Source organism: Vibrio sp. SBT000027 (assembly GCF_963894355.1).
Taxonomy (GTDB): Bacteria; Pseudomonadota; Gammaproteobacteria; order Enterobacterales; family Vibrionaceae; genus Vibrio; species Vibrio splendidus.
In genome coordinates, this window is the sequence record NZ_CAWQGD010000005.1 from 1 (window position 1) to 57,671 (window position 57,671).

A 57,671-nucleotide genomic window follows, 5' to 3' on the forward strand; every position below is an offset into this window, starting at 1 on the left:
ACGAGTAGGGCGGGACACGTGATATCCTGTCTGAATATGGGGGGACCATCCTCCAAGGCTAAATACTGACTGACCGATAGTGAACCAGTACCGTGAGGGAAAGGCGAAAAGAACCCCTGTGAGGGGAGTGAAATAGAACCTGAAACCGTGTACGTACAAGCAGTAGGAGCACCTTCGTGGTGTGACTGCGTACCTTTTTGTATAATGGGTCAGCGACTTAATTTTAGTAGCAAGGTTAACCGTTTAGGGGAGCCGTAGGGAAACCGAGTCTTAACTGGGCGTACAGTTGCTAGGATTAGACCCGAAACCAGGTGATCTAGCCATGGGCAGGTTGAAGGTTGAGTAACATCAACTGGAGGACCGAACCGACTAATGTTGAAAAATTAGCGGATGACTTGTGGCTAGGGGTGAAAGGCCAATCAAACCTGGAGATAGCTGGTTCTCCCCGAAAGCTATTTAGGTAGCGCCTCGGACGAATACTACTGGGGGTAGAGCACTGTTAAGGCTAGGGGGTCATCCCGACTTACCAACCCTTTGCAAACTCCGAATACCAGTAAGTACTATCCGGGAGACACACGGCGGGTGCTAACGTCCGTCGTGGAGAGGGAAACAACCCAGACCGCCAGCTAAGGTCCCAAAGTATAGCTAAGTGGGAAACGATGTGGAAGGCTCAGACAGCCAGGATGTTGGCTTAGAAGCAGCCATCATTTAAAGAAAGCGTAATAGCTCACTGGTCGAGTCGGCCTGCGCGGAAGATGTAACGGGGCTAAGCTATACACCGAAGCTGCGGCTACGTACCTTAGGGTATGTGGGGTAGGGGAGCGTTCTGTAAGCCGTTGAAGGTGGTCTGTAAGGGCTGCTGGAGGTATCAGAAGTGCGAATGCTGACATGAGTAACGATAAAGGGAGTGAAAAAACTCCCTCGCGGAAGACCAAGGGTTCCTGTCCAACGTTAATCGGGGCAGGGTAAGTCGACTCCTAAGGCGAGGCCGAAAGGCGTAGTCGATGGGAAACGGGTTAATATTCCCGTACTTCTTACAATTGCGATGGGGGGACGGAGAAGGCTAGGTGGGCCTGGCGACGGTTGTCCAGGTTCAAGTACGTAGGCGGAAAGTTTAGGTAAATCCGGACTTTCTTAACGCTGAGATACGATGTCGAGCTACTACGGTAGTGAAGTCATTGATGCCATGCTTCCAGGAAAAGCCTCTAAGCTTCAGATTGTAAGGAATCGTACCCCAAACCGACACAGGTGGTCGGGTAGAGAATACCAAGGCGCTTGAGAGAACTCGGGTGAAGGAACTAGGCAAAAATGGTACCGTAACTTCGGGAGAAGGTACGCTCTTATCAGTGAAGTCCCTTGCGGATGGAGCAGACGAGAGTCGCAGATACCAGGTGGCTGCAACTGTTTATTAAAAACACAGCACTGTGCAAAATCGTAAGATGACGTATACGGTGTGACGCCTGCCCGGTGCCGGAAGGTTAATTGATGGGGTTAGACTTCGGTCGAAGCTCTTGATCGAAGCCCGGTAAACGGCGGCCGTAACTATAACGGTCCTAAGGTAGCGAAATTCCTTGTCGGGTAAGTTCCGACCTGCACGAATGGCGTAATGATGGCCACGCTGTCTCCACCCGAGACTCAGTGAAATTGAAATCGCTGTGAAGATGCAGTGTACCCGCGGCTAGACGGAAAGACCCCGTGAACCTTTACTACAGCTTGGCACTGAACATTGAACCTACATGTGTAGGATAGGTGGGAGACTATGAAATTGCGTCGCTAGATGTGATGGAGTCGTCCTTGAAATACCACCCTTGTAGTTTTGATGTTCTAACGTTGGTCCCTGAATCGGGATTACGGACAGTGCCTGGTGGGTAGTTTGACTGGGGCGGTCTCCTCCCCAAAGAGTAACGGAGGAGCACGAAGGTGGGCTAAACACGGTTGGACATCGTGTGGTTAGTGCAATGGCATAAGCCCGCTTGACTGCGAGAATGACAATTCGAGCAGGTGCGAAAGCAGGTCATAGTGATCCGGTGGTTCTGAATGGAAGGGCCATCGCTCAACGGATAAAAGGTACTCCGGGGATAACAGGCTGATACCGCCCAAGAGTTCATATCGACGGCGGTGTTTGGCACCTCGATGTCGGCTCATCACATCCTGGGCTGAAGTCGGTCCCAAGGGTATGGCTGTTCGCCATTTAAAGTGGTACGCGAGCTGGGTTTAGAACGTCGTGAGACAGTTCGGTCCCTATCTGCCGTGGGCGTTGGAAAATTGAAAGGGGCTGCTCCTAGTACGAGAGGACCGGAGTGGACGAACCTCTGGTGTTCGGGTTGTCATGCCAATGGCATTGCCCGGTAGCTAAGTTCGGAATCGATAACCGCTGAAAGCATCTAAGCGGGAAGCGAGCCTTGAGATGAGTTTTCCCTGGCACTATAAGTGTCCTAAAGGGTTGTCGTAGACTACGACGTTGATAGGCAGGGTGTGTAAGTGCTGCGAGGCATTGAGCTAACCTGTACTAATTGCCCGTGAGGCTTAACCATACAACACCCAAGGGGTTTTGTGGACTCAGATGTACCAGACCTTGAATGAGTTTGAAGAGAAATAACTTTTAAATCAGTTTTCCGAATTTTAAAATTTGCTTGGCGACCATAGCATTGTGGACCCACCTGATTCCATGCCGAACTCAGAAGTGAAACACAATAGCGCCGATGGTAGTGTGGGGTTTCCCCATGTGAGAGTAGGACATCGCCAGGCTTTAATTTCGACTTTGTCTATTTAATAGACAAGTCACCATAGAGTTCTAAGTTTTCTTAGAGTTTTATGTTGACTTTCAAAGTGGAAAGCGTATTATACGCGTCCTGCTTAAGTGCTAAGGCACTGAAAGCGTTCTCTTTTTAGAGAACACGCTCTTTAACAATTTAAACCTATCAATCTGTGTGGGCACTCGTTGATGAATATCAAAACGTTTTATCGTTAGATAAAACAGATTCTTCGGAATCAAAATTGATTTCAATGAACTGAGTGACCAATACAAAATTAAGTTTACTTAATTTTGGCACAGTCAATTCATTACCATTCTGTTGGAATGGTAATAGCTTTAGAATTACATGTTCATGTTTACATGAATATTAGTTTTGAAGTCAGTATTCGTTGAGTCACAAAATCTTAAATTGAAGAGTTTGATCATGGCTCAGATTGAACGCTGGCGGCAGGCCTAACACATGCAAGTCGAGCGGAAACGACACTAACAATCCTTCGGGTACGTTAATGGGCGTCGAGCGGCGGACGGGTGAGTAATGCCTAGGAAATTGCCTTGATGTGGGGGATAACCATTGGAAACGATGGCTAATACCGCATAATGCCTACGGGCCAAAGAGGGGGATCTTCGGACCTCTCGCGTCAAGATATGCCTAGGTGGGATTAGCTAGTTGGTGAGGTAATGGCTCACCAAGGCGACGATCCCTAGCTGGTCTGAGAGGATGATCAGCCACACTGGAACTGAGACACGGTCCAGACTCCTACGGGAGGCAGCAGTGGGGAATATTGCACAATGGGCGAAAGCCTGATGCAGCCATGCCGCGTGTATGAAGAAGGCCTTCGGGTTGTAAAGTACTTTCAGTTGTGAGGAAGGGGGTAACGTTAATAGCGTTATCTCTTGACGTTAGCAACAGAAGAAGCACCGGCTAACTCCGTGCCAGCAGCCGCGGTAATACGGAGGGTGCGAGCGTTAATCGGAATTACTGGGCGTAAAGCGCATGCAGGTGGTTCATTAAGTCAGATGTGAAAGCCCGGGGCTCAACCTCGGAACTGCATTTGAAACTGGTGAACTAGAGTGCTGTAGAGGGGGGTAGAATTTCAGGTGTAGCGGTGAAATGCGTAGAGATCTGAAGGAATACCAGTGGCGAAGGCGGCCCCCTGGACAGACACTGACACTCAGATGCGAAAGCGTGGGGAGCAAACAGGATTAGATACCCTGGTAGTCCACGCCGTAAACGATGTCTACTTGGAGGTTGTGGCCTTGAGCCGTGGCTTTCGGAGCTAACGCGTTAAGTAGACCGCCTGGGGAGTACGGTCGCAAGATTAAAACTCAAATGAATTGACGGGGGCCCGCACAAGCGGTGGAGCATGTGGTTTAATTCGATGCAACGCGAAGAACCTTACCTACTCTTGACATCCAGAGAAGCCAGCGGAGACGCAGGTGTGCCTTCGGGAACTCTGAGACAGGTGCTGCATGGCTGTCGTCAGCTCGTGTTGTGAAATGTTGGGTTAAGTCCCGCAACGAGCGCAACCCTTATCCTTGTTTGCCAGCGAGTAATGTCGGGAACTCCAGGGAGACTGCCGGTGATAAACCGGAGGAAGGTGGGGACGACGTCAAGTCATCATGGCCCTTACGAGTAGGGCTACACACGTGCTACAATGGCGCATACAGAGGGCAGCAAGCTAGCGATAGTGAGCGAATCCCAAAAAGTGCGTCGTAGTCCGGATTGGAGTCTGCAACTCGACTCCATGAAGTCGGAATCGCTAGTAATCGTGAATCAGAATGTCACGGTGAATACGTTCCCGGGCCTTGTACACACCGCCCGTCACACCATGGGAGTGGGCTGCAAAAGAAGTGGGTAGTTTAACCTTTCGGGGAGGACGCTCACCACTTTGTGGTTCATGACTGGGGTGAAGTCGTAACAAGGTAGCCCTAGGGGAACCTGGGGCTGGATCACCTCCTTATACGAAGATACCACGATGAGTGTCCACACAGATTGATTAGGTTTAGAAAGTAAAAGAGACGATATTGGGTCTGTAGCTCAGCTGGTTAGAGCGCTCGCCTGATAAGCGGGAGGTCGGTGGTTCGAGTCCACTCAGACCCACCAATATCGACTAGATACAAAGATGGGGCTATAGCTCAGCTGGGAGAGCGCCTGCCTTGCACGCAGGAGGTCTGCGGTTCGATCCCGCATAGCTCCACCATCTTTAAGTGTTTTTATCTGAAAATATTTAAAAATGGTTCATTAGTTTGAATCAAGCTCTTTAACAATTTGGAAAGCTGACTGATTGATTTACTTACGAGTAATTCAATCAAATTTAAAAGTTCTCAATGTTTATCTTATCATTAGATAAACACAACAAACACATTCAAGTGTCTTGTATTCGAATCAAACTTTAGTTTGATTCACAATTGAGTCCGGCAAACAGTCATCAAGAATTAACCCTTCTTGATGACAACCAAAAACCTTGGTTAGTTGCCATACGCTTATTTGTCTTCACTTTTTAAAGTGAAAGCAAATAGAAACCCTTTCGGGTTGTATGGTTAAGTGACTAAGCGTACACGGTGGATGCCTTGGCAGTCAGAGGCGATGAAAGGCGTAATAACTTGCGATAAGCCCAGATTAGGTAGTAATAACCTTTTGAGTCTGGGATTCCTGAATGGGGAAACCCACTTACATAAGTAAGTATCCTGTTGTGAATACATAGCAACAGGAGGCAAACCGGGGGAACTGAAACATCTAAGTACCCCGAGGAAGAGAAATCAACCGAGATTCCGAAAGTAGCGGCGAGCGAAATTGGATTAGCCCTTAAGCTTTTAATGATGCAGGTGAAGAGTCTGGAAAGTCTCGCAATAAAGGGTGATAGCCCCGTAACCGACACATCATAATCAGTGAAAACGAGTAGGGCGGGACACGTGATATCCTGTCTGAATATGGGGGGACCATCCTCCAAGGCTAAATACTACTGACTGACCGATAGTGAACCAGTACCGTGAGGGAAAGGCGAAAAGAACCCCTGTGAGGGGAGTGAAATAGAACCTGAAACCGTGTACGTACAAGCAGTAGGAGCACCTTCGTGGTGTGACTGCGTACCTTTTGTATAATGGGTCAGCGACTTAATTTTAGTAGCAAGGTTAACCGTTTAGGGGAGCCGTAGGGAAACCGAGTCTTAACTGGGCGTACAGTTGCTAGGATTAGACCCGAAACCAGGTGATCTAGCCATGGGCAGGTTGAAGGTTGAGTAACATCAACTGGAGGACCGAACCGACTAATGTTGAAAAATTAGCGGATGACTTGTGGCTAGGGGTGAAAGGCCAATCAAACCTGGAGATAGCTGGTTCTCCCCGAAAGCTATTTAGGTAGCGCCTCGGACGAATACTACTGGGGGTAGAGCACTGTTAAGGCTAGGGGGTCATCCCGACTTACCAACCCTTTGCAAACTCCGAATACCAGTAAGTACTATCCGGGAGACACACGGCGGGTGCTAACGTCCGTCGTGGAGAGGGAAACAACCCAGACCGCCAGCTAAGGTCCCAAAGTATAGCTAAGTGGGAAACGATGTGGGAAGGCTCAGACAGCCAGGATGTTGGCTTAGAAGCAGCCATCATTTAAAGAAAGCGTAATAGCTCACTGGTCGAGTCGGCCTGCGCGGAAGATGTAACGGGGCTAAGCTATACACCGAAGCTGCGGCTACGTACCTTAGGGTATGTGGGGTAGGGGAGCGTTCTGTAAGCCGTTGAAGGTGGTCTGTAAGGGCTGCTGGAGGTATCAGAAGTGCGAATGCTGACATGAGTAACGATAAAGGGAGTGAAAAACTCCCTCGCCGGAAGACCAAGGGTTCCTGTCCAACGTTAATCGGGGCAGGGTAAGTCGACTCCTAAGGCGAGGCCGAAAGGCGTAGTCGATGGGAAACGGGTTAATATTCCCGTACTTCTTACAATTGCGATGGGGGGACGGAGAAGGCTAGGTGGGCCTGGCGACGGTTGTCCAGGTTCAAGTACGTAGGCGGAAAGTTTAGGTAAATCCGGACTTTCTTAACGCTGAGATACGATGTCGAGCTACTACGGTAGTGAAGTCATTGATGCCATGCTTCCAGGAAAAGCCTCTAAGCTTCAGATTGTAAGGAATCGTACCCCAAACCGACACAGGTGGTCGGGTAGAGAATACCAAGGCGCTTGAGAGAACTCGGGTGAAGGAACTAGGCAAAATGGTACCGTAACTTCGGGAGAAGGTACGCTCTTATCAGTGAAGTCCCTTGCGGATGGAGCAGACGAGAGTCGCAGATACCAGGTGGCTGCAACTGTTTATTAAAAACACAGCACTGTGCAAAATCGTAAGATGACGTATACGGTGTGACGCCTGCCCGGTGCCGGAAGGTTAATTGATGGGGTTAGACTTCGGTCGAAGCTCTTGATCGAAGCCCCGGTAAACGGCGGCCGTAACTATAACGGTCCTAAGGTAGCGAAATTCCTTGTCGGGTAAGTTCCGACCTGCACGAATGGCGTAATGATGGCCACGCTGTCTCCACCCGAGACTCAGTGAAATTGAAATCGCTGTGAAGATGCAGTGTACCCGCGGCTAGACGGAAAGACCCCGTGAACCTTTACTACAGCTTGGCACTGAACATTGAACCTACATGTGTAGGATAGGTGGGAGACTATGAAATTGCGTCGCTAGATGTGATGGAGTCGTCCTTGAAATACCACCCTTGTAGTTTTGATGTTCTAACGTTGGTCCCTGAATCGGGATTACGGACAGTGCCTGGTGGGTAGTTTGACTGGGGCGGTCTCCTCCCAAAGAGTAACGGAGGAGCACGAAGGTGGGCTAAACACGGTTGGACATCGTGTGGTTAGTGCAATGGCATAAGCCCGCTTGACTGCGAGAATGACAATTCGAGCAGGTGCGAAAGCAGGTCATAGTGATCCGGTGGTTCTGAATGGAAGGGCCATCGCTCAACGGATAAAAGGTACTCCGGGGATAACAGGCTGATACCGCCCAAGAGTTCATATCGACGGCGGTGTTTGGCACCTCGATGTCGGCTCATCACATCCTGGGGCTGAAGTCGGTCCCAAGGGTATGGCTGTTCGCCATTTAAAGTGGTACGCGAGCTGGGTTTAGAACGTCGTGAGACAGTTCGGTCCCTATCTGCCGTGGGCGTTGGAAAATTGAAAGGGGCTGCTCCTAGTACGAGAGGACCGGAGTGGACGAACCTCTGGTGTTCGGGTTGTCATGCCAATGGCATTGCCCGGTAGCTAAGTTCGGAATCGATAACCGCTGAAAGCATCTAAGCGGGAAGCGAGCCTTGAGATGAGTTTTCCCTGGCACTATAAGTGTCCTAAAGGGTTGTCGTAGACTACGACGTTGATAGGCAGGGTGTGTAAGTGCTGCGAGGCATTGAGCTAACCTGTACTAATTGCCCGTGAGGCTTAACCATACAACACCCAAGGGGTTTTGTGGACTCAGATGTACCAGACCTTGAATGAGTTTGAAGAGAAATAACTTTTAAATCAGTTTTCCGAATTTTAAAATTTGCTTGGCGACCATAGCATTGTGGACCCACCTGATTCCATGCCGAACTCAGAAGTGAAACACAATAGCGCCGATGGTAGTGTGGGGCTTCCCCATGTGAGAGTAGGACATCGCCAGGCTTTAAATTAAATCTTTAGGTTGACCGACCTGGGGATATGGACGCTCACTTAGTGAGTTGACCACTGCGGAGTGGTAGTTCAGTTGGTTAGAATACCGGCCTGTCACGCCGGGGGTCGCGGGTTCGAGTCCCGTCCACTCCGCCACTTATTAGAAAAGCCCTGCTAGAAATAGTAGGGCTTTTTTACATCTCAAGAAAAATGTTTTGCTCTTCGGCCGAATGAGTCCTACAAAGGGTTTGCCTGAAGTCCGCAACCCCGTCCATTCCACTACTTATTAGAAAGCCTAGTCTGACGACTAGGCTTTCGTCGTTTCTGGGTTATGAGTTTTAACTCTTGGTTTTGACTTCCGTAAAAGGTTGTTTTGGTTAGTAATCGTTGAATCGACGATTGATTAGAAAGCTGTGTTAGCAATAGCCGGGCTTCGCGCTTATGGGCTCTAACATGACAAATTATTTTTAATCAATAAGTTAGCAGGGGCTTTCTAAGTAGCGGTGGCTTCTTAATTACTCTGTTGAGTGATGATTAAGCCGCGCTTTAAACTTCGGAGTTTTACTGTGTCTCAGGATTGATTTCGTCTAGAGTCTGAAACTCCGCTGCTATACATTCACTTCTTCAATCTTAAACTAAGCTATCTGATCGTTATTCCTTCAAAAATCTATATAAAGGTTGTCAGTCAGCTCAAATGGATTCTAAACAGCTTGTTTTATAATTGGCTAAAACTGCATACGGATAGCTCTAAAGTATCCCTCAGTGTTTTTTAGGAAACCTTGCGGGTGATTTCATGAGGATTTAACCTCATGACTTAAAATCAGTACTTATAAAACATTAATAGCATTTGAAATCCAATGATCAAGATGTGTGACTTATGGATTGTTCCGAGCTAGGCAGGCCTTATTAAAAACGGACGGTGCTTCGGTCAGCAATAAGCTGGGTGTGGAGAAGGGATCTGGATGGAAGACTTTTACTACCATCTCTAGTGTTTGCTTATTGGTACTGAGGAAGTTATCTAAGGTAAACAGTAGATACAAAAAAGCCGATGCTTGGCATCGGCTTCATGATAGTTGTAACAGTTTAAGCTGGTTGAACGAGAGCGAGTGCCTTACGAGATACTTCGTGCGCTGCCTTCGTTAAGTTTTGTTTTTCTAGCGCATCAGATAGGTATCCGTAATCTGATACGTTTGAGCGAAGTGCTAGTGCTTTCTCGAAGTGGCCTTGTGCTTCTGCCCATTTCTGTTCTCTTAGGTAGAACTGAGCCAATGCGCTGTGTGCTTCGGCATTGCCACCATCTTTACTGATGGCGCGCTCTAGCATTACAACGACTGGGTGGTGATCGGCAAGGTTAAGCTCTGGAAGCAACATGTAGAGCTCATTTGAACCACTCTTCACAATGTTCTCTTTGATCACTGTGAAGGCTTCTGAGTCAGCTTTACGAGCGATCAGTTGCTTCACAAAGCAGGAAACAAGATGAGAGCTTTGTTTCTGCTTTCTTGAAAGCTTGTTCCAATGGCTGATTAAACCTTCGCTACCTTGCTGCTGTGCCACATCGTGAAGCAGGCCACATTGTGCTTTTTGTTCTAACTCAACTTGCTCATCAGCTGTAAGAAGCTTGTTTTTAGCTAGCTTAGGCGTTAACTCCAGTAATGGCTGCCAGAGTTTAAGCTGCATGTAGGTGGCTTTTAGTAGGCCAAGTACAGCGGTGTTATTAGGGTACGTACCTTTTAAGGTCGAAAGTGTATCGAATGCGGCTTCGTAGTTCGATTCACTGATCTGTTGTTTTGCTTTAGTTAGCTCAACGGCCAGTAGAGAGTCCTCTTGCTGGCTAGCAAGTTCGATGTATTTATCACGCTCACTCGTATTACCTTGTTCATGGGCAGCTTGAGAAGCGACTAAATAACAAAGCAGAGGCATGTCGTGATGATTAGCCCAACGAGTTACTTTCCTCTCTGCGCCTTTCCAATCACCTTCAAGAAGTTTGATGATGCCTTCATTGGTATAACGACGAGAACGTTTTAGTTTACGAACACTGAACCAGTTCCAAGTCGTTGAGCTTGCGTACATAAGCTTTTTGAATAGGTACTCCAAGCCGAATAGAGCAGCTAGAAGAGCAATGACAAAAATAACCATTGTTGTCACGCTCATCTCAATGGTCTTATTTGCTATCGAGATCAGGACATAACCTTGCTGACCTGAGAACTGGGTACCGACAACTAATCCGGCACCTAGAACGAGAAAAAGAAAAATCCAGCGAATCATTATTTCTCCTCCGTGGTCATAACGGTCACTTCACGACGTAGGCGCTCGCGTATAACATCTGACAACTCATTTTGAGACTCAAGTTTTACAGGGTATTTCACTGAGATATTCTGCTCACTTAACTGTTTAATCGCCTTCTCAAATTCAATCACTGAGTTGTTATCTTGGTTTAGGTACGCTTTCGACCACTCGCTAGCGGTATTAAGTGCTGCACTGTAGACATCACCTTGCTCTTTGTAGACAGCGCGAATTGCGGTCTCTAATTTGCCCTTAATATTCTCACGTAGGTAGAAGTGTTGTTCAGGAGAGAGTAGAGGGATGACTTCACCATCACGACTACGGAAGGTGATGAAGTTTTCTGAGAAGTCTTTCATCGACGTCATCAGGTTGTTCTGCCAATCATTAATATCTTTCGATACCGCTTTTTTCTCAACAACTGCAGCTTCTGGAAGAATTGCATTGGCAAGCGGTAGCGTATCGACTTGCTGTTGTAGGCTCGTGATGCGCAAAACTAAGCCATCGCGGTCGATAAGAGGGATAGTACGAAGCTTAGTAATATCATTGGTCATTGATTGGCGCAGTGATACTAAGCTTGGGTCATTTAGTGCTGCGATACGTTGATCGGCGCTTTCCATTAGTTTGGTTGCGCTAACGGCATCATGCTCAAGGAATAGTTTACGACCTGCTAGTTTTACTAGGTAATCGGCTTCAGCAAGCAACCAGTCATTTGGTCGACGGCCTTTAACGTCAGCTACTGCTAACTGCAGGCTTTGAATACTCTTTTGTTGCTGGGATTGTACGACCTGAGTTTTCTCCACTGCGTGAGAAGCTTCTTGGATAGTCTCTTGCTTGATGGTTTGCAGGTCTTTATTTACTGCAGATTGGGTATTTTGCAGTTGTGTTTGAAGAGCAGCGATTTGAGTTGAGTACTCAGCGCTCTTTTGCTGCATTTGAAATGCGATGCCGCCACTGAAAATAATAGAAATAGCGATCGCAATAGCGCCTAGTTTGACACCGCGCTTACCTTGTTTTTCTGCTTTCTCGATTTGCTCATTATGCTCAGCTTGAGGCTGTTCACTTTGAACCGTATTTGACGCAGAGGCATCAAGTTTTTTTTCAGGCTGTTTTGTCTCTGTAGATTCAGCTTTTTCGTTTTCAACAACTACTGGCTGAGTGTCTTGTTTCTTTTCAGGTTCAATATGCTCATTATTTTTTTTGCTTGTCATGCTTATTTCCTGTTTCTAGCTAGGGCCGGAGAGCAGCCAGTAATATTTGGTTCGTAGCACTGTGAGTATTGGTCACGTTCGAGAAACCGAGTTGTTGTGCTCGTTCTACTATGCGCTGGCTTGGGACAAATAGTTGTCTCGTTGAAAGCCAAGCCAAATACTCATCAGGGGTAATTGAGCAGAGATACTCCAATTGTTCCTGACTAGTGATGACAACTTTGGACGTTTTTTTGTTTATCCATGTTTGATAGATATTGTGATCGTTAATGGGAATATATTCTCTACGGTAGGTCTCACAATAAGAGACTTGTGCACCTCGATTGAGTAAAGAATCTCTAATGAGCTCACGCCCACCATTTCCACGCAGTATCAAAATGGATTTATTATCTACGCCATTAAGTTCAGTAAGTTTGAGAAGATGTTCACTATCACTCACTTGGGGATAGTTTACTTTTTGTTTACTAACTTTGCTTAAAACGTGCGCAGTTTTTTGACCAACGCCAAGATAAAGCGGCGAAGTTGGCCAAATAGATGAAGTTTTCGAAAGGATGTTTTGGGCAGCGGTCACAGCGTGGTGACTGACTGCAATAATGATATCGCTGTTATTAAGCTGGGTGCTTAAATCCGATGAGTGTGGATTATCAACGATACGAATAAGCGGATGATGGATTGCTTGAATCCCTTCATCCGCTAGTTGTTGGCAAAGCGATTGTCCCTCTGAGCCGGGACGTGTCACCAACACTGTCATAATTATTCTTGGTCAGCGTAGAGCTTGGTTAAGATTTCTCTCGCACCATCATCCAGCAATTGATTTGCCAGAGTAACGCCAAGCGCTTCTGCATCTTTGCGAAGGCCAGAGATCTCACCACGAACCATTTTAGAACCATCCGGTTCGCCTACTAATGCACGTAGCCAGATATTATCGCCATCTAATAATGAGTAGCTGCCGATAGGAACCTGACAACCACCTTCTAGGGTAAGGTTCATTGCACGTTCGCACAGGACACGATCAGCCGTGTCTTTATGATTCAGTGGCTCAAGGAGTTTAATCAGACGCTCGTCATCAAGGCGACACTCAATACCAACAGCGCCTTGGCCAACAGCAGGTAGAGATTGCTCTGGTTCGATGAAGCTACGAATACGCTCTTCTAGCTCTAGACGTTTAAGACCAGCAGCAGCCAGTACGATCGCATCGTATTGACCATCATCGAGTTTACCTAGACGAGTACCAACATTGCCGCGCAGTTCTTTGATGATGAGATCTGGGCGGTATTCTAGCAACTGACATTGACGACGCAGGCTACATGTACCCACGACAGCACCTTGTGGTAGCTCGTCGATGTTGTTGTAAGTGTTTGAAACGAAAGCATCGCGAGGGTCTTCACGTTCACAGATAGTTACTAGACCTAGACCTTCAGGGAAGTCGACCGGTACATCTTTCATTGAGTGAACGGCTAGGTCAGCACGACCTTCTAGCATGGCTACTTCGAGTTCTTTAACGAACAACCCTTTACCACCCACTTTAGCCAGCGGGGTATCTAGGATGATGTCACCTTTGGTCACCATAGTTACCAACTCAACCTCTAAACCAGGGTGAGCAGCTTGCAGCGCATCCCTTACAAAGTATGCCTGCCAAAGGGCAAGAGGGCTTTTTCTGGTCGCGATACGGATTGGTGCTGAATTTGTCATGGTGTTTCCGATATAGGTTCTGTAATAGGCTAATCCTACCATTGTGAGGCGAAAATTCTTACTGTTTGATCATTCCATGCTTTGATAGCTGAGGGATTTTCATGAGTTCACCAAAATAGTGTGATTGGTATCTCATTTGAAACATGGGCTATTATTAGAAATAGGTAATAAAGAGGACACTACGGCGCCGTGAGTTTAACTTTTTGTCATCAAGGCATTGGCCAGTATGACAGGTTCCTTTGCTTTACCATTAAGGGTAAAAGTGTTAAATTGATCACGTTTTGTTGCTCCTTTCGTTCAGTAACTAAACAGAAGTGCATTTAATCTCAAACCAAGGACTTACCTTGCAGGCTTACACTCAGACTTTGATTCAACGATTAGACAATCTTAATCAGCAGCGCATTGATCGTGCGTTGGCGTTGATGAATGTCCAAGGCCAGCGAGTTTTCAACCTTATTCCTGCACTACTTCACTTCAATCATCCCATGATGCCTGGTTATTATGACCAACAAGTTCCTTTTGGAATTCGTAGCTTCAAGCCTAATGAATTCCAAAAGCAATTTGTCTCTGATACCGAATTAACGCTGGGTGGAAAACTCACCGAGGCTGCTGAACCGGCAATCCTGGGCTTGTACACCATGGGCAGTACTTCTTCTATTGGCCAAAGCACTTCAAGTGATCTCGATATCTGGGTGTGTGTTTCTCCGGATATGGATGGCGCATCTCGCGACAGCCTGACCAACAAATGTTTGTTGATTACCGACTGGGCTGAAACCTTAGGGGTTGAAGCTAACTTCTTCTTGATGGATGAACAGCGTTTCCGCTCAAACCATTCTGAAGAGATGACCGGTGATAACTGTGGTTCTTCACAGCACTTATTACTGCTTGATGAGTTCTATCGCTCTGCCGTTCGTTTGGCTGGCCAGCGTTTGTTGTGGCAAATAATTCCGCCAGAAATGGAAGAGTGTTACGACGAGTATGTCCAAGGCCTGTGTCAGGATGGTTATCTTGATTGCTCGCAGTGGATCGATTTCGGCAAGCTGAACCGCATCCCTGCTGAAGAGTACTTTGGTTCAAACCTATGGCAGCTCTATAAGAGTATCGACTCACCGTATAAATCGGTTTTGAAGGCGATCCTATTAGAAGCTTATTCATGGGAATACCCAAACACCCAACTGCTTAGTATTGATACCAAGCGTCGCTTCTTCGCGGATGAACCGGATCTGTATGGCATGGATAGCTACTATCTGATGCTTGAGAAGGTAACGCGCTATCTAGAACGCATTAACGACCACACTCGATTGGACTTAGTGAGACGCTGTTTCTACCTTAAGACCCACGAGAAGTTGTCACGAGATGCGGGCATTGGTTCTGTTGCGTGGCGTCGTGAAGCCTTAACTGAGATGACTAAGTCTTGGAGTTGGGGACATGAAACTATTGCTGAGCTCGACAACCGCCGTAACTGGAAGGTTGAGCAGGTTAAAGTGGTACACCATGCACTGCTTGATGCCTTGATGCTGAGCTATCGTAATCTGATTCAATTTGCGCGTCGCAACGACATCACTTCGGCAATCAGCCCACAAGATATCAGTATCTTGGCGCGTAAGCTTTACGCTGCGTTTGAGGTCTTGCCAGGTAAAGTGACGTTACTGAATCCACAAATATCCCCAGATCTGCATGAACCAGACTTGAGCTTTATTGAAGTTCGTCAGGGTCAGTCGAATAAAGCCGGTTGGTATCTGTATAAACAACCGCTGGTAGCGCATCGTATTCTTGGTCAGCCTTCTCTGGAGCACCATGAGTACTTGAGTAAGTTGGTTGCTTGGTCGTTTTTTAATGGCTTGATTACCGAGTCGACGCGTTTGCACTCTGTGGTGCGTGACGCTCAGATTGATATCGATAAGTTCTACCAAATGGTGAGCGACCTGCGTAATACCTTCTCTTTACGTAAGCGCCGCCCGAGTATGCAAGCTCTGGCGAGCCCGTGTGAAATAAGCCAACTGGCGATGTTCATCAACTTTGAAAGTGACCCAACTTCTGAATTAAGTGGTCGTGCGTTGAAGGTTGATCTTAAGAACGCCGATATCTTCAGTTTTGGTGAAGAGGGTAAGAGTTTAGTCGGCAGTGTTGATCTGGTTTATCGTAACTCTTGGCATGAAGTACGTACGCTTCATTTCCAAGGTGATACTGCAATGCTCGACGCGTTGAAGACGGTACTTGGTAAAATGCACCAAGATGCTTTACCGCCAGAATCGGTCGATGTGTTCTGTTACAGCAAAAACCTGCGTGGTGTGATGCGTAATATGGTGTATCAACTGCTTGCTGAGTGTATCGACTTACGATTGAAACCGATTGAGCCGGAGAAGCGCCGCCGCTTCAAGGCTATTCGTCTGGCAAACAAGATGTTTGGCCTGTTCTTTGAACGTCGTGGCGTTTCGGTGCAGATGCTGGAAAACTCGGTCGATTTCTATCGTAGTATCTCGACGAATAAGCTAAAGGGCTCACCTTTACTGATGCTCGATAAAGAGCAAGAGTATCAGCTACCAGAAGTGGTTGATGGTTTTGCGAGTGAAGGTTTAATTCAATTTTTCTTTGAGGATACCGACAAAGGTTTCAATATTTATGTATTGGACGAGTCGAATCAAGTTGAGGTGTATCACCAATACAGCGGTGAAAAAGATGAGATGATCGCGAGCGTGAATTCTTTCTACACTTCAGTAAAAGATGAGTCGAAGGTGTCATCTAAGTTGATTAATTTCAACCTACCTCAGTACTACCAAATTGTTCATCCTGAAGAAGGTAACTCTTACGTGGTGCCTTACCGTAATGATGCGACTTTAGCTTCTCGGAGCTCAAAAATAGTCAACATCTAGGCTTATTCTCGATAATTGATATTAAAAAAGGAGTGATTGATTCACTCCTTTTTGTTTTTTTACCAATAATTAGACCCAATTGATCTCTTCATCTGCGTGTTTTTCGCATTCTTCTTTGACCATATCAAACAGTTCCATACCCGTCTTTGAGCATGTCCATTTGTCATCAACTAGCTTGAAGTGAAAGCCACCAGATTTAGATGCTAACCAGATCTCACGCATTGGTTCTTGGCGGTTGATGATAATTTGGCTGCGGTTTTCAAACTCCAGCGTCATCACGTTACCAGTCACTTCGTAATCAACATCTGCCTCTGATTCATCGATAGCTTCTTCGATGTTTTGCATCTGTATATCGACCAGTTGATGAAATTCCGTATCGTTCATCCTTTCTATCCTATTGCTTTTCTTGAGTGTGGTGCGATTATAGGGGGCATTGAGTCAATAATCACGATATGCAAAATGAAAAAATTAATTACCGCTCTGTTTATAGTGTCCGTTATTGGACTTTCTGGTTGTGGTCAAACAGGTCCGTTGTACGATCCTGATGCAGTACAGCAAACTGAACAATCAGAATAAGTGAAAACACGCAGAAATCGTTATTTATAAGGGATAAGAACTTTGGATTACTTCAACTATCAGGAAGATGGCCAGCTTTGGGCTGAGGACGTCGCACTTTCACAACTAGCAGAGCAATATGGTACTCCGTTGTACGTATATTCTCGTGCAACATTAGAACGCCACTGGAATGCGTTTGATTCATCGGTTGGTGAGCATCCACACTTGGTGTGTTATGCCGTTAAAGCTAACTCGAACCTTGGCGTGTTGAATACTTTGGCTCGCATGGGCTCAGGTTTCGACATCGTTTCTGGCGGTGAGCTAGAGCGTGTGGTTGCTGCGGGTGGCGATCCGGCTAAAGTTGTGTTTTCTGGTGTCGGCAAAACAGCCGCTGAAATGAAGCGTGCGCTTGAGTTGAACATTAAATGTTTCAACGTAGAGTCTGAGCCAGAACTGGAGCGACTGAATAAAGTGGCTGGTGAGCTTGGTGTTAAAGCGCCGATTTCACTGCGTATCAACCCAGATGTTGATGCGAACACTCACCCTTACATTTCTACGGGTCTGCGTGATAACAAGTTCGGCATTGCCTTCGACCGTGCTCCTGCAGTTTATGCGTTTGCAAAAACACTCGATAACTTGTCTATCCACGGTATTGATTGCCACATCGGTTCCCAATTAACGGATATCGAACCTTTTATCGATGCCACTGATCGTCTGCTTGCACTGATCGACCAACTACGTGCCAATGATATCAACATCAAGCATCTTGATGTTGGTGGCGGTTTGGGCGTGGTTTACCGAGATGAATTACCACCACAACCTTCAGATTACGCGAAGGCTTTGTTGGCTCGTCTAGACAATCATTCTGATCTAGAGTTGATTTTCGAGCCTGGAAGAGCGATTGCTGCGAACGCTGGTGTATTATTAACGAAAGTTGAGTTCCTGAAGCCAACAGAGCATAAAAACTTTGCCATCATCGATGCGGCAATGAACGATCTGATGCGCCCGGCACTTTACCAAGCTTGGCAGGATATTGTGCCAGTGAGCCCGCGTCAGGGTGAAGCGGTGACTTACGACTTGGTTGGCCCTATCTGTGAGACGGGTGACTTCCTAGGTAAAGACCGTGACCTTGTTCTTGAAGAAGGCGACCTACTGGCCGTTCGTTCTGCAGGTGCTTATGGCTTTGCTATGTCATCTAACTACAACACTCGTTCGCGTGCGGCTGAAGTGATGGTTGATGGCGATAAAACTCATTTGGTTCGTCAGCGTGAAGAGCTTACGAGTCTGTGGGAACTTGAAAACATTCTTCCGGAGTAATTTTAAGCGTTATGCACTTCCACTTTTCTAAAATGCATGGTTTGGGCAATGATTTCATGGTCGTGGACTGCATTACTCAAAATATTTTCTTTTCTCCAGATTTGATCCGTCGTTTGGCGGATCGTCACACTGGTGTGGGTTTTGATCAGCTACTTGTGGTTGAGGCTCCCTATGATCCAGAAACTGACTTCCATTACCGCATATTCAATGCGGATGGCAGTGAGGTGGAGCAGTGTGGTAATGGTGCGCGTTGTTTTGCTCGATTCGTTCGCATGAAAGGCTTAACGAATAAGTACAGCATCAACGTGAGCACCAAGAAAGGAAAAATGGTTCTCAAGATTGAAGACAATGACCAGATCACTGTCAACATGGGCATTCCTGAGTTCGAACCAGGTAAGATTCCATTCAAGGCAAAGCAGCCAGAGAAGACGTATATCCTGAGAACGGATGTACACACCTTGTTCTGCGGTGCCGTAAGCATGGGTAACCCGCATGTGGTTACTGTTGTTGATGACGTCGATACTGCAGATGTGGAGACCTTAGGTCCGCTTCTTGAATCACATGAACGCTTCCCTGAGCGAGTTAATGCTGGCTTTATGCAAGTGATTAACCGTGAAGAGGTTCGCTTGCGTGTTTATGAACGCGGTGCGGGTGAAACTCAGGCGTGTGGCAGCGGTGCATGTGGCGCGGTTGCGGTTGGTATCAATCAAGGTTTGCTGGCTGAGAACGTGAAAGTTCGTCTACCTGGTGGTGATTTGCAGATTAGTTGGCAAGGTCCGGGTAAACCTCTGTTTATGACTGGCCCGGCAACCCATGTGTTTGATGGTCAACTTTCTTGCTAATAAACATTCATAACCAATAGATTCATAAAAATAAAGGATAGGTTTTGTCTTACGTTGAAGCCGACGCACTCACCGCAGAAGTGGTCGCGGAATATTTACGTGATAACCCAGATTTTTTCCAAGACAGGAAAGGTTTGGTTGATCGCCTTGCTATCAATAATGTTGAGCAGGGCGCTGTTTCTCTGGTGGAGGTCCAGCTTAAACGCCAACGCCACCGAATCGAAGAGCTAGAGGAAGAAATCACTGGCTTGATGTCGTTGGCAGCGAATAACGATAAAACCTTCTATGAATTTATGGATCTGCAAGCTCACGTGCTGAAATGCAGTGACTTTATGCAGGTTATCAAAGCTGTTGAACAAAAAGCGTTAGATTTAGGGTTGAAGGCTCATGTACGAATTCTCTCGCAACCTGGCTTTTATAAGCTGAGTGAAGAGCGCTATTCGAAGTTTTCGCTCAACCACTTCAATGGTAAAGATGCTTATCTAGGGCGCTTGAGAAAAGCCGACAGACACGATTTGTTTGGTGATTTCCAAGTTCCAGAGCTAGGCTCTTATGTAGTACTACCACTTGCTAAGCAGTCTCCATTGGGTTTGCTTGCCTTTTCTAGTGAAGATGGCGGACATTTCCAACCTCATATGGATACGCTATTTTTACGCCATTTAGCACTTGTTGTGTCTCATTTGGCGGACACCTTACCTTGGCAGATAAATAATGAGCCTAGAGCCCAAAATACCTCTTCCTAACAGCCTTCAAAAGCCACTTTCTCGCTTCTATGAATATCTCAGAAGCGAGAAGGGACTCAGCCTACACACCCAACGCAATTACAAACAACAACTTGAAACTATGGCCGCTCATTTGGTCACTCTTGGACTGAAAGATTGGAGCCAAGTAGACGCGGCGTGGGTAAGACAACTTGCCAGTAAAGGCATGCGTGAAGGAATGAAAGCGAGCAGTATTGCGACGCGCTTATCTTCATTACGCAGCTTCTTTGATTTCCTTGTGTTACGTGGCGAAATGACTGCAAACCCAGCCAAAGGGGTTTCTGCACCTCGCAAACAGCGTCCTTTACCTAAAAATCTCGATGTCGATGAAGTCGGACAGTTGCTTGACGTGAATGAAGACGACCCATTATCGATTCGTGATCGAGCGATGATGGAGGTGATGTATGGTGCAGGTTTACGTCTCGCTGAACTGGTTGGCATCAATCTTAAAGATGTGTTGGGCCGGCAAGGCGAAATCCGAGTGATTGGTAAGGGCGACAAAGAACGCAAAGCGCCGTTTTCAGGACTGGCTAAAGAGTGGGTCGATAAATGGCTCAAAGTGCGCGGTGATCTCGCTTCTCCGGGAGAAAAGGCTCTGTTTGTGTCCAAGTTAGGGACCCGGATCTCTCATCGCAGTGTGCAAAAGCGCATGGAAGAGTGGGGTAAGAAGCAATCCGTCGCGAGTCATATTAGCCCGCATAAACTGCGTCACTCCTTTGCAACTCACGTGCTTGAATCGAGCCAGAATCTTCGCGCTGTCCAAGAGTTGTTGGGCCATGAAAACATCTCGACAACCCAAATTTATACTCACTTGGACTTCCAACACTTAGCTCAAGCGTACGATGAGGCTCACCCTCGAGCACGTAAGAAGAATAAAGATTAGATTAAAGGTTTTACTATGCGAATTTATCGAGGGTTGAAGCCCATCAAAGCCATGACCTTTGACTTGGATGACACCCTGTATGACAACTGGCCTGTGATCATGAAGGTAGAAAAAGAGATGGCGCAATGGCTTTACCAAAAGCACCCAGTGTCGGCTTCTTTATCGCTTGAAGAGTGGCAGGGCATTAAGCAGCAAGTCGCCTCTGAAAACCCAGCTTTAAAGCATGATGTTACCGTTTGGCGTGAAACACAGATTAAGAGTGGCTTACTGCAGTTGGGCTATTCTCAGCAGCAAGCTGAACAGGCGGCTCGTGAGGGGATAGAACATGCTTTGTGGTTGCGCAATCAAGTCGATGTTCCTCAAGAAACGCATCGAGTGATGGCAGAACTTAGCCAACGCATTCCTTTGGTTGCGATTACCAATGGCAATGTCGATCCACATAAAATTGGTTTAGGGCAGTATTTTCAACGAATTCTTAAAGCTGGCCCAAACGGTAGAGCAAAACCCTACCCAGATATGTTTGATAAAGCGCAGCAATACTTAGATGTTGATGCCATCAACATTCTTCATGTCGGCGATCATCTTAGAACGGATGTTTACGGAGCTAAGCAAAATGGCTTCCAAGCATGCTGGTTTAATGACATTGGTTCCAATTTATACCTCTCTTCGAAGGCGAGTGTGCTGCCTGATGTTGAAATAGAGCAACTTAGCGATCTTATGCGACTAATTTAAAGACTTCTGTAAGCTTATTGTGTCGCATTTATGATATTGAATTGTTACATTAGTCGCAATTAAATGCCTGTTTAGGCTAGGATAATTGGCGACTACTTTTTATCGATTCATTTTAGTCATAGCAGTGGTTGCGGGTTCTTCACTTCACTCTATTTCGATCAAGGGTTGGCATGCAAACATTTACATTTCTCGCAAATACTGAGGAGCTATTTAAATCTCAATTTGATCAGCGAGAGTGGTGTGACAGCAAACAATATCTTATTCAACTTTTCTCTGCCCAATCTTCTGATGTGGCTCGTCGAATCGCGAGTGTTGCTCTCAATCGCCTAAGCAATGCCACCCTAATTGGCCAGAGTGCTCGTCATGTTATCTGTGACAATTGTCTTGAGAGTCGTTGTACCTTAATCATTATCAGTGAGTTTAATGAAACCCGTTTAACCTCCGCGGTTCAGCCTTTTACTGGCAACCCAAACCAAGACAGCCAAGAGCTCGCTTCTCAACTAGATCTCTCGAAAGATGCTAAAACGGTCATCAGCCTATGCGATCAGGTTGAAGGTCGTGACTATCCTATCTATAGCGCCTTTGAAAACCTACCCTACACATTGCCTGTTGCTGGTGGCTTGTGTCATGAGAATGAATACGGGCGTTGGGTTATGCATAACGAACAGACCTACCAACACGCTTGCGTGGCGGTGGCTCTGACTAACCCCAGATTGAAGGTTTGGTCGGACGCGTACTCTGAGTGGAACCCGATTGGGATGAAGCTACGAGTCACACATGCAGTCGGAAATCGCTTATACGCGTTGAACGACAAGCCGGCTATCGACGTATTCAAACATTACCTTGCTGATGGTAAAGATCTCCCTTGCAGTCAGTTGATGAGCTTTCCGCTTTATCGAGAGCTTGGCAGAAAGAAGGGCATATCGACACCGCTGCGTATTAATGATGATGGCAGTATCGAGTTTGATAGTCCTTGGCATGTCGGCGAAGAGGCACAGTTTTGTTATAACCATCCTTCTTTGACCGCAGAAAAAGTGCGTCACGGCGCTGAGATGCTTGCCATGCATCAGCCGGAATCGGTGATCATCTATAACTGCGTCTCTCGACTTGAATTCATCGACAGTAAACTTGAGCTCAAGCCATTTGAGGGGATAGTAAACGCGTGCGGCGCATACTGCATGGGCGAACTATACCGCAACGACGATCGCCAAGAGATACTGCATCACAGCCTCACCTATATTGCGATGAGAGAGTCGGACGAGATTAATGAGTTTCGTTGTGAAGATTTCCAGCGTGACTCAACGGTATCGCCACTGCTTAATCTCGTCAGAAATGCGGTGGCTGATCTCGACAGCATGAACACGCAGATGGAGAAAAAACTTCATCAACAGGCGCGCCGTTTAACCGAAAGCTACCGCATTGATTCTCGCACTGGGCTGCCCAACCGTATCGTATTAAAAGAGCGCCTCAATACGATTCTCGTCAGTGAGCACTTACTGACGTTAAAGCTGACTAATTTCCATCAAGTTAACGAGAAGTATGGTTACCAAGTGGGTGACCAGCTGTTACTTGATCTGTCTAATCATTTTGTCGAGCGATTACACCTTAGTGTGGCTAAGGAATCTCAGGTGAAAGTAGAGCTGTTCAGCATTGGTGTCGGCGAATGGGCGATCATTTTTAACGCCAATGTTGGCTGCGATAAGATAGAACAACGTTTCGTTGAGTTTGCTGACGATATTGAGCACATCAATTTTGAGCCGTATGGCTTGGCTGATATTGATTATCTGTCAGTTTCTCTGTGTGGCGGCTTCGCTAGTCGTTGCGATTTCCTAACCGATAGTGGTGATGAGATCTTATTGAAAGCGATCGAAGCTCGACGTTATGGGGTTAGGAATAACACTCACATCACTAATGCTAAAGACATTCAGGTGAGTGAAGAAGATCGTAAAGAGCAACTAGGCTGGCTGAGCTGTGTAAGTCGTGCGATTTTAGATCAGAACATCATCACTTATACCCAGCCAATTGTGGCGTCCGGTACTCACGAAATGATTGGCCAGGAGTGCTTGGTCAGAATCATGGAGTCAGACGGTACCATTGTGCCACCAGGTAAGTTCTTACCTATCATTGCCGACACGCACCTTTACACTCGCCTCAGCCGACACATGATTAAGAACACCATAGGTTATATGGCGGATAAGCAAAGCCCATTTTCTATCAACCTATCCCCGCAAGATTTGTTGAGCGACAAGACGCTTGAGGTACTCGAGACCGCCATCAGTGCTATGAACGATCCCACTCGACTTGGCCTAGAGGTTCTCGAGTCTGAGCAAATTAAAGATTATGGTCGCATGATTGAGGTGTGTGATCACTTCCGTGCTCTCGGGGCGAGAATCATTGTTGATGATTTTGGGTCTGGCTATTCCAATATTGATGAGATCATTAAGCTTGAGCCGCAGATTATCAAACTCGACGGTAGTCTGATTCGCAACATCGACAAAGACCAAAAGCAAAGAAATATCGCCTCTCAGTTGGTTCGCTTATGTCAGGTGTTTAATGCGCAAACCGTCGCTGAATTTGTCCATAACCAACAGGTTTGTGAGATAGCAGAGCAAATGGGTGTCGATTATCTGCAAGGTTATTACTTTGGTGAGCCTAAGCGACTGTTTTAGTTGTTAAAGCTTTCCGTATCCTATTGTGACTTGCTTTAAAAATTGTTCTGCCACTATTGGTGACTGTTTTGGGTGGAATCAATGATGTCTAACTAACGTCACAATATTTATAAGACGATCGTAAGTATTCCGTGCAAGCCTTATCTATAATAAGCACAATAACCAATCATTAACGTAACGATTAATGTGAATATGCAATCGACCTCTCTCCTGATACAAGACATAGAACAAACCCAGCGTGAATTGCAAAAGATAGATTTTCATCAACATGAAGACCTACTGATTCAGGTGTTTTCTTCTTTCGAGAAAGGTTCGGTTTTGGCTGCCTGCCAAGTGATTCAAGCGACTTTCCCTAATGCTAGGCTGATTGGCTGTAGTGCAAACCACTACATCAGCCAAGGCGTCATCCTGCATCAAGGTCTCTATCTTATTGTCACTCGCTTCGATGCGACCTCTTACACTTGTGGCGTTGTCGAATACAGCAAGCAACCACTATTAGATAGTCAATCGATGTGGCAGCAGCTTGAGTGCAATACCAATACTCAAAGTATCATCTGTTTCGCCGACCGTTTGCAGATAAACAACCGCGACTTATTTTCAGCGTTTGAACAATCCAGATATTCATTGCCTATTTGTGGCGGTGCATCGACCATCACAGATAATGGGCGATGGGTAATGCTAGATGGCACTTGCTATGAGAATGCCTATGTGATGTTGGCGTTGCACAGCGTTGAGCTCGCAACTACCAAGGGTTATTACACCGAGTGGAACCCTATTGGCCGCACCTTCCGTGTCACTGGTGCTCAAGATAACCGGTTAGCTGAATTGGATGGTATGCCTGTTCGCGATCTTTATAATCGCTACCTTGCTGATGGCCTCGAAGTACCTTTCGAGCAACTGCATAATTTCCCCTTGATGGTCGGTGACCCGAAAGAGCAAAACATTCACTTGCCACTCAAGGTGAGAGATTGTGGAGAGATAGAATTTAGTGGTCATTTTCAGATTGGTGATGAGGTCAGGTTTTGTTACGACCATCCTTCACTGACCTTGGAGCAGATCCGACTCGGTGTTCAACAGATTGCCTCTCATAAACCGGAGCAGTTTTTTATCTACAACTGCACCTCTCGCATCGATTTTATTGATGGTAACCAAGAAGTAGAGGTCTTCCAGAAACTCGCAGACACCTATGGTGTGTACTGCATGGGAGAACTCTATCAAGAGCGTGGCCAACAACGAATCCTGCATCATAGCCTCACGTATCTCGCGCTTAGAGAAGGTGAAGGCAAGGCTGTACAGCCATTAGAGACACAACCCGCGACCAATATATCGCCTCTGTTTTCATTGATTAGAAATGCACTGCTTGATGTTGATGACATGAACAACAGCATGGCGAGTAAGATTCAGCAACAAGCGACCGCATTAACGGCGAGCTACCGAATTGATCGTCGCACTGGGTTACCCAATAGGAGCGTACTGCGTGAGAAGCTGTCACAAATGAGCTCTGACAGTCATTTGTTGGCTTTGAAGGTCACCACATTTGGTCAAATCAATGAGAAGTATGGTTATCGAGTAGGTGACAAACTTCTGCATGATCTGAGTGATTACTTTCAGAAAGCGCTGTGGCAGTTTTTTGATGAGGGTTGCCAGCTGTACAGTATTGGTATTGGTGAGTGGGCGGTGGTGTTTAATAGTTGGGCCAGCCAAGAACACATTCATCAGCGTTTCTCTGAATTTTCAGACCAAACCGAGCATGTCAATTTTGAGCCGATGGGGCTACCCGATATCGATTATCTTTCGGTTTCAATTTGTGCGGGTGTTGCGAGTCGTCGAGATTTTCCTGCGACCTCGATTGATGACTTGTTACTGAAAGCGATTGAAGCTCGACGCAGTGCGGTGAGCCAGAATAAACATCTGGTGAGTGCCAAGACGTTAATTCAACTGGAGAAGCATCGCCAAGAGCAACTCGGCTGGCTATCGTGTGTGAGCCGCGCAGTGCTCAATCAAAATATTGTTGCGTGCTCTCAACCTATTGTATCGGCGCATAGCCATCAGGTAGAAAGCTATGAGTGCTTAGTTCGAATTGAAGAGGATGGTCAGTTGATTGCGCCGGGTAAGTTCTTGCCAATCATTGAGGGAACTCATCTCTATACGCGTTTAAGTCGCCAGATGATAACGCGCACCTTTGATTTTATGAGCCAGAGAACCGATTCGTTCTCAATTAACTTGGCGCCACAAGATTTCAGCAATGAGAAAACCATTCTTCACCTTGAGCAAGCCATCAAAAAAATCAGTCACCCACAGCGTATTGGCTTAGAGGTGTTAGAAACGGAACAAATTCAGGATTACGGTCGCTTGATCGAGGTGTGTAATCACTTCCGAGATCTTGGTGTGAATATTATTGTCGATGACTTTGGTTCAGGCTATTCGAACATTGATGAGATCTTGAAACTGGAACCACAAGTGATAAAGCTTGATGGCAGTTTAATTCGCAATATCGATAAGGATAAAAAGCAACGCAAAATAGCCCAACAGCTGGTGAGCTTATGTCAGATTCTGAATGCTAAGACGGTGGCGGAGTTCGTACATAATGAACAGGTGTGTCGAATCGCAGAGGATATGGGTGTCGATTACCTGCAAGGGTATTACTTTGGTCAACCTCAGCGTTTGTTTTGATGGAGCGAGAGTTTCACGTGAAACACTGGTTGGTTCAATAACGAAAGTACAATGTAAAAAGGGTGAGCTTATGGCTCACCCTTTTTGTTTTTAGTATCTGTCCCGCCCTGAAATGTGCTTATTGCCTTCTCGCGCGCCTGCTTGATCTATTTGAGAGCGTGGCCACATTTGTCGGCGTGGAATACTTTTAGATACTGTTGGTAGTAGTCATCAATGAGCTTGGCAGGTTCGCTTTCACCTAAAGATTTGAGTAACTCAATACCCACTTCGCAAGTACACAGATGACCACTGTCTTGATTGCGGCGCAAGGTGTAAGAGGATTCGCTAGTAATGTCGAGGTGAACTTGTGGGACAGCTTGTAACCACGAGCTCTTGTTAAGCATCTTCTTCGCTTCTTGCCATGTGCCATCCAAGATGATGAATAGTGGCTTACGATTCTGGGCTTGGGTCATTACAGCTTGCTGGCACTCGATACTTTGATCACTCGGGAATAAAAGAAACGGTTGTCGTGTTTCATCTTCAAGCAGTGCCACTAGCTCAGCTGGTGGTGTTTTCCTTTGCCATATCAAGGACTGACACTGCTCAAGGGATTGCTGAAGCAACTTTCCGGTGTTGGTGTCTCGCGACAGTTCATTCTCATGAGTCAGTAGTACAAGTTCGGTTTGGCTTTCAACCGTCGGTATTAGATGACAAACGCACTGGTGAGTGAAGCCACAACCATGGCAAGCTTGTTGGTTACTCATCTTTACAGCTTAACTCCACTTTGTGCAGGTGATACACCATCAGCAAACAAAACCACATCGCTGATGTCAGCATCATCTGCAATTTGAGCAACACTTGGGTTGAGTGGGTAGCTCACACCAGAGTATGACAGTGTGTGTTTTGCAGGTGTTGCACCGCCGCCACTGACATTGAAGATCAGATCTTGCCAGCCGTGGTTTTGCGATTTACCTAAGCGTATGTCGCCCTTAACCAGTGTCACTCGGCTATTGAAGCGCCAGTTATCTTGATGATTTTCAAAAATAAGCAGTGTACAGCCACCAGAGCCACACCAATCGAGCTGGGCAAACAGTTCTTCTTTACCATCGCCATTTAAGTCGTAGGTTAACCAGCGGTACTTAGTATTGTCTGGTGAGGTGTTATTGATCTTAAAGTATTCGCGGATCGCTTGGTCGACTTTTTGATCAAGTTGATCGCTGGAGTTCACCTGCTTTGCGGTTAGATCAACGTTAGCGGTGGTGTTTACTTGCGCTTGTGCATTCTTAGCTTCGAATAGCACCAGACCGCCATTGGCAATCGGATAGACAACGTTGCCCACTTTCTCTTTTTCAGCGACCAGCTTGCCGTTATCGAGCGTGAAGATGCGCTCAGAGATCAAATACTGTTGCTGGTGGCGAGTCATAACCACTTGTACCTGATTTTGGTTCAGTTGCTGCCAGAAGCCTTGTTCAACAATAGAAGGGTCTCCATTGCTGTACGAGTATGTCGTAATAGCGCTGTGGTCATCGTTGAGCTCAAGGTTGATAAAGAACCCAGTGTTCTGCGTTGAGCTAGCGAAGTAGAGTCCGCTCCAGTCCAATGTTGGATCTTGGTTAGAGACCGTTGCACAGCCATTATAGTTACTGTCATTGAGGTTAAGCTTGGCATGCCATCCATAGATAGAATCGCTCATGCCGTCGCTGCAACTCTCTTTTGTAAGGTTGAGTTTGCCTTGCGCTGCTTTACCTTCTAATTGGTAATCACGACTGCTTGGTGTGGTGCGGCTTGATTCAATATCGAGGATCTGTGGCTGTTCGCCCATCTTAGTGTATTTGAGCTGGTCTTTATCGAAGCTTGCTGACCAGAAAGGTTCATTGCCGAATACACGTGTTGAACGCAGGGGTTGGTCACAACGATCAGGGTTTTCTGCGGTGAGGATATTCACTTGATCAACCACGAAACGTGCAGTGAAATCTGCGTTATACCCTGTTTGGCTCGGTACGGTTAGGTGGCCAATCAGCTCGCCGTATAAGGCTTGGTAAGGTCTCGTTGAGAGCCCTTGCGCTTCTAATGCGAGTTCTGGCGTTAAATCTAACCAGTATTGTTGTTGGCTACCGCAAGGGGTGAAGGTTCGGCTTTCGTGGCCAACCACAACCTGACCACGCATGATGAAGGTTTGCGGTTGAATGCTCAGTGGCTCATCCAAGGTTGCTGGTGGTAGTTCTGGCTTTTGGGGGGCATCTGGCGCTGTGACACAGCCTTGTAGAGCGAATGCGACTAGCCATGTCACTGGGTTTTTCATTACCTTCATGTTATATCTTCCTCGGAGCAACCGTTAATTGGATTTATTATGGCATATTGGTTATTTAAAACAGAACCTGACACCTTCTCTATTCAGACTCTGAGAGTACAAAAAACCTCTTGTTGGGAGGGTGTACGTAACTATCAGGCTCGAAACATGATGCGCGATGACGTTAAGCTTGGAGACCTGGTGATGATATATCATTCATCATGTAAGAAAGTTGGCGTAGCGGGGATCGCTAAAGTAACCAAAGAAGCCTACCCAGACCATTTTCAATTCGATCCAGAAAGTGATTACTACGATGCCAAGTCTTCGCAAGACAACCCGCGCTGGATAATGGTGGATGTCGAGTTTGTGCGAGTGACTGAGCGCTTAATTCCTTTGGCAACGCTTAAAGCGATGCCTGAGCTAGCAGAAATGCCGTTGGTTAAACGGGGCAATCGCTTATCGATCATGCCGGTTACAGAGCAAGAGTGGCAGGCGATCTTAAGCAAAGAAGTGCTAGGTTCTCGTTAGCGTTAGAGAGAGCTTTTTACGTAAGGTTCAAAAAAGGCAGCCATTGGCTGCCTTTTTATTTATTCAGATCTCTTCGACGAGAAGAGGTTAGAGCAAGTGCTTTTCTAGGTAGTGAGCAACGGAGTCGTCTGCGCTGCTGCCAATCACTTCATTGTCTGGCAAAGCTTTAAATACTTTCTCATGCGATGTACCCATCACTAAGCCTTTGCCTGCCATAGCCAGCATCTCGGCATCGTTCATTCCGTCACCAAAGGCAATACAGTTATCCAGTGTCAGGTTCAGTGACTTCGCAACAGCGTCTAAGGCATGGCCTTTAGAGACTTCAGCGGCCATCACTTCCAGACACCAAGGTGTAGAGAAGGCGATGTTCAGTTTGTCGCCAAAAGCATCTCTTAGCTTTTGTTCAAACGTGACGAGATATTCGTGGTCTTGTTCTGGATGTGTGAAGAAGACTTTCGCGATGCCTTTGCTTGGTGCATTTTCTGCTTCAAAGCGCTTGTAGCTAAAGCCAGACTCACTGTGGAATTTTGCCAGCATTTCGTCTTCACGGTCCAGTAGCCAATCTTCATTCTGGTACATGTGAATAAAGAGGTTTGGATCTTGGCGAACAATATCGATAACAGGTTGAACGAGTTCCTGAGGCACGTTCTGGCTATACATCAGTTGATCGTTCTGGTCATGCACGCGTGCACCGTTTGAAGTGATCATGTACGCCGGAATACCTGCGATCTGACGAATACCCGCCACATCGACGTGGTGACGACCCGTAGCGAAGATAAAGGTATAACCTTGGTCGTGTAATTTCTTAAGTGTTAGCTTGGTAAAGTCGCTTAGCTGATGGTTGGGAGCCAAAAGCGTACCATCTAAATCAGAAGCAACAATTTTCACGGAATCTTTTAGTGCAGGAATACTCATTTAACCCTCATTGCAAAAATGCTTAACCAATATCGACGCTAGCCAACGCTAGAATCGTTTTAACTACAATATCTCTAGGTAGAAATTGTATGCCAATTTCATGCAAGAAAAGAGGGCAAAGCTCACTTACTTCTCTTCCTCTTTAGCGCTTATGTTCTTGGTCGGTTACTCAGCTTATTAGTTTATTCGCTCTAGGCAAAAAACTGATTGATAGCATTCAGTGTTTGATTGCGATATTCGTCTTTCTCAAACAACACCTCATGCTTAGACCCTTCAATGGCCTTAAACTGGCAGGCTGAGTTGGTTTTCTTCAGTTTATTGATGAACTTCACTTGAGCGCTGTTGCTGACAATCTTCTCCTCCCCAGCTTGAATCAATAGCAGTGGGATCTTGATTTGACGAGTTTGTTGTATCGCCTGCTTGGCTGCCATTAACCCTTGCCATACCCAGCGAGTGCTTGGTCCGCCAACCTGCAAAGAAGGGGAGCCGTCATACAAGCAACGGAACCAGTGATAGCGTACTTTGCTGTGGCTGAGTAAGTTATTTTCGAAGGGCTTAGAGTAGTACGCTTGCTGCCCCGGGGCATAAGTCGGCTTAGCATAGAAAGCGGTGAGTACTTGTCCAACAACCATCGCGATGGGCTTGAAGTACCATTCAGTCTTAATCCCAAACATCGGAGCGCACAGAGTAACTTTGTCAAACGGGTGATCGGGATGAGTTTGTAGATAGCGAGTGGCTATGGTGCTGCCCATTGAGTGTGCCAGTAGGTAGCGATTGGCGTATCGGCTTAGGTCAAAACTGGCAATGACGTCAGACATGTCTGAGGCGTAATCATCAAACTCATGAATGTGACCAATGTCAGAGTCTGTTACCATACGTTCCGACTGGCCTTGACCTTGGTGGTCAAATGAATAAACGTCATAGCCTTGCTGATAAAAATCATAAAAGAGTTCTTGGTATTTCAAGCAACATTCAATGCGGCCATTTGAAATAACAATGGCTTTGGTGTGCGTTGGTGAGGTTAGGCTACACCAGTACAGCTTCTTTTTACCTGATGATGTGACATACCCATCTTTACGATGTTGCCAAAGGGCAGGGATCGGGTGTTTAATCGCTTGCTCGAACTCAGGTTCTTGCGTGTACGAAAATGGGGCGGCACTGTGGTTTTCCATGGGAAATTACCTGAACTGATGCATGTGAGAGCTTTATCGCTACTAATGTTGTTAGATTAAAGAACTAGTAAGGAAATGCAAATGGATACTCATGTTTGGCTTGCTTATGTCGTCACGGCGATATTGTTTAGTTTGGCTCCGGGCTCAGGTACCGTTAACTCAATCAGTAATGGGCTAAGTTATGGCACCAAGAAGTCACTTGCGTCGATCGCCGGCTTACAGCTCGGTCTTGCATTCCACATCATGCTGGTGGGTGCAGGTATTGGTGCACTGGTGGCTCAATCTGCGTTGGCGTTCACCATCATCAAATGGGTAGGCGTGGTTTACCTTGTTTGGTTGGGTATTCAAAAATGGCGTGATAATTCTAGCTTGGTGGCTTCAGAAGAAAGCTCAACGCTATCGAGTGGTAAGCTGCTTAGAAATGCCGTGCTTATCAATCTAACTAACCCAAAATCTATCGTGTTTTTGGTGGCTTTGTTTCCTCAATTTATCGATCCTACACAACCGCAAGCACCGCAGTTATTAGTGCTAGGAGTTACAACAGTATTCATTGATAGTGTTGTTATGTTGGGTTACACCTCATTAGCTTCACAAATGGGACGTTTTATTCGTTCTGATCGTATAATGAGTAAGATAAATAAAATATTTGGTGGTATGTTCATGGGTTGCGGTGCCTTGCTTGCTGCCGCTAAAGCTTAGTAAAGCAATACAGTTATAGATAAATCAATAGAGTTATAGATAAATGACCGCTACCTACGTTGCTCGACAACCTATCTTAAACCGTAACAAGAACACGCTTGGTTATGAGCTGTTGTTTCGCGACGGAGAAAGGAATGCCTACCCAGCGCATATTGAGTCTAATCGAGCAACGTATCGTCTGATTGTTGAGAACTTCTTATCGGTTGGGCATAACCCTTCGATTCCATCTTCGCGCTGTTTTATTAATTTCCCTCATCAAAGCTTGATTCGTCGGCTTCCCTTAGGCTTGCCGAAAGACAAGGTGGTGGTCGAGATTCTTGAAACCTGCCAACCGACGGATGAGCTGTTAGAAGCGGTCAAAGAGCTCTATCAAGCGGGGTACATGATTGCCCTAGATGATTTTACCTCTACGCCAGAATGGGAACGATTCCTTAAATACACGCATATTGTTAAGCTCGATATCATGCAAATGGGCTTGAATGAAGCGTGTGATTTGGTAAGAGCTCATCAAGGGAAGAAGTTTAGCTTTCTGGCTGAACGAGTCGAAACTGAGCAAGAGTTTAAGCAAGCGAAAGAGGCGGGTTTTAAGTTCTTCCAAGGGTACTTCTTCAGCAAACCTGAAATCATCAAGACCAAGTACATTAGCCCTGAGCAAGTAATTGCGATGGAGCTGTTCCAAGAAGTGTGTAAGCCGGAAGTCAACTTTCAACGTGTCGAAAGCATCGTCGCGAAAGATGTTGCCTTGTCGTATAAGTTACTGCGTTTTGTGAATACCATGTCACCTCGTCTTGAGGTCACCATCTCTTCGTTCCGCCAGGCTTTGGTTTATCTGGGGCAAGAGAAGCTGAAAATGTTTGTCTCGTTGGCGGTGGCGTCTTATGTCTCTGATAAAAAGCCAAAAGAGCTATATGGTTTATCGCTTCAACGAGCTCAGTTCTGCCAACGTATGTCTCGTTATCAGGCATTTGAAGGGCATGCCGAGCAAGCCTTTATGATTGGTTTGTTCTCGTTGCTTGATGCGCTGCTCGACTTGTCGTTAGAGAATTTAGTTGAGCAACTGCCTTTGTGTAAAAGTATCAAGGTGGCTCTGCTACGTAGAGAAGGGCCATATGGAACCTTGCTGGCCCTTGAAGAGAGCTTTGAACATGCCGATTGGCAGCAGATGGATGAGCACTGTGCTCATTTAGGATTGAGTGTGGAACAGGTTAAAACTGAGCTCACCGAAGCTCGACGCTGGAGTCATAACGTAACCAATCAGCTCTGATTTATCTTCGTTAAACTTTTATGACAATTATAACGCACGCCTTGACGTGCGTTTTTTTATATCTAATATATATGCATATCCATATATGAGTATGTATTTATGCTTCCTCACCAATTTTTTAAATTACTGTCCGATGAAACGCGAGTGCGTTGCTTAATGTTGATAGTTCGCAATGAGTGCTTATCGGTTGGTGAGTTGACTCAGGCATTGCAAGAAAGTCAGCCAAAGGTTTCACGCCATCTTGCGCAGTTGCGTTCAAATGGCATTTTGACTGATGTTCGACAAGGGCAGTGGGTATTTTACCGTCTGTCAAAAGATTTACCGGGTTGGATGCTAAAGTTAATTGATGACCTTGTCGCATCGAACTGTTTGAAAACTGAATACCAGCAAGATATTGAGCGCTTAGAGTCGATGAACTCACGCCCAGTATGTTGCGTTTAATTCTTAATTTAAGTTTCACCACTAACTGAGAGAACACACAATGACAGTTAAAGTAGGTATTAATGGTTTTGGTCGTATCGGCCGTCTAGCACTTCGCGCAGCTTTCGATTGGGAAGAGCTAGAGTTTGTTCAAATTAACGATGTGGCTGGCGACACAACAACATTGGCTCACCTTCTTGAGTTTGATTCGGTTCAAGGTCGTTGGAATCACGAAGTGGCTGTTGAAGGCGATGAGATGATCATCAACGGTCAACGCATCAAAACCACAAAAGAGCGCGACATTGATGCGATCGATTGGTCTGGTTGTGATGTGGTTATCGAAGCGACAGGTGTTCACCGTAAGACCTCTTTCCTAAACAAATACCTAGAGCAAGGTGTGAAGCGCGTTGTGGTATCGGCTCCTGTGAAAGAAGAAGGCATCGCAAACATTGTTGTCGGTGTGAACGACAATATCTTCGATCCTGCGGTACATAAAATCGTAACGGCAGCGTCTTGTACAACGAACTGTCTCGCGCCAGTGGTTAAGGTGATCAACGAGAAGCTTGGTATCGAGAACGCAGCTTTCACCACTATTCATGATCTAACTAACACGCAAACGATTCTTGATGCGCCCCATAAGGACTTACGCCGTGCACGAGCATGTGGTATGAGCCTTATCCCAACAACAACGGGCAGCGCTAAGGCGATTGTTGAGATCTTCCCAGAGCTTGAAAACCGTATCAACGGCCACGCGGTTCGTGTACCACTAGCGAATGCTTCTCTGACAGACATCATCTTCGAAGTGAAGCAAGACACCACAGCAGAAGAAGTCAACGCGATGCTGAAAGAAGCGTCTGAGAATGAACTGAAAGGCATTCTTGGCTTTGAAGAGCGTCCACTGGTTTCTATCGATTACAAAGGTGACCAACGCTCAACCATCGTGGATGCACTATCAACGATGTTGGTCGGTAAGCGCATGGTTAAGATCTACGCTTGGTATGACAACGAGATGGGCTACGCAACACGTACTGCTGAGCTGGTTCGCACAGTCGGTTTAGCATAATACTCTTCATACTTGAAGCTGCAGCGTTGTTAACTGCGTAAGTTCACCCTAATCACATAGACCCACTATGCTCATAGGGCTGAACTTACTTGTTGCCTACCTGCAACTCCAATTATTTTGAGTATTGGTTCTATAAGAATTTCAAGAGATTACACAATGACACATCCAACATGGCAACTAGACCTAGAGCAAGGTGCGTTAGTGCTTACTCCGTGTCCAGGTACTAAAGACGCTGACCTAGATGCATCATTAACGCAACTGAAAGCACAAGGCGTTGAAGCTATCGTGACAGCACTTGATGATCATGAGCTTGCAAGTAAAGACGTGGCGGCACTTGGTGAAAAAACACGAGCGCTAGGCATGCAATGGTTCCAGATCGAAATCGAAGATGACTGTGCACCGGGTGCTGATTTTGCTGCGAAGTGGCAAGCAGCTAGCCCTGAGCTACATAACATCGTCGATAACGGCGGCAAGGTTGCGATGCATTGCATGGGCGGTTCTGGCCGCACGGGCTTACTAGCTGCACACCTATTGCTAGAAAAGAACTGGGACATGAGCAAGATTGTTCAAGAGGTGCAGGCACTGCGTCCGGGCGCATTTACTAAGCCCATTCAGGTTGAATACATTAATGGCGTAGCGAACAGCTAATAAGCCATTGTTGTTATACAGGGAGCTTTTGGTATCTGGAGTGTTGAACTTATCATGATCCAAAAGCTCTTTTTGTTTAGATTGCAGAGATAGCGTTATGTTTTCAAATCTAAGTAAGAGCGTTCGCCAATATATGTTGGTGACTTTCAACTACTGGAACTTCACCATTACTGATGGTGCACTTCGTATGCTGGTGGTTCTGTATTTTTACGACCTTGGCTACAGTTCACTAGAAATCGCCTCACTGTTCCTTTTCTATGAATTCTTTGGTGTGGTGACCAACCTAATCGGTGGCTGGTTAGGGGCGCGTCTTGGCCTCAACAAGACCATGAACATCGGGTTAGGGATGCAAGTCGTCGCCTTGGGTATGCTCGCGGTGCCATCAGCCATGTTGACCATTCCTTGGGTAATGGCGGCGCAGGCTTTGTCTGGTATTGCTAAAGACCTCAATAAGATGAGTGCCAAGAGCTCGATTAAGACTCTGGTTCCTGATGAACAACAGGGCGCACTTTATAAGTGGATTGCGATTCTGACCGGATCTAAGAATGCGCTTAAAGGGGCAGGGTTCTTTATTGGTGGTTTGCTGCTTTCAACAATTGGTTTCCAATATGCAGTGCTTGCGATGGCTGCTGTACTGACATTAGTGTTCATCGGCAGCTTGGTGAGCTTAGAAGCGGACATGGGTAAAGCGAAAACCAAACCTAAATTCAAACAGATCTTCTCTAAGTCTGAATCCATCAACATCCTATCTGCTGCGCGTATGTTCCTGTTTGGTGCTCGTGATGTGTGGTTTGTGATTGCTTTGCCGATTTACCTAGGCAGCGTGTTTGGATGGGATCACTCATGGGTGGGTGGCTTCTTAGCGGTTTGGACCATCGCATATGGCTTTGTGCAGGGCATTGCACCTAAGATTACTGGTAAAGCACAAGGCAAGGTGCCTGATGGACATGCAGCGCTATTATGGGCGGGGGCGTTGGCTATCGTGACTGCAGGTATTGCCTATGCGGTGCAAATTGGCTGGCAACCCGAGTTCGTTATTATCGGTGGCTTGATGGTGTTTGGTGCCATCTTTGCGGTGAATTCATCGCTGCACTCATACCTTATTGTGAGTTATGCGAAAGGCGATGGCGTTTCTCTTGATGTCGGTTTCTATTACATGGCAAATGCAATGGGCCGTTTGATTGGCACTATCTTGTCAGGGTTGGTATTCCAAATGGCCGGTTTGTCTGCGTGTCTGTGGGTATCTTTTGCGTTCTTAGCGATAACGACGGTGATCTCTCTGCGTTTACCTAAAGTGCCGCAAATCTCAGCGGCATAAGCTTCAACCGCATGAGCCTCATTTGTAAGAGTGAAAGTCGCATAAGCTTAAGCCGCACGAGCTAAATTCGCGATAAGCCTCTCCTTTAACAGTAAGCTGACTTGGTATTTATTCCGGTCAGCTTTTTTATTGCTATAGTAGAATGATTGAATATTAATCAGGCATTTACATGAAGCAGCGAATTCTCTTTTTTGATTTAGCACGATGTGTCGCGGCCATAGCAGTTATCGCGATTCATGTTTTGGCGCCTTATCGGAATGAATTAGGCACCATTCCTTTCGGTGAGTGGCTGACCGCCATTACGGTGAACGGTTTCAGTCGTTGGGCGGTGCCGGTGTTCATCTTGATTACTGGTGCTCTGATGCTGAGTGATCAGCGCCCGTTTGACGCTAAGTACTACCTCAAGCGTCGTCTGGGTAAGGTGCTGATCCCTTTCATTGTCTGGTCGCTGTTCTATACCTACCTATCGGGTTGGTCTGCGATGGGCTTTGATGCTGACGTTAGTTGGGATGTGCTACTCAATAGCTATCATCACTATACCTACTATCACCTTGGCTTCTTTTATTACTTTATCCCACTCTACTTTGTGATTCCTTTTTTACAGATCATGGTCAGAAAGTACGGTGATAGATCGGTCTATGCCTTTACGGCGGTATGGTTGTTCACTACGTTATTGTTCTTATTGAAAATCGATGGCCCTTGGAGCCACGAATTGTGGTTGTACACCGGGTACTTACCATTGGGTTACTTGCTGTATAAGATTGTGCCACTTAACAAGATGACCGTCGGCGTGAGTGTGTTACTTGGTGGGTTAGCGTTACTGACCACGGTTTACATGGTGGTTGATGCAAGCTTGGTAGCAGAAGAGTACACAGTAGGGCGTTGGTTATCTTACAAGACGTTGAATACCGTATTAGCGGCGAGCATGGTGTTCATGGTGTGCCGTTACTATGGTGAAGGTTTGTCTGAGAAGAGCAATCAAGTGGTTGGTTTTATCAGTAAACACAGCTTAGGTATTTATCTGCTGCACCCGATTTTCTTGTGGCCAATGAAAGAGTTCGGTTGGTACCAAGGACACCCTGCTTGGGTTATTCCATTATGGATCGTGATCAGCGGAGCTGGCGCGTTATGGATGAGCTGGTTGGTCTCTAAGTCAGAGAGAACGCGTTGGTTATTGCCTTAGCGGTGGGTGCTAAGGCTTTCTGATGGATTGCTTAGAAGAGAAAGTTGAGGCGGCTAGGGTTAGCGCTTCAACGCAAAGTGTAAGAACTTATCGCCTTGGTAGGTTAAGGTTCCTTTGTCGCCAGGGTTAAGGGCGTGGAAGTAGTGGATGCCGACTTGGAATTCTCGTTTTGGACCAACGACACCACGTTGAACGTAAATCCAGTACTCTTGATCTTCTTGGCCAGGTTCTGCGTCAGGAAGGTCGATGGATTGTTTGTCTAACACCGTGACATTCACTTTCTTTTCTGGCGCATTTTCACCTTGCGAGTGTTTTCGATAGAAACCAATAAATACCCAAGCCGCTAGACCAGCAAGTGCAAAGATGGCAAAAAAGAGTGAATTAGGCATATAACCTCCATGTAGTCGTGATGGTTATTCTAGTCTTTCAAGCAATAGGGATATGTGTTTAAAGCTGTTATTCGTGAACTGTTGTAAGCCAAGCTGATTATTTTTCGGCAGACATCACATTTAGTGGCTTGTTTGGGATAAAGCATTGTTATTTATTGTCTCTTTCTCACGTAAATATCAGTAAATTTGTATAAAAATAAGGGAATGCTCGACTAGAATTATAGTGTGGAGTGGGAGGGCCAAGATGACCGATATTGAAAAAGTGGTGACAAGAACTCGCAATATAGAGAAGTTATTGAGGCTTCAATATCATGCCGAAGGCGAAGGATTGCATGAGCTTGTAACAAGCTGTGAAGAAAGGCTACCGCACGATATGGTGAGCAAGCTGCGTTATATCGCAACGTGTCGTAATAAGGTAGTCAATGAACATGAGGCTAAGTTGGAAGACCAACATAAGTTCATCATGATGTGTAACGACTGTGAGAAGGAGCTGACTCCACGTAGTGGTCGTTTTATCTGGCGAGTTGCGATCTTACTGATGATGGCAATGACTTTAGCAGCTGCGGGTTTCTATTATGCGAACTGGGATGTACTAACACTGCATCTGTTTTCGAAGTGAAAAAATTGAACAAAAAAAGGGACGCTCATGGCGTCCCTTTTTTTATTTGTAACTTGCTTAGTACATCATCGGTAGTGTCATTAGACCTACAACTACCGCGATCATTACAAGTCCTTGTCTTTGCGAAGATGAAATCATAACACTACTCCTAAATTTGGTTGTCTCTCGCTATGTTTTAAAGAATAGCACTACTTATAGGTTTAGATCAAGAATTACTTTCGAAAGCTTTAAAAGTAGTAGAAAACTATTGGTTTTTTGCTTGTTTGGGTGTGTTTAACTGTGTTTTTTGGTGTGTTCTTATTTTATACGTTGTGCTTCATGTTTATACCTTTTTGATTTAAGTTGTTGTTTTGTAATGGTCATTTTGTGTAATTTATATTGTTAAAGGTTGTTAAACTGTATTAATAGGGGTTGGTGGTTTCTGGCTTTGATTTTGTTCTGTTTTTTATTTTTCGGGTTGTTTTTTGTGGGGGTTTTTACAGAGGACTTGAAAAAACCTGACAAAGTTGGGTTTTAAGAAAGCAAGCCACTTACTTTATAAGTCTAGAGTGATGTGGTGTTTTCATTTCCCTGTTAACTCTGAATTTGTTTGTTTAAGTTGTTGTTATAATTAACCTTAAATACGGTTCTTTTTAAATTTAAAGCGTGGTATTTGATGATATATGGGGGTTTTATAAGGAGTCTGTAGGTTAGAAGTGACTAAAATTCAAGTCTGGACGCTCTAATGCCAATTTAAATAAGTTTGTCGATGAATCACTCTAGTTTTAAAAGAATAGCCATAGTCATCATGGTAATTGTGACGACTTCAATCTAAAGAGGCTCTTTTTAGTGGAAGCGTAATCAAGATCCAATTTTGAGGGGCTGAGGCTTTACATCAACACTCGTGTGCCTAGACTGGCGACGATTTAAAGCAATGGGGCAAATGGTATGTGGAGTTGGTTGGCGGTTTCCTTATCTGGTATCGGAGCAATAGCAGGAACGAAACATGGACATATCGGTCAGGCCTTGTCGTATAAGGTATTTACCTTTGTATTATTGGCGACCATTGCTTTAACTCAATCTGTCGTTTCTGACTTTACCTATTGGATAGTCGCTGGGTTGGCGATCTCTGCAATCGCAGATGCCCTTCATACGGTTACTCAAAAGCGTCCTTTGCATTTTGTATGCTTCTTATTGGCTCAGCTCTGTTACAGCAAAGCATTTTGGTTACAACTATCAGGAGAAATGGTCTGGTGGTTGTTCGCGCTTCTATTAGCTGCTTGTGTCGTTGCTTTCTTCTTACTTCTGCCTCGCTTAGACAAACTCGTCTTTCCTGTGGTTATCATGGGTATCGTGCTTATTCAGCTTGCATGGGCTTCTGGTGAGCTCTGGTTGCTTGATCCTCAATTGTCACATGCGGTTGGTTTTGCTGGCTGTAGCGTGTTACTACTTTCGGCTCTGGCGTATGCGCTAAATTTCTATCGTAGCCCAATCAAAGGTGCCTACTTTTGGGTGACGGGCAGTTACTTTCTCGCGCACGCTCTCATTGTTGCTTCCCTTACCATTTAGGGTAGAGCTCGCTTAATTCTGAGCTACATCAAGGCAGCTAAGATGAAAGTAGGTACTCTACGTCTACTTCATTAAACATGAGATAGAGTTATGACTACCGAAATTCATGCACACAACGTTTTAAACCTACTGAGTGAAAAGCCCCTGACTCGTGAAGAGTTGACGCAAGAGCTCGCTCAAACATATGGTGCAGAAACTCGCTTCCATACTTGTAAGCTAAATGGTCTGGATTTGGATGGCCTGCTGAAATTTTTCCTGAAGATGGAAAAGGTCGTGGTTGTTGATGACAAACTTTGCACCAATCGCGAACGTGTGTGTAACCACTAATCTCGAGTAACAACTGGTTTTTTGAGCCTTTTGGCGTTTATAGATAAGAAGAGTGGATGCGACGTTTCGGCTTCACTCTTAAATTATCTTTTTACTTTTCTCCTTTCTATTTGCTCTCGAAAAATTCCCTTCTAATTACATAAGTTAATCCTTTTATTACTGCGTTCGAAAATCAATGTTGAGGCTGCTATACTCCGCGCACTTACGCTTTTCGAGACAAACTTATGGAAATTTTATCTGCAGCAACCATGCTGTTTCTTATTATGGACCCGCTTGGCAATCTACCAATCGTGCTCTCTATCCTTAAGCATATTGATCCGAAGCGTCGCCGTATTGTTCTTGTTCGTGAACTGATGTTTGCACTGATTATCCTGCTGTTGTTCTTGTTTGCTGGCCAAAGCATCATGAACTTCCTGCACGTGCAGCCTGAAACCTTGAGTATCTCTGGTGGTATTATTCTGTTTATCATCGCGATTAAGATGATTTTCCCAAGTGCGGGTAGTATTACCGGCCTAGCGGCGGGTGAAGAACCATTTATCGTGCCGATGGCGATCCCTATGATTGCAGGCCCGTCGGTGATTGCTGCATTGATTCTGTTGTCGACACAGCACCCTGACAACATGTTAGAGCTTTCAGGCGCAGTGATGCTGGCTTGGGGCGCGACCTTCTTTATTCTGATGTTTAATGGTTTCTTCTTGCGAGTGCTGGGTGAGCGAGGCCTTAAAGCCATCGAACGCTTGATGGGCTTGTTGTTGGTTATGTTGTCGACGCAAATGTTCCTAGATGGTGTAAAAGGCTACATGGGCTAACATCAGTATCATTGCTGAATAAAAAAAACGCCGCTCAAATGAGCGGCGTTCTTGTATTTAATGTTTCTGTCATGATGTTTTCTGTAGCTAAGCGTTTTATATCTGAGCTTAAGCTTGATTACATCATGTGTTTGCGTCGGATATCGAGTAGGGCAAAGACTCCGAAAATCAATATTGACCACTTCTCCCAACGTGACATTTCGATCTTATCGCCGAATGCACCGATAAAAATCAGCATCTGCAGGCCGTGCATGAAGAACAAGAACGCTGTCATGATATAAAGCGCAATCGCAGCATTACCCGGGAATGGATAGAAAATATTTACGATTAAGATAAACCAAACAAAGGCGATGGCTACTTTTGCTAGTGGAAGTAAGAACTTCATTCAATAACTCCTATTCTTCAGTGGTTCGATTAAACAGTCGGTAGCTAGACTGGCCAGTGGTCTTATCGCGATGCAATTCCCAGTTCTCTGGCATAGCCTCAAGCTGCAGCTCTTTTTCTGTCTCGACGTAAATGATGGCGTTGTCTGCCAACCAGCCATTGCTCTCAAGCAGTTGTACAGTTTCTGCAAGTAAGCCTTTACGAAATGGTGGATCAAGGAAAACCATATCGTAAGGAGTACCTGGCTTCTTAAGGAAAGAGATAGCATCAGTATTCACGACATTGATGTTGTCTGCCTTAAGCTCTTTCGCGTTATCAGAAAGCTGTTTGGCCGCCTTTTGATTCATTTCGAGCAGTGTCACCATTTTTGCTTGGCGAGAAGCTGCTTCAAAACCTAGACCGCCAGAACCGGCAAATACATCCAAGCAAGTTGAATGTGGGATATCTTGAGCCACCCAGTTAAAGAGTGTCTCTTTTACTCGGTCAATGGTTGGGCGTAATCCTTCTAAATCATGAACAGGTAGCTTTCTACCTCTCCATGAGCCACTAATAATTCGAACAAAGCCTCCGGATGGCTTTTTTTGTGATGTGTTTTGCTGGCGACGTCTTACCATAGATTTTTTGACCGCTAATAAAGTGATACTATACCGAGCCCAATTTAAGTGGGTTCGAGTATTAAATAAATTTGCAATGACAAAGTGTATCAAGCTAAAAGCAAACTTATCACTGCTTTGTCATTTTTCTTTACTATTCGTTTGTACAAGCTTGTATTGTATAACAATAGCAAAGAGTCGACGTGTATTAAGTCAATACAGCTAATTAGTAGATCTAGGAAACTCCTCTGATGACGGAAAAAAAGAAGCGCGGATTATTATCGTGGCTTGGTTTTGGTGACGAAGAACAAAGCCCAAAAACTCAGAATGAAGCGAACGTAGAAAACGTTGAAGATCAAACTGAAGTTGAATCACAAGTCGAGGCTGAACAGGCCGCGCCTGAAGCTGAACAAGCTAAGCCAACTGAATCTAAGTCGGTTGAATCTGAGCAAGCGCTTGAAGAAACTCAACAAGAGCAGCAACCTGTCGCAGCAGAAGCAGAAGCAGAAGCAGAACAGGAAGATGTTGCTGTTCCTCAAGCTCAGGTTGAAGAAGTTCAAGATAAGCCGACAGAAAGCTTCTTTGCGCGCCTTAAGCGTAGTCTTAGCCGCACTAAAGCAAACATCGGTGCTGGCTTCTTTGGCTTGTTCAAGGGTAAACAAATCGATGAAGATCTGTTTGAAGAACTAGAAGAGCAACTTCTGATTGCAGACGTGGGTATGAATACCACGGTTAAGATCATTGAAAATCTGACAGAAAAAGCATCTCGCAATGACCTAAAAGACGGTGAAGCTCTATATGGTCTGCTCAAAGAAGAGATGGCGGATATCTTAAGCCAAGTGGAACAGCCACTGGTTGTTGATACGACTAAAACACCTTACGTTATTTTAATGGTTGGTGTGAACGGTGTCGGTAAGACAACTACGATCGGTAAGCTGGCTAAACAATTCCAAAGTGAAGGCAAGAAAGTGATGTTGGCGGCGGGTGATACCTTCCGTGCGGCAGCGGTTGAACAACTTCAGGTTTGGGGTCAACGTAATAACGTTCCTGTGATCGCTCAGCACACAGGTGCCGATAGCGCGTCTGTTATCTACGATGCCATTGAAGCGGCGAAAGCGCGTGGTGTTGATGTTGTGATTGCTGATACTGCAGGTCGTTTGCAGAACAAGAGCAACTTGATGGAAGAGCTGCGTAAGATTGTTCGTGTAATGAAGAAGATTGATGACTCTGCACCGCACGAAATCATGTTAACGCTAGATGCAGGTACCGGTCAGAATGCTATCAGCCAAGCGAAGCTGTTCAGTGACGTGGCACCAGTAACGGGTATTACGCTCACTAAGCTAGATGGTACGGCGAAAGGCGGCGTGATTTTCTCAATTGCTGATCAGTTCCAGATTCCAATCCGCTACATTGGTGTGGGTGAAGGCATTGATGACCTGCGTCCATTTGAGTCTAAAGACTTTATTGAAGCACTATTTAGCCGCGAAGAGTAACGCGAGTAGCAAAGTGGTTTATCCTTAACCTGCTACCGTTTTAAATTTGATATGAGTGATCGTAAGAGGAATTTTCGGTGATCAAATTTCAGCAAGTGAGCAAAGCCTACCGAGGCGGACGACAAGCGCTCCAAAAAGTGGACTTTCACCTTAAACGTGGAGAGATGGCTTTTTTGGGTGGGCACTCTGGAGCTGGTAAAAGTACCTTGCTGAAGTTGATCTGCGCCATCGAGCGTCCAACTGACGGACGTGTTTGGTTTAACGATCACGATATCACTCGTATTCCAGCTAAAGACATTCCCTTCTTACGTCGTAACATCGGGATTGTCTTTCAAGACCATCGCCTACTGATGGATCGCTCTATCTTTGATAACGTCGCACTGCCTATGCGTATTGAATCTATTTCTGAAAATGAAATAAAACGCCGAGTCAGTGCTGCGTTGGATAAAACCGGCTTACTAGACAAAGCCCGTTGTTTGCCAAGCCAGCTTTCTGGTGGTGAGCAGCAACGCGTGGGTATCGCTCGCGCTGTGGTTAACCGTCCAACTCTGCTTTTAGCGGATGAGCCGACCGGTAACCTCGACCCTGAATTATCTAACCGTGTATTACGTTTGTTTGAAGAGTTCAACCGCGCGGGTGTTACGATCATCCTAGCGACGCACGATATCGGGTTAGTGAACACTCGCCCTCAGTACCGTCATCTTGAATTAAACCAAGGCTTTTTGAGTGAGGTTGAAGACTATGGCCGCGAATAAGCGCATCAAGAAACCTCAATCCAATCGAGCAGCAAACCGGGCTTCAAGCGACGGCTTCTTTGTTGTTCATTGGAAACAAGCTAAGTCATCGTTCTCGCAAATGTGGCAACGTCCGTTGGGCAACTTGTTGACCCTTGCGGTGATCTCAATGGCTTTGGCGATGCCAGCTTGTTTGTACCTACTGGGCAAGAACGTTGGTGAAGTGGCTCAAGATGTCACCAGCCCGTCACAAATAAGTGCTTATGTAGAGGATGGTATTCCTGAGCCGAGAGTAATGGTGCTTAAGGATGAAATTGAAAGTTGGGATCAAGTCGAGCTGGTGGAATACATTTCACCGCAACAAGGGCTTGCGGATCTAAGCCAGTATTCTGGTTTTGAAGATGCCCTGACTATCCTAGATGATTATTCATTGCCAGGTGTGTTGGTGATTACGCCAAGCGTGCACAGTGATGTCTTAATCAAAGAATTAGCAAGCAACGTTAAAAAGCAAGAGCTAGTGACCGATGTTCGTTTAGACGAAGATTGGTTAGCTCGATTAGATGCGATCAAAGCATTAGCAGCGGTCATCGTTATTACCTTAACGGTATTGATGTTGGGCGCGGTATTTTTGATTATTGGCAATACATTACGCTTTAATGTGTTGGCGCATAAAGATGAGATTCAAACCATGAAGCTGATTGGTGCTACCGACAGCTACATTCTTCGACCATACCTTTATGCTGGGATGTGGTTTGGCGTTTTAGGTTCGATTAGTGCTTGGGTAATGACGGCATTGATTACCGTATTGCTCAATAGTGCAGTGGATGATTTGGCTCAGCTTTATGATAGCCATTTCCGCTTAATTGGCCTGAGTTGGGATGAGTCTTTATTACTTTTGATCGTCGGAACCCTGCTTGGTAGTGTGGCTGCGAAGCTTTCTGCACAGCGTCACCTAAAAGAAATTGAACCAGTTTAGGTGAATAGAGTCATATTTATACGAAAAATAGGCAGTTCTTAACCAGTTTTTGCCTTGTATAGAAGAATTGATTATGCATAATTACTTCCCCCTCCTTGAAACCTGTTCATTTTAGGTTCAAGATTGTCGGGTTTTAATAGATGTATTACTCCAGATCAGAGATTGATGAGGAACCGAATGGCAAACCAAGCGTATCAAATGGCTTTAGTCACACAAGATAGTTTAGATAGCTATATCCGCTCAGCGAACAGCTACCCTATGCTGACTCCTGAAGAGGAACGTGGACTTGCAGAGCGATTACATTACAAAGGTGAGATCGACGCTGCGAAAGGCTTGATCCTTTCCCACCTAAGATTCGTGGTACACGTTGCAAGAGGCTACTCTGGCTACGGGCTACCAATGGCTGATCTCGTCCAAGAAGGTAACATCGGCTTGATGAAGGCTGTTAAGCGCTTCAATCCAGAAGTTGGTGTTCGTCTAGTCTCTTTTGCTGTTCACTGGATCAAAGCTGAGATTCATGAGTACGTTTTGCGTAACTGGCGTATCGTTAAGATCGCAACAACGAAAGCACAACGTAAATTGTTCTTTAACCTTCGTAAGTCTAAAAAGCGTTTAGGTTGGTTCAATAACGGCGAAGTTGAGACGGTTGCACGTGAGTTGGGCGTTGAGCCTTCAGAAGTTCGTGAAATGGAATCTCGCTTAGCGGCACAAGACGCTACGTTTGAAGCCCCGATGGATGACGATGACGGTGGTTCTGCTTACACGGCTCCAGTTTACTACCTAGAAGACAAAGCATCAGACGTTGCTGAAACGGTTGAAGCGGCTAACTGGGAATCTCATACCAATAATCGCTTAGGACTCGCATTGAAGAGCTTAGACGAACGCAGCCAGCACATTGTGCGCTCACGTTGGTTAGATGATAATAAGTCGACACTGCAAGACTTAGCGGATACCTACAGCATTTCTGCAGAGCGTGTTCGCCAGTTAGAAAAGAATGCGATGAAGAAATTGAAACAAGCCGTTGGCGATTTCTAATAGCATCTAGCATCTAGCATCTAGCATCTAGCTTCTACTTTCTAGTAGAGCTAACAAATAGCTGAATTTTGAAAAGGCCGAGATCGAGAGATCTCGGCCTTTTTGTTTTGGATCGATTTCTCAATTTTTGCGATCGAAATTTGCAAAGTGATTTTGTGGATAACTCTGTGAGAAGTTTATTCGTCAGCTGTCTAAAAGCAGGGTGTAGTAAGGCTTTGAAGGGGTTTTTCGAGTGGGGATATGTTTCAGTTAACCCACAGCTAGATCAGGATCATTACTACATGTTGTGGATCTATTTTAAAAAAAGCACTTTATTCACGCAATTCACAGGTTTATCCACAAATGGTGTAAAAGTGATCGCTGGTGGATAACCTTATTAAGTGGATGTGATTGTTAGCCTTGGGATAGGTTACAATGGCAGCAAAGTAAATCAGTATAAAAGAGAAAGTCATGGACCAGTTTAAACATATCGATGTTAAAGGTGCTCAAGCCCTTATTGAACAAGGCGCAGCTCGACTTGTCGATATACGTGACCCGCAGTCTTTTGCGGTAGCTCACTCAAAAACCGCTTACCATCTTACTAACGATACGATGGTGTCGTTCATGGATGAGGTTGAGTTCGAACAGCCAATCTTAGTGATGTGTTATCACGGTATTAGTAGCCAAGGTGCGGCACAATATTTAGTGAACCAAGGCTTTGAAGAGGTATATAGTGTTGATGGTGGATTTGAAGCTTGGCATCGTGCTGAACTTCCAGTGATCGCGGGTTAATAGCCTTTATCACTTGAACCGCTTCAAGCATCTCTCATAGCATGAATAGGAAGTAACAATGATTAGATTGATGGTGTTAGACAATCCACGTCTTGCTCAAGCGTTTATTGATTATATGGCCTCTCGTCAGATCCCTATTCAGATGTCACCTGAGGGAGAAGGGCGTTTTGCTCTTTGGCTTCTTGATGGTCAATATCAGGTTGAAACCGAGGCCGAGCTCAATCGTTTCCTGTCGGAGCCCAATCATAAGCGCTATCAAGCAGCATCTTGGGACATGGCAGAGACCAGAAAGAGCAACTTCCATTATCACACGCCAAGTTTTATGGGCATGATAAAAGCCAAAGCGGGCCCCGTGACACTCAGCCTGATGTTGGTGTGTGTGGTGATTTTTGCACTGCAGCAAGTCGGTTTTGGTCAAGCTATTTTCAACGCCCTACATTTCCCTGCGGTTGACGGACAACAATGGCAATTGTGGCGTTGGTTAAGCCATGCTGTTCTGCACTTCTCTGTTATGCATATCGCATTTAATATTTTGTGGTGGTGGCAGTTAGGTGGGGATATTGAGAAAAAACTAGGTAGCCTCAAGCTACTTCAGGTCTTTGCTGTCTCTTCTGCGCTTTCAGGTGCTGGGCAGTACTGGGTTGAAGGGGCGAATTTCGGTGGTTTGTCTGGTGTTGTGTATGCCTTGGTTGGCTATCTATGGGTGGTGGGTGCAAAAGCCCCTCAGCTTGGTTTAGGTATTCCAAGACAGATCGTCGGCTTTATGTTGGTGTGGCTAGTGCTTGGGTACATGCAACCGTTCATGGCCATTGCAAACACAGCTCATTTGGCTGGCCTAGCCGCTGGTGTCATTATTGGTTGGATTGATGCTATGAAAGCACCGAGTTCAGCACGAAGTGAGTAGATGCTTTTTGGCAGTAGCTAAATAATAGAGACAAAAAAAAGCGGCCAGATGAGCCGCTTTTTTATTTGGATTCGTTTTTACATCATTATTACTGATAAAGGTATTTGGTAAACAGTAGGTCAGCAATGAGGGTTTTGCCTGTTTCAGGAAGCAATACCTTGTTGAGATGTTCAACTAAGGTTTTTCTTAAATCTTCACGACCAGATAGAGACTTAATGGTTTCTTCGTTTTGTTTACCGAGCAATTCAATCACCGCATCACGAATCAGTGGTTGGTGGTGCTCAATGGCTGCCAAGTCGTTACTATTCGCAACCATTATATCGAGGCGAACCTGAATGTAGCCCAGTTTTTTACCTTTAGTGTAAAAATTGGTGGTCAGGTCAGGCTCTAGCGTGAAGTAGGCTAGTTTGGGTGCCGATTCCTCTTCAGCGAAACTTGATGCTGAAAAGAGTAGGGTAATCGCAAGAAATATTTGGGCTACATAACGTTTGTGCATATTTGTGACTTTTCTTTAGTTTATTCGCGATATTCGAAACGCATTAGTCTTGTTACAATGAGCGGTCTAAATCTAAATACGTTTACAATTCGAAGAACGCTTTAATTTTGTTCGAAAGTTGAAGCTTTATTGTACGTGTAAAGTCACCTATTGAATACTAGTATGAATCAGCCAATATCGCTGTATCTTAATTCGTTAATGAATGTAGATTGGCAAAGTACAGAAACATTTGATTTTCCTAATAAAATCACCAGAGAGTGGCTTTTGGAGCAAGGTTCTCTTTCCCGCAAGTTGGGCAAGAGCTGTCAGCACCTGTCTGTTGAGTTACTTCATAATCAAGTTGTAGAACGCTCAATGCTACAACAGGACGAGGAACTTCTTTTATCATCGTTTGATTGCTTACTGCGTAAAGTGATTTTGAAGGGTGATGATGAGCCGTGGGTGTTAGGGCGAACCTTGATTCCTCGAGTCACATTAGAAGATCATCAGCACTCTGACCTTTCTCAACAAGGTAATGTCCCACTTGGTTTAACCGTGTTCAGCGCTGAGAACGTGGAGCGAGATGCGCTGCAAGTCGGTTGGGTTATCGCAGGCGATGAGCGACTGCTCGCGCGTCGTTCTCGATTATGGATGAACCATAAACCGATGCTTGTGGCAGAACTGTTTTTGCCAACATCACCCATTTACTCTAAGGAGAGTTTGTAAATGTTTGCCACCAAAGCGAAGGCGTATTGGCAATTAACGCGAATGAATCGCCCGATTGGTACCCTGTTACTCCTTTGGCCGACCTTATGGTCGCTGATTATCGCCGCGAAAGGCATGCCTGATTTTGATGTCTTGGTTGTTTTCGTACTCGGCGTGGTATTGATGCGTTCAGCTGGCTGTGTGATCAATGATTTTGCTGACCGTAAAGTGGATGGTCATGTAAAACGCACCAAGCAGCGTCCATTACCTTCCGGTTTGGTTTCCAGTAAGGAAGCTATTCTGCTCTTTTTAGTGCTAGCCATGGTTTCATTCTTACTGGTGCTAACCATGAATCCGCTGACGATTAAGCTTTCTGTTATCGGTGTTGGCTTAGCCTTCATTTATCCTTTTATGAAGCGTTTTACGCACCTTCCACAGTTGTTCCTCGGCTTAGCGTTTAGTTGGGCAATCCCAATGGCTTGGGCGGCGCAAACTAATGAGCTACCTAGTGTGGTCTGGTTTATTTTCATTATCAATGCGTTGTGGACGATTGCCTACGACACACAATATGCAATGGTTGACCGAGATGACGATTTAAAAATTGGCATCAAATCGACGGCTATTCTATTTGGTCGTTTCGACAAGCTTATCGTTGGCTTCTTACAGCTAGTGACACTGGCGATGTTAATAGCGTTAGGCATGCATTACCAATTAGGAGATACCTTTTATTGGGCACTGCTGGTTGCGGGGGGCTTGTTTGTGTATCAACAACATCTGATGCGCCACCGTGATCGAGACTTATGTTTCCAAGCTTTCCTAAACAACAATTATGTTGGAATGGCAGTGACAGCAGGCTTATTCATTACCTTCTGGTAAGCATGAGTTTTTTGCTAAACGAACGCTCAATAAAAAGGCACCCAATGGGTGCCTTTTTTGATCGTGTTCAGTCTAGTGATTAAAGCAATTGCTAACCAAGCGATTACTCTGCTTGGTGGATACTCTCTTGAATCGTCAGACGGACCTCTGGGTAAAGCATTGAGTAAAGAAGCTTAGCGAATTGCTGAGTCTTTTCTAAATCGCAGTTACCATCGTTATCCAGATATTGCTGCTGTTTCAAAGTTGCGAACATCGACGCAAACACACCTTTATCGAAGAACTCTGGTGCATTAATGCCTTGTAGACGTCCCAGTCGTTGTGCGATGTCTTGGCTCTTCTGCTCAAGATCAGATTTATCCAGATCAGGGTTTTCTGCCAATAGGTTCAAAGCAATAGAGTAGCGCTGTAGCGTTTCTGAAATCGTACGGCCTAACAGCATCAGTGCTTGGCTGTTTGACTGGTTGATGGTGACTTGGTTGTCCGACACCACAAGCATACCTTGGCCAACAAGCTCTTCAATGATGTTCGCCACCACGCTTTCAAGCTGATCTTCGTCGTAGCTTAAGAACAACTCTTTCTTCAAGAACGGGTAGATAGCAGCAACGTTCTCTTGAATTGCGTCAATGGTTAGGCCGTGCTGACGAATGGTCATCTGAGCAATTAACGATGGTAGAGCAAACAAATGAATGATGTTATTACGGTAGTAGGTCATCAGAATTGACTGGTGACGGTCTAGCGAAATGATGTCGCCCATTGAGTCTGATTCAATTAGGAACTTGTTCAGCGATTCAGCGTGTTTTACCAGATCTTCAGCACTGTCTTTTGGTACCGTAAATGTATCAGAGTAAGGTACGTTCTTAAGCAGAGACAGGTAACAGTTGATCTGAGAAACCAAAGAATCACGAGACAATGCACGCTGTCTTGAAGCCAGTAACGCCGTTGCACAAAGTGTTAGTGCGTTGGTCGCTGCCGCATCGTTAATGTGTGTCATCATTTTGGTTGCCAGGTCATTGACCACTGGATTCATCCATTGTGGCTTGCTGGTTCCCATTGGATCGATATCTTTAGTCCACTCTGGAGCGTGCTCGTTCAGATATTGGTTAAGCTGAATCGGCTCACCAAAGTTCACGTAGCCTTTACCAAAATTGCGCAGTTTACGGAGCGTACGAATCACTAGGCTCGCATTTTCTTTTTCTTTGCGCTTACCACGAAGCTCTTTTGCGTAGGTCGCCACTTCCATTACGTGCTCGTAGCCGATGTACACAGGTACTAACGTTACTGGACGGTTCATGCCGCGCAGCATAGCCTGAATAGTCATCGCCAACATGCCGGTTTTAGCTTGTAGCAGGCGACCTGTGCGAGAGCGACCACCTTCACTGAAATACTCGACTGAGTAACCTTTGGCGAACAATTCCGCCAGATATTCACGGAAAATAGTCGAGTACAGCTTGTTGCCTTTGAAGCTACGACGAATAAAGAACGCACCACCATGACGGAAAATAGGACCGGCAGGGAAGAAGTTCAGATTGATACCCGCAGCGATATGCGGCGGCACCATGCCCTCGTGGTAAAGCACGTAAGAAAGCAGTAAGTAATCCATGTGACTACGATGACAAGGCACATAAACAATCTCGTGACCATCTTGAGCCAGCTTACGAACTGTTGAAGCGTTGCTGATATGCAGGCCTTGATACAACTTATTCCACAACCAACCAAGAATCTTCTCACCGCGTTTGATTAGCGAGTAAGAGAAGTTCGCAGCAATCTCGTCCATGATGTCTTGAGCTTCTTTGCTCGCTTTCTCGATCGAGATGTTTTTTGCTTGTGCTTCATCTTCAATCGCTTTCTTGATCGCTTCAGATTTTAGTAGGCGGTCAAACAGAGCTTGGCGACTGGGCAGGTTAGGACCTGATGCTGCAAGTTTTTGGCGAGAAAAGTGAATACGTGCCACGCGCGCCAGTTTGTGTGCGATGGTGTTGTCGGTGCCGTGTGAGTTAGCCATGTAACGTAGAGAAACCACAGGACTAAAGCGAACCAAGCAGTCACGACCTGCCAGTAATACCGCTTTTGATTTCTCTAAGCCGTTCATTGCTTGTAGGTAAGGTTTCTGGTTATTCTCTTTACCTGGTTTACGACCCCACAATACAGTGGCAGGGATAACTTGAACGTCGAGATCAGAGTCTTCAGCATGCAGTGAAAGCAGCTCAGAGAAGACTTCAATTGATGAGCTTGGTACATAATCATCGTCTTGCAGTAGAGTTTTGCGAGAAGAGATAAAAACGTAGCGTTGCAGTGATTTGCCATTGATTTCAAGCTTGCTCAACGGATCAGGTAACCCTAATTCAAGTGCATGTTTTTGCAATGTAAGAATGTCTACACTTGAGCGAAACGGTAAGGCGTATACAATCGGTTTGCTCAAATCAATGTTCAAATCCTCAACAGGGTTTGAAGGAATTGATGTGCCCTTTACCAATACGGATAAAGGTAGCTTCATTAATGAACGTGAAAAAGATTGTCCAGAAGACATATAGGTTCACTGCCTCAATAGTTATTTCAATGTGCTCAAGCGTATCTCTATTTCTATGATGAAAAGGATAAATCCTGTGAGTGAAATAGGGATAAGCCTAGGCGTAAATTTAATCGATGCAAGAATACCAGAAACTGGTCTAACCTTTTAATGGAAATAGTCATATTGCCGTTAAGTTTGTGGAAAATCATTCATCGACTGATTGAGTATAGGGTTAAAAATGACCAAAAAATCAAACACCGGATTCAAACGTATCGTGAAAGCGGCGGGCTTTTCATGGCAAGGCATCACGAGCTCGTTTAAAAACGAGGCGGCATTTCGACAAGAAGTATTCATGGCCGCAGTGCTTATTCCGTTGGCGTTTTACTTAGATGTAAGCCAAGTTGAGAGAATCTTGATGATTTCAGCAGTCGTGTTGGTGATGGTTGTCGAGTTGGTCAATACCGCGATTGAAGCGGTCGTTGACCGAATCGGTAGTGAACATCATGAGCTTTCTGGGATGGCGAAAGATGTTGGCTCAGCTGCAGTTTTTATCTGTTTAGTATTAGCGGGTTACGTGTGGCTAGAGATCTTGTTTTTGTAATTCGCTAAAAATGAACTAAAAACAACCAATTGCTTTGCTTTTGTTCAGTTACTGGATATACTCACAGTCAACTGTATAAAAAGACAGGTGAATCATGAAGCCGTTAACGCCCCGCCAGCAACAAGTTTTTGACCTTATCAAAAGTAAGATCGAAGATTTCGGTATGCCACCGACACGTGCAGAAATCGCGCGCGAACTTGGCTTCCGTTCTGCTAATGCTGCAGAAGAACATTTAAAAGCTCTTGCTCGTAAAGAAGCGATTGAGATTATCCCGGGTGCGTCTCGTGGTATTCGTATTTTGCTTGAAGATGCAGCGAATGAAGAGCAAGGTTTACCACTAATCGGTCAGGTTGCCGCTGGTGAGCCTATTTTGGCTCAAGAGCATGTAGAAATGCATTATCAAGTTGATCCAGGCATGTTTAAACCACAAGCTGACTTCTTACTTCGTGTAAATGGCGAAAGTATGAAAGACATCGGTATTATGGACGGTGATCTATTAGCTGTTCATAAAACACAAGATGTCCGCGATGGTCAGGTTGTCGTGGCTCGTGTCGATGATGATGTAACGGTAAAACGCCTAGAACGTAAAGGTTCAACGGTGCTGTTACACGCTGAAAATGAAGAGTTTTCTCCAATCCATGTCGATCTAGAATCTCAACACTTGTCTATTGAAGGGCTGGCTGTTGGTATTATCCGCAACACTGACTGGATGTAATCAGTACAAACAGCTTATTGATATTTATTCTCAATAACTTGTTATTATAATTGATATTCATTATCATCTTCTTTGTCGAGATACAAGGAAGATGATGATGCCAAATCCAACCAAACCTCAAATAAAGCCGCTTATTCCTAAGCCGCGCTCTTCTGTTCAAAAGGCTCCTTTTGATCAAGGGTCTGCACATCAGGAATTCCAAGTTCCGACGGATCTCGTTCAACATCTTTGGTTTCGCAGCCGCGAAAGCCTTGCCGATGACGGCCTAGTCTATGACCCTATCGCAGCTCAAGCCTGCAAGCGCTGCCAATTAGCACCAGAATGTCTTACTGGTGAACTCGACCAACAACAACTTCTCTACGCAACATTGACTCAGCTTTGTGACTCTCAAGTTCAACAATTTCTATCTCATAACCCAGATGCTTGGATTATCAATGTTGGGGCAGGCCTCGATACTCGTTTCTACCGTTTAGATAATGGCCGCTGTCATTGGGTTGAATTGGATGTAACTGAAAATCTAGTTTGGCGCCAACGCCTGTTCCACAAGAATGAACGCTACCGTTTGGAGTGTGGTTCGGTTGACGATCTGACTTGGTTGGATGAGCTCAACATCCCAGAACAAGCCTCAGTGATGGTGGTGTGCGAACATGCTTTGCTTGATTGCAATGAACAACAAACCGCATATTTTATTCAGTCATTGAGTCGTTACTTTACTCATGCACACGCGTGTTTAGTGTTAGCTGGAGACAAAAGCTCTAGTGCTCTTGGGCAAAAGCTTGGTTCAGGAAAATATGCACATGGCTTATCTTCTCCAGTAGACAGTGTTCTTAATTGGCTGCCATGGGTGCAATGGGTAAAAGCGTTTTCTCCACTTGATCAACAATGCAATCGTTGGAAATTGTGGCAGCGATTACTGTGTAAGATCTCTCAGGTCAAAAAGCGCTTAACGCCACAGTTAGTGCTTGTTAAGTGGTAGTGCTAGCGACTTTGTTTGCAGGTAGCGGAATAGACGTATCAAGATAAGTAAAACCCCACAACATAGTGAAAGCCCACCCACTAGGTTAAACTATCGCCTCTAATCAAAGAGGTGATCGTGAAGCTATTTAATCCCCAAACTATTTTTCAAACGCTATCCAATCAGGCGATGCACAAAAAAGTGCTATTGCTCGCGATCCCGATGGTTCTCTCTAATATTACGGTTCCACTGCTGGGCTTAGTCGATGCTGCGGTTATTGGTCACCTAGAGCATTCTTGGTATTTAGGTGGTGTGGCCTTAGGCGGCACCATGATCAGTGTGACCTTCTGGTTGCTTGGCTTCCTGCGTATGTCGACGACTGGATTGGCCGCGCAGTCTTATGGTGCGAATGATGGTAAGCAGCTTGGTTTAGTCTTTGTGCAAGGCGTGACTATGGCCTTAGGGTTTGCTGGTGTCTTTTTGCTTTTACACAGCTTTGTTGCGGATGCGGTTTTCTCATTGAGCAGTGCCAGCGAGCAAGTCAAACATTATGGCCTGCAGTACTTCTCTATCCGTGCCTGGAGTGCGCCTGCTGCCCTAACTAACTTTGTAATTTTAGGTTGGTTGCTCGGAACCCAAAATGCTAAAGCGCCAATGTGGATGGTGATTATCACTAATATCACCAACATTGTTTTAGATATCGTATTTGTGATTGGCCTCGGCTGGCAAGTTGAAGGTGCGGCATTGGCATCGGTGATAGCGGACTATGCGGGTCTAACGTTTGGCTTAATTTGTGTTTATCGAATCTGGATGAAGAGGCAACTGCCATCTCCATGGGAGCTGCTTAAGAAAACCAGCCAAGGTTTGAGTCGTTTCGTAAAACTGAATCGCGATATCTTTCTGCGCTCGCTTTGTCTGCAAGCGACTTTCACTTTTATGACCTTCCAAGGTGCAAGTTTTGGTGATGATGTGGTGGCGGCTAATGCGGTATTGATGAGCTTCTTGATGATCATCTCTTATGGGATGGATGGTTTTGCTTATGCAATGGAAGCTATGGTCGGAAAGGCGATTGGCGCGAAAGATAAAGAAGAATTAAATCAGTCTTTGATTGGCACTTTCTTCTGGAGCTTCAATATTTGTTTGGTACTGACCATAGCGTTCGCGATTGCTGGGTCTAGTTTGATTAATATGATTACTACCATTCCAGAGGTTAAGAGTCAGGCTGAGGTGTATCTGCCATGGCTGATTGCGATGCCGCTCATTTCTATGTGGTGCTTCTTGCTAGACGGGATTTTCGTGGGCGCTACCAAAGGCAAAGATATGCGTAACAGTATGTTTGTGGCCACCTGCAGTTTCTTTGCGATTTTCTACTTAGCATCAGGTTTAGAGAACCATGCGCTGTGGCTAGCAATGTTGAGCTTTATGGCAATGCGCGGCATTGGTCTTGGTGTTCTATTTATCTCTCAGTGGAAGAAAGGGGAGTTTCTCGCTTAGCTTAGATAGATTAGTTCAGGGAGCGAAAAAGAGAAGCTGTGCAGGTAAAGTGGCATTTGGAACATCATGATCTAATTGCTAGCATGACTATATAATTCAGTAGTTTAAATGAAAACAGCAAGCTCATAGCTTGCTGTTTATGTATTTGGCCTACAGGTGGTCAAATAGTCCTATTGGTTCTTTGTTTAGAACAAACGGTTAAGTCCGTTCAGCGCTGCGACGCGATACGCTTCGGCCATTGTTGGATAGTTGAAGGTAGTATTCACAAAGTACTCGATGGTATTGGCTTCGCCTTTCTGTTCCATGATCGCCTGACCGATGTGGATGATCTCAGCAGCACGCTCACCAAACACGTGGATACCTAAAATCTCTTTAGTTTCACGATGGAAAAGTATCTTCAAGCTAC

The 57,671-nt window shown here is 45.5% G+C and carries 48 protein-coding genes, 3 tRNA genes and 5 rRNA genes (1 of these 56 running past the window's edge); 41 read left to right on the top strand and 15 right to left on the bottom strand.

Annotated features, from left to right (window positions below; genetic code table 11):
• From AACU28_RS24175 to AACU28_RS24210, 8 genes are all read left to right on the top strand, one after another.
• Nucleotides 1–2,534: ribosomal RNA gene (locus tag AACU28_RS24175) — 23S ribosomal RNA — on the top strand; the annotation flags it as partial.
• 98 nt (nt 2,535–2,632) lie between these two features.
• Nucleotides 2,633–2,748, top strand: a 5S ribosomal RNA gene (gene rrf, locus AACU28_RS24180).
• Between the two features lie 413 nt (nt 2,749–3,161).
• A 16S ribosomal RNA gene (locus tag AACU28_RS24185) occupies nt 3,162–4,716 on the top strand.
• A 66-nt stretch (nt 4,717–4,782) separates the two neighbouring features.
• Nucleotides 4,783–4,859 (top strand) — tRNA-Ile (locus AACU28_RS24190).
• A 21-nt stretch (nt 4,860–4,880) separates the two neighbouring features.
• Nucleotides 4,881–4,956: transfer RNA gene (locus tag AACU28_RS24195), tRNA-Ala, on the top strand.
• A gap of 338 nt (nt 4,957–5,294) precedes the next feature.
• A 23S ribosomal RNA gene (locus tag AACU28_RS24200) occupies nt 5,295–8,187 on the top strand.
• Nucleotides 8,188–8,285: 98 nt separating this feature from the next.
• Nucleotides 8,286–8,401 (top strand): 5S ribosomal RNA (rrf, locus tag AACU28_RS24205).
• Between the two features lie 67 nt (nt 8,402–8,468).
• Nucleotides 8,469–8,545: transfer RNA gene (locus AACU28_RS24210), tRNA-Asp, on the top strand.
• Between the two features lie 927 nt (nt 8,546–9,472).
• On the opposite strand, the gene AACU28_RS24215 is transcribed toward AACU28_RS24210, so the two are convergent.
• From AACU28_RS24215 to hemC, 4 genes are read right to left on the bottom strand one after another with little or no spacing between them, the layout of a single operon-like run.
• Nucleotides 9,473–10,654, bottom strand: coding sequence for a heme biosynthesis protein HemY (locus AACU28_RS24215; protein WP_121603700.1), 1,182 nt, complete (start codon nt 10,652–10,654; stop codon nt 9,473–9,475).
• Nucleotides 10,654–11,880, bottom strand: coding sequence for a uroporphyrinogen-III C-methyltransferase (locus AACU28_RS24220; protein WP_121603701.1), 1,227 nt, complete (start codon nt 11,878–11,880; stop codon nt 10,654–10,656). Before AACU28_RS24220 ends, AACU28_RS24215 begins: the two co-directional genes overlap by 1 nt.
• A gap of 19 nt (nt 11,881–11,899) precedes the next feature.
• Nucleotides 11,900–12,628 carry a uroporphyrinogen-III synthase gene (locus AACU28_RS24225; RefSeq protein WP_054542664.1) on the bottom strand — a complete coding sequence of 243 codons (729 nt, stop codon included), beginning with the start codon at nt 12,626–12,628 and terminating at the stop codon, nt 11,900–11,902.
• Between the two features lie 2 nt (nt 12,629–12,630).
• The gene (gene hemC / locus AACU28_RS24230) at nt 12,631–13,569 is read right to left on the bottom strand and encodes a hydroxymethylbilane synthase (protein WP_009848205.1); all 939 of its coding nucleotides are present in this window, start codon (nt 13,567–13,569) and stop codon (nt 12,631–12,633) included.
• A gap of 344 nt (nt 13,570–13,913) precedes the next feature.
• Between hemC and AACU28_RS24235 the strand changes: the two genes are divergently transcribed.
• Entirely contained in the window at nt 13,914–16,442 is a 2,529-nt protein-coding gene (locus tag AACU28_RS24235; RefSeq protein WP_121603702.1) for a class I adenylate cyclase, read from the top strand.
• A 69-nt stretch (nt 16,443–16,511) separates the two neighbouring features.
• Here AACU28_RS24235 and cyaY read toward each other — a convergent pair whose 3' ends face one another.
• Nucleotides 16,512–16,826: an iron donor protein CyaY gene (cyaY, locus tag AACU28_RS24240; RefSeq protein ID WP_102489177.1), complete on the bottom strand. Its 315-nt coding sequence runs from the start codon at nt 16,824–16,826 to the stop codon at nt 16,512–16,514.
• A 75-nt stretch (nt 16,827–16,901) separates the two neighbouring features.
• Between cyaY and lptM the strand changes: the two genes are divergently transcribed.
• The 8 genes from lptM to AACU28_RS24280 all read left to right on the top strand — a co-directional run bounded on the left by lptM (nt 16,902) and on the right by AACU28_RS24280 (nt 26,874).
• Nucleotides 16,902–17,018, top strand: coding sequence for an LPS translocon maturation chaperone LptM (gene lptM, locus AACU28_RS24605; protein ID WP_407830041.1), 117 nt, complete (start codon nt 16,902–16,904; stop codon nt 17,016–17,018).
• Nucleotides 17,019–17,060: 42 nt separating this feature from the next.
• Entirely contained in the window at nt 17,061–18,314 is a 1,254-nt protein-coding gene (gene lysA / locus AACU28_RS24250; protein WP_004736616.1) for a diaminopimelate decarboxylase, read from the top strand.
• An 11-nt stretch (nt 18,315–18,325) separates the two neighbouring features.
• A complete protein-coding gene (gene dapF, locus AACU28_RS24255; protein WP_004736615.1) occupies nt 18,326–19,156 on the top strand; it encodes a diaminopimelate epimerase in 831 nt (276 codons plus the stop codon).
• Between the two features lie 44 nt (nt 19,157–19,200).
• Nucleotides 19,201–19,899, top strand: a complete 699-nt coding sequence (locus AACU28_RS24260) for a DUF484 family protein (RefSeq protein ID WP_054548358.1) — start codon at nt 19,201–19,203, stop codon at nt 19,897–19,899.
• Nucleotides 19,868–20,800: a tyrosine recombinase XerC gene (gene xerC / locus AACU28_RS24265; protein ID WP_065605272.1), complete on the top strand. Its 933-nt coding sequence runs from the start codon at nt 19,868–19,870 to the stop codon at nt 20,798–20,800. Before AACU28_RS24260 ends, xerC begins: the two co-directional genes overlap by 32 nt.
• A 15-nt stretch (nt 20,801–20,815) precedes the next feature.
• A complete protein-coding gene (gene yigB, locus AACU28_RS24270) occupies nt 20,816–21,532 on the top strand; it encodes a 5-amino-6-(5-phospho-D-ribitylamino)uracil phosphatase YigB (RefSeq protein WP_017090345.1) in 717 nt (238 codons plus the stop codon).
• Between the two features lie 170 nt (nt 21,533–21,702).
• Nucleotides 21,703–24,201 carry a bifunctional diguanylate cyclase/phosphodiesterase gene (locus AACU28_RS24275; RefSeq protein ID WP_121603703.1) on the top strand — a complete coding sequence of 833 codons (2,499 nt, stop codon included), beginning with the start codon at nt 21,703–21,705 and terminating at the stop codon, nt 24,199–24,201.
• 192 nt (nt 24,202–24,393) lie between these two features.
• Nucleotides 24,394–26,874 carry a bifunctional diguanylate cyclase/phosphodiesterase gene (locus AACU28_RS24280; RefSeq protein WP_121603704.1) on the top strand — a complete coding sequence of 827 codons (2,481 nt, stop codon included), beginning with the start codon at nt 24,394–24,396 and terminating at the stop codon, nt 26,872–26,874.
• Between the two features lie 146 nt (nt 26,875–27,020).
• Here the strand turns inward: AACU28_RS24280 and AACU28_RS24285 are convergent, their stop codons facing one another.
• Together AACU28_RS24285 and AACU28_RS24290 are read right to left on the bottom strand one after the other, a co-directional pair.
• Nucleotides 27,021–27,617, bottom strand: a complete 597-nt coding sequence (locus AACU28_RS24285) for a tRNA-uridine aminocarboxypropyltransferase (protein WP_121603705.1) — start codon at nt 27,615–27,617, stop codon at nt 27,021–27,023.
• A gap of 2 nt (nt 27,618–27,619) precedes the next feature.
• Nucleotides 27,620–29,164, bottom strand: a complete 1,545-nt coding sequence (locus AACU28_RS24290; RefSeq protein WP_121603706.1) for a COG3650 family protein — start codon at nt 29,162–29,164, stop codon at nt 27,620–27,622.
• Between the two features lie 39 nt (nt 29,165–29,203).
• Here AACU28_RS24290 and AACU28_RS24295 point away from each other — a divergent pair, with 39 nt between their 5' ends.
• Nucleotides 29,204–29,671 carry an EVE domain-containing protein gene (locus AACU28_RS24295; RefSeq protein WP_004736607.1) on the top strand — a complete coding sequence of 156 codons (468 nt, stop codon included), beginning with the start codon at nt 29,204–29,206 and terminating at the stop codon, nt 29,669–29,671.
• 87 nt (nt 29,672–29,758) lie between these two features.
• Here AACU28_RS24295 and AACU28_RS24300 read toward each other — a convergent pair whose 3' ends face one another.
• Together AACU28_RS24300 and AACU28_RS24305 are read right to left on the bottom strand one after the other, a co-directional pair.
• The gene (locus tag AACU28_RS24300) at nt 29,759–30,586 is read right to left on the bottom strand and encodes a Cof-type HAD-IIB family hydrolase (RefSeq protein ID WP_121603707.1); all 828 of its coding nucleotides are present in this window, start codon (nt 30,584–30,586) and stop codon (nt 29,759–29,761) included.
• 191 nt (nt 30,587–30,777) lie between these two features.
• Nucleotides 30,778–31,758: an alpha/beta fold hydrolase gene (locus AACU28_RS24305; RefSeq protein WP_121603708.1), complete on the bottom strand. Its 981-nt coding sequence runs from the start codon at nt 31,756–31,758 to the stop codon at nt 30,778–30,780.
• 81 nt (nt 31,759–31,839) lie between these two features.
• Here AACU28_RS24305 and rhtB point away from each other — a divergent pair, with 81 nt between their 5' ends.
• The 7 genes from rhtB to AACU28_RS24340 all read left to right on the top strand — a co-directional run bounded on the left by rhtB (nt 31,840) and on the right by AACU28_RS24340 (nt 38,353).
• Nucleotides 31,840–32,457 carry a homoserine/homoserine lactone efflux protein gene (gene rhtB, locus AACU28_RS24310; RefSeq protein ID WP_004736604.1) on the top strand — a complete coding sequence of 206 codons (618 nt, stop codon included), beginning with the start codon at nt 31,840–31,842 and terminating at the stop codon, nt 32,455–32,457.
• A gap of 43 nt (nt 32,458–32,500) precedes the next feature.
• On the top strand, nt 32,501–33,721 hold the full coding sequence (locus AACU28_RS24315) for an EAL and HDOD domain-containing protein (RefSeq protein WP_054548349.1): 1,221 nt from the start codon (nt 32,501–32,503) through the stop codon (nt 33,719–33,721).
• Nucleotides 33,722–33,820: 99 nt separating this feature from the next.
• Nucleotides 33,821–34,162, top strand: coding sequence for a metalloregulator ArsR/SmtB family transcription factor (locus AACU28_RS24320; RefSeq protein WP_121603709.1), 342 nt, complete (start codon nt 33,821–33,823; stop codon nt 34,160–34,162).
• Between the two features lie 40 nt (nt 34,163–34,202).
• Nucleotides 34,203–35,204 carry an ArsJ-associated glyceraldehyde-3-phosphate dehydrogenase gene (locus tag AACU28_RS24325; RefSeq protein ID WP_108181026.1) on the top strand — a complete coding sequence of 334 codons (1,002 nt, stop codon included), beginning with the start codon at nt 34,203–34,205 and terminating at the stop codon, nt 35,202–35,204.
• 156 nt (nt 35,205–35,360) lie between these two features.
• Entirely contained in the window at nt 35,361–35,852 is a 492-nt protein-coding gene (locus tag AACU28_RS24330; RefSeq protein WP_121603710.1) for a cyclin-dependent kinase inhibitor 3 family protein, read from the top strand.
• 97 nt (nt 35,853–35,949) lie between these two features.
• Nucleotides 35,950–37,170, top strand: coding sequence for an organoarsenical effux MFS transporter ArsJ (gene arsJ / locus AACU28_RS24335; RefSeq protein WP_065682858.1), 1,221 nt, complete (start codon nt 35,950–35,952; stop codon nt 37,168–37,170).
• Nucleotides 37,171–37,339: 169 nt separating this feature from the next.
• Nucleotides 37,340–38,353: an acyltransferase gene (locus AACU28_RS24340; RefSeq protein WP_102502508.1), complete on the top strand. Its 1,014-nt coding sequence runs from the start codon at nt 37,340–37,342 to the stop codon at nt 38,351–38,353.
• Nucleotides 38,354–38,412: 59 nt separating this feature from the next.
• On the opposite strand, the gene AACU28_RS24345 is transcribed toward AACU28_RS24340, so the two are convergent.
• Nucleotides 38,413–38,742: a DUF2500 domain-containing protein gene (locus AACU28_RS24345; RefSeq protein ID WP_004736596.1), complete on the bottom strand. Its 330-nt coding sequence runs from the start codon at nt 38,740–38,742 to the stop codon at nt 38,413–38,415.
• Nucleotides 38,743–38,986: 244 nt separating this feature from the next.
• On the opposite strand from AACU28_RS24345, the gene AACU28_RS24350 reads away from it, so the two are divergent.
• The 4 genes from AACU28_RS24350 (at nt 38,987) to AACU28_RS24365 (ending at nt 42,045) form a co-directional block, all read left to right on the top strand.
• Nucleotides 38,987–39,361 carry a hypothetical protein gene (locus AACU28_RS24350; RefSeq protein WP_004736595.1) on the top strand — a complete coding sequence of 125 codons (375 nt, stop codon included), beginning with the start codon at nt 38,987–38,989 and terminating at the stop codon, nt 39,359–39,361.
• A 927-nt stretch (nt 39,362–40,288) separates the two neighbouring features.
• Nucleotides 40,289–40,909 carry a lysoplasmalogenase gene (locus AACU28_RS24355; protein ID WP_121603712.1) on the top strand — a complete coding sequence of 207 codons (621 nt, stop codon included), beginning with the start codon at nt 40,289–40,291 and terminating at the stop codon, nt 40,907–40,909.
• A 90-nt stretch (nt 40,910–40,999) separates the two neighbouring features.
• Nucleotides 41,000–41,236 (top strand): YecH family metal-binding protein, encoded by a 237-nt coding sequence (locus AACU28_RS24360; protein ID WP_017084862.1) that lies wholly within the window; start codon nt 41,000–41,002, stop codon nt 41,234–41,236.
• 224 nt (nt 41,237–41,460) lie between these two features.
• On the top strand, nt 41,461–42,045 hold the full coding sequence (locus tag AACU28_RS24365; protein WP_009848232.1) for a YhgN family NAAT transporter: 585 nt from the start codon (nt 41,461–41,463) through the stop codon (nt 42,043–42,045).
• Between the two features lie 118 nt (nt 42,046–42,163).
• On the opposite strand, the gene AACU28_RS24370 is transcribed toward AACU28_RS24365, so the two are convergent.
• Nucleotides 42,164–42,430, bottom strand: coding sequence for a DUF1145 domain-containing protein (locus tag AACU28_RS24370; RefSeq protein ID WP_004736590.1), 267 nt, complete (start codon nt 42,428–42,430; stop codon nt 42,164–42,166).
• A 10-nt stretch (nt 42,431–42,440) separates the two neighbouring features.
• Nucleotides 42,441–43,043 (bottom strand): 16S rRNA (guanine(966)-N(2))-methyltransferase RsmD, encoded by a 603-nt coding sequence (gene rsmD / locus AACU28_RS24375; RefSeq protein WP_004736589.1) that lies wholly within the window; start codon nt 43,041–43,043, stop codon nt 42,441–42,443.
• A 230-nt stretch (nt 43,044–43,273) separates the two neighbouring features.
• Here rsmD and ftsY point away from each other — a divergent pair, with 230 nt between their 5' ends.
• The 6 genes from ftsY (at nt 43,274) to glpG (ending at nt 48,935) form a co-directional block, all read left to right on the top strand.
• Nucleotides 43,274–44,515 carry a signal recognition particle-docking protein FtsY gene (gene ftsY / locus AACU28_RS24380; RefSeq protein WP_121603713.1) on the top strand — a complete coding sequence of 414 codons (1,242 nt, stop codon included), beginning with the start codon at nt 43,274–43,276 and terminating at the stop codon, nt 44,513–44,515.
• Nucleotides 44,516–44,592: 77 nt separating this feature from the next.
• Nucleotides 44,593–45,270 (top strand): cell division ATP-binding protein FtsE, encoded by a 678-nt coding sequence (gene ftsE / locus AACU28_RS24385; RefSeq protein ID WP_004736585.1) that lies wholly within the window; start codon nt 44,593–44,595, stop codon nt 45,268–45,270.
• Nucleotides 45,257–46,225: a permease-like cell division protein FtsX gene (ftsX, locus tag AACU28_RS24390; protein ID WP_004736584.1), complete on the top strand. Its 969-nt coding sequence runs from the start codon at nt 45,257–45,259 to the stop codon at nt 46,223–46,225. The genes ftsE and ftsX overlap by 14 nt, the downstream gene beginning before the upstream one ends.
• 177 nt (nt 46,226–46,402) lie before the next feature.
• A complete protein-coding gene (rpoH, locus tag AACU28_RS24395; RefSeq protein WP_026012297.1) occupies nt 46,403–47,260 on the top strand; it encodes an RNA polymerase sigma factor RpoH in 858 nt (285 codons plus the stop codon).
• Between the two features lie 450 nt (nt 47,261–47,710).
• The gene (glpE, locus tag AACU28_RS24400; RefSeq protein ID WP_017083188.1) at nt 47,711–48,031 is read left to right on the top strand and encodes a thiosulfate sulfurtransferase GlpE; all 321 of its coding nucleotides are present in this window, start codon (nt 47,711–47,713) and stop codon (nt 48,029–48,031) included.
• Between the two features lie 58 nt (nt 48,032–48,089).
• Entirely contained in the window at nt 48,090–48,935 is an 846-nt protein-coding gene (gene glpG / locus AACU28_RS24405; RefSeq protein WP_121603714.1) for a rhomboid family intramembrane serine protease GlpG, read from the top strand.
• 88 nt (nt 48,936–49,023) lie between these two features.
• Here the strand turns inward: glpG and AACU28_RS24410 are convergent, their stop codons facing one another.
• Entirely contained in the window at nt 49,024–49,431 is a 408-nt protein-coding gene (locus AACU28_RS24410; RefSeq protein ID WP_004736708.1) for a flagellar basal body-associated protein FliL, read from the bottom strand.
• A gap of 162 nt (nt 49,432–49,593) precedes the next feature.
• On the opposite strand from AACU28_RS24410, the gene AACU28_RS24415 reads away from it, so the two are divergent.
• Both AACU28_RS24415 and ubiA read left to right on the top strand, forming a co-directional pair.
• Entirely contained in the window at nt 49,594–50,136 is a 543-nt protein-coding gene (locus tag AACU28_RS24415; RefSeq protein ID WP_183091215.1) for a chorismate lyase, read from the top strand.
• Nucleotides 50,137–50,991: a 4-hydroxybenzoate octaprenyltransferase gene (gene ubiA / locus AACU28_RS24420; RefSeq protein WP_054542655.1), complete on the top strand. Its 855-nt coding sequence runs from the start codon at nt 50,137–50,139 to the stop codon at nt 50,989–50,991.
• Between the two features lie 103 nt (nt 50,992–51,094).
• Here the strand turns inward: ubiA and plsB are convergent, their stop codons facing one another.
• Entirely contained in the window at nt 51,095–53,518 is a 2,424-nt protein-coding gene (gene plsB, locus AACU28_RS24425; RefSeq protein WP_017079818.1) for a glycerol-3-phosphate 1-O-acyltransferase PlsB, read from the bottom strand.
• A gap of 220 nt (nt 53,519–53,738) precedes the next feature.
• Here plsB and AACU28_RS24430 point away from each other — a divergent pair, with 220 nt between their 5' ends.
• The 4 genes from AACU28_RS24430 to dinF all read left to right on the top strand — a co-directional run bounded on the left by AACU28_RS24430 (nt 53,739) and on the right by dinF (nt 57,265).
• The gene (locus AACU28_RS24430) at nt 53,739–54,101 is read left to right on the top strand and encodes a diacylglycerol kinase (RefSeq protein ID WP_102572244.1); all 363 of its coding nucleotides are present in this window, start codon (nt 53,739–53,741) and stop codon (nt 54,099–54,101) included.
• A 94-nt stretch (nt 54,102–54,195) separates the two neighbouring features.
• Nucleotides 54,196–54,816: a transcriptional repressor LexA gene (lexA, locus tag AACU28_RS24435; RefSeq protein WP_004736702.1), complete on the top strand. Its 621-nt coding sequence runs from the start codon at nt 54,196–54,198 to the stop codon at nt 54,814–54,816.
• A 97-nt stretch (nt 54,817–54,913) separates the two neighbouring features.
• Nucleotides 54,914–55,792, top strand: a complete 879-nt coding sequence (locus AACU28_RS24440) for a class I SAM-dependent methyltransferase (RefSeq protein WP_121603716.1) — start codon at nt 54,914–54,916, stop codon at nt 55,790–55,792.
• A 117-nt stretch (nt 55,793–55,909) separates the two neighbouring features.
• Nucleotides 55,910–57,265 (top strand): MATE family efflux transporter DinF, encoded by a 1,356-nt coding sequence (gene dinF, locus AACU28_RS24445; protein ID WP_029404911.1) that lies wholly within the window; start codon nt 55,910–55,912, stop codon nt 57,263–57,265.
• 185 nt (nt 57,266–57,450) lie between these two features.
• Here the strand turns inward: dinF and sthA are convergent, their stop codons facing one another.
• Nucleotides 57,451–57,671, bottom strand: the final stretch of a protein-coding gene (gene sthA / locus AACU28_RS24450; RefSeq protein WP_121603717.1) for a Si-specific NAD(P)(+) transhydrogenase. It continues 1,180 nt past the right edge of the window; the window shows 221 of its 1,401 coding nt (coding positions 1,181–1,401); its start codon lies off the right edge, out of view; its stop codon occupies nt 57,451–57,453.

Bases quoted from the DNA above. Each gene is read 5' to 3' on its own strand.
- AACU28_RS24325 (WP_108181026.1), top strand. From the start codon at position 34,203: ATGACAGTTAAAGTAGGTATTAATGGTTTTGGTCGTATCGGCCGTCTA.
- hemC (WP_009848205.1), bottom strand. From the start codon at position 13,569: ATGACAAATTCAGCACCAATCCGTATCGCGACCAGAAAAAGCCCTCTT.
- AACU28_RS24315 (WP_054548349.1), top strand. From the start codon at position 32,501: ATGACCGCTACCTACGTTGCTCGACAACCTATCTTAAACCGTAACAAG.
- ftsY (WP_121603713.1), top strand. From the start codon at position 43,274: ATGACGGAAAAAAAGAAGCGCGGATTATTATCGTGGCTTGGTTTTGGT.
- AACU28_RS24290 (WP_121603706.1), bottom strand. From the start codon at position 29,164: ATGAAGGTAATGAAAAACCCAGTGACATGGCTAGTCGCATTCGCTCTA.
- AACU28_RS24355 (WP_121603712.1), top strand. From the start codon at position 40,289: ATGTGGAGTTGGTTGGCGGTTTCCTTATCTGGTATCGGAGCAATAGCA.
- arsJ (WP_065682858.1), top strand. From the start codon at position 35,950: ATGTTTTCAAATCTAAGTAAGAGCGTTCGCCAATATATGTTGGTGACT.
- AACU28_RS24360 (WP_017084862.1), top strand. From the start codon at position 41,000: ATGACTACCGAAATTCATGCACACAACGTTTTAAACCTACTGAGTGAA.
- AACU28_RS24225 (WP_054542664.1), bottom strand. From the start codon at position 12,628: ATGACAGTGTTGGTGACACGTCCCGGCTCAGAGGGACAATCGCTTTGC.
- AACU28_RS24285 (WP_121603705.1), bottom strand. From the start codon at position 27,617: ATGAGTAACCAACAAGCTTGCCATGGTTGTGGCTTCACTCACCAGTGC.
- lexA (WP_004736702.1), top strand. From the start codon at position 54,196: ATGAAGCCGTTAACGCCCCGCCAGCAACAAGTTTTTGACCTTATCAAA.
- rsmD (WP_004736589.1), bottom strand. From the start codon at position 43,043: ATGGTAAGACGTCGCCAGCAAAACACATCACAAAAAAAGCCATCCGGA.
- dapF (WP_004736615.1), top strand. From the start codon at position 18,326: ATGCACTTCCACTTTTCTAAAATGCATGGTTTGGGCAATGATTTCATG.
- AACU28_RS24340 (WP_102502508.1), top strand. From the start codon at position 37,340: ATGAAGCAGCGAATTCTCTTTTTTGATTTAGCACGATGTGTCGCGGCC.
- AACU28_RS24410 (WP_004736708.1), bottom strand. From the start codon at position 49,431: ATGCACAAACGTTATGTAGCCCAAATATTTCTTGCGATTACCCTACTC.
- AACU28_RS24280 (WP_121603704.1), top strand. From the start codon at position 24,394: ATGCAATCGACCTCTCTCCTGATACAAGACATAGAACAAACCCAGCGT.
- AACU28_RS24305 (WP_121603708.1), bottom strand. From the start codon at position 31,758: ATGGAAAACCACAGTGCCGCCCCATTTTCGTACACGCAAGAACCTGAG.
- lptM (WP_407830041.1), top strand. From the start codon at position 16,902: ATGAAAAAATTAATTACCGCTCTGTTTATAGTGTCCGTTATTGGACTT.
- AACU28_RS24370 (WP_004736590.1), bottom strand. From the start codon at position 42,430: ATGAAGTTCTTACTTCCACTAGCAAAAGTAGCCATCGCCTTTGTTTGG.
- rhtB (WP_004736604.1), top strand. From the start codon at position 31,840: ATGGATACTCATGTTTGGCTTGCTTATGTCGTCACGGCGATATTGTTT.
- AACU28_RS24415 (WP_183091215.1), top strand. From the start codon at position 49,594: ATGAATCAGCCAATATCGCTGTATCTTAATTCGTTAATGAATGTAGAT.
- ubiA (WP_054542655.1), top strand. From the start codon at position 50,137: ATGTTTGCCACCAAAGCGAAGGCGTATTGGCAATTAACGCGAATGAAT.
- AACU28_RS24295 (WP_004736607.1), top strand. From the start codon at position 29,204: ATGGCATATTGGTTATTTAAAACAGAACCTGACACCTTCTCTATTCAG.
- AACU28_RS24220 (WP_121603701.1), bottom strand. From the start codon at position 11,880: ATGACAAGCAAAAAAAATAATGAGCATATTGAACCTGAAAAGAAACAA.
- xerC (WP_065605272.1), top strand. From the start codon at position 19,868: ATGAGCCTAGAGCCCAAAATACCTCTTCCTAACAGCCTTCAAAAGCCA.
- yigB (WP_017090345.1), top strand. From the start codon at position 20,816: ATGCGAATTTATCGAGGGTTGAAGCCCATCAAAGCCATGACCTTTGAC.
- AACU28_RS24275 (WP_121603703.1), top strand. From the start codon at position 21,703: ATGCAAACATTTACATTTCTCGCAAATACTGAGGAGCTATTTAAATCT.
- AACU28_RS24365 (WP_009848232.1), top strand. From the start codon at position 41,461: ATGGAAATTTTATCTGCAGCAACCATGCTGTTTCTTATTATGGACCCG.
- AACU28_RS24350 (WP_004736595.1), top strand. From the start codon at position 38,987: ATGACCGATATTGAAAAAGTGGTGACAAGAACTCGCAATATAGAGAAG.
- AACU28_RS24440 (WP_121603716.1), top strand. From the start codon at position 54,914: ATGCCAAATCCAACCAAACCTCAAATAAAGCCGCTTATTCCTAAGCCG.
- AACU28_RS24320 (WP_121603709.1), top strand. From the start codon at position 33,821: ATGCTTCCTCACCAATTTTTTAAATTACTGTCCGATGAAACGCGAGTG.
- glpG (WP_121603714.1), top strand. From the start codon at position 48,090: ATGATTAGATTGATGGTGTTAGACAATCCACGTCTTGCTCAAGCGTTT.
- AACU28_RS24345 (WP_004736596.1), bottom strand. From the start codon at position 38,742: ATGCCTAATTCACTCTTTTTTGCCATCTTTGCACTTGCTGGTCTAGCG.
- rpoH (WP_026012297.1), top strand. From the start codon at position 46,403: ATGGCAAACCAAGCGTATCAAATGGCTTTAGTCACACAAGATAGTTTA.
- ftsX (WP_004736584.1), top strand. From the start codon at position 45,257: ATGGCCGCGAATAAGCGCATCAAGAAACCTCAATCCAATCGAGCAGCA.
- plsB (WP_017079818.1), bottom strand. From the start codon at position 53,518: ATGTCTTCTGGACAATCTTTTTCACGTTCATTAATGAAGCTACCTTTA.
- AACU28_RS24430 (WP_102572244.1), top strand. From the start codon at position 53,739: ATGACCAAAAAATCAAACACCGGATTCAAACGTATCGTGAAAGCGGCG.
- AACU28_RS24330 (WP_121603710.1), top strand. From the start codon at position 35,361: ATGACACATCCAACATGGCAACTAGACCTAGAGCAAGGTGCGTTAGTG.
- AACU28_RS24300 (WP_121603707.1), bottom strand. From the start codon at position 30,586: ATGAGTATTCCTGCACTAAAAGATTCCGTGAAAATTGTTGCTTCTGAT.
- cyaY (WP_102489177.1), bottom strand. From the start codon at position 16,826: ATGAACGATACGGAATTTCATCAACTGGTCGATATACAGATGCAAAAC.
- AACU28_RS24215 (WP_121603700.1), bottom strand. From the start codon at position 10,654: ATGATTCGCTGGATTTTTCTTTTTCTCGTTCTAGGTGCCGGATTAGTT.
- glpE (WP_017083188.1), top strand. From the start codon at position 47,711: ATGGACCAGTTTAAACATATCGATGTTAAAGGTGCTCAAGCCCTTATT.